The 57671-nt window shown below is 44.6% G+C and carries 42 protein-coding genes and 3 pseudogenes (2 of these 45 cut by a window edge); 8 read left to right on the top strand and 37 right to left on the bottom strand.

What is annotated here, in order from left to right; all coding sequences use genetic code 11:
• Positions 1-1313 carry the 5' portion of a PTS transporter subunit EIIC gene (locus tag NLX74_RS04475; protein WP_039272017.1) on the bottom strand. The gene continues 73 nt to the left of window position 1, outside the view, so 1313 of the gene's 1386 nt are visible here — the first part of the coding sequence; its start codon is at positions 1311-1313; its stop codon lies beyond the left edge, outside the window.
• Positions 1310-2665: a glycoside hydrolase family 32 protein gene (locus tag NLX74_RS04470; protein ID WP_254328037.1), complete on the bottom strand. Its 1356-nt coding sequence runs from the start codon at positions 2663-2665 to the stop codon at positions 1310-1312. Before NLX74_RS04470 ends, NLX74_RS04475 begins: the two co-directional genes overlap by 4 nt.
• Before the next feature lie 152 nt (positions 2666-2817).
• Between NLX74_RS04470 and NLX74_RS04465 the strand changes: the two genes are divergently transcribed.
• Together NLX74_RS04465 and NLX74_RS04460 are read left to right on the top strand one after the other, a co-directional pair.
• Positions 2818-3672, top strand: coding sequence for an AraC family transcriptional regulator (locus NLX74_RS04465; RefSeq protein WP_080710704.1), 855 nt, complete (start codon positions 2818-2820; stop codon positions 3670-3672).
• A 3-nt stretch (positions 3673-3675) separates the two neighbouring features.
• Entirely contained in the window at positions 3676-5865 is a 2190-nt protein-coding gene (locus tag NLX74_RS04460) for an alpha-galactosidase (protein ID WP_254328036.1), read from the top strand.
• A 187-nt stretch (positions 5866-6052) separates the two neighbouring features.
• Here NLX74_RS04460 and NLX74_RS04455 read toward each other — a convergent pair whose 3' ends face one another.
• The 6 genes from NLX74_RS04455 to NLX74_RS04430 all read right to left on the bottom strand — a co-directional run bounded on the left by NLX74_RS04455 (position 6053) and on the right by NLX74_RS04430 (position 13836).
• A complete protein-coding gene (locus NLX74_RS04455) occupies positions 6053-7552 on the bottom strand; it encodes a malate:quinone oxidoreductase (RefSeq protein ID WP_235306785.1) in 1500 nt (499 codons plus the stop codon).
• A gap of 376 nt (positions 7553-7928) precedes the next feature.
• On the bottom strand, positions 7929-8792 hold the full coding sequence (locus NLX74_RS04450) for a P-loop NTPase family protein (protein ID WP_254328035.1): 864 nt from the start codon (positions 8790-8792) through the stop codon (positions 7929-7931).
• A gap of 73 nt (positions 8793-8865) precedes the next feature.
• On the bottom strand, positions 8866-9945 hold the full coding sequence (locus NLX74_RS04445; protein ID WP_254328034.1) for a CHAP domain-containing protein: 1080 nt from the start codon (positions 9943-9945) through the stop codon (positions 8866-8868).
• A gap of 121 nt (positions 9946-10066) precedes the next feature.
• On the bottom strand, positions 10067-11491 hold the full coding sequence (gene araA / locus NLX74_RS04440) for an L-arabinose isomerase (protein ID WP_254328033.1): 1425 nt from the start codon (positions 11489-11491) through the stop codon (positions 10067-10069).
• A gap of 34 nt (positions 11492-11525) precedes the next feature.
• Complete coding sequence (locus NLX74_RS04435; RefSeq protein ID WP_068939259.1) at positions 11526-12221, bottom strand: L-ribulose-5-phosphate 4-epimerase; 696 nt, start codon at positions 12219-12221, stop codon at positions 11526-11528.
• Between the two features lies 1 nt (position 12222).
• Positions 12223-13836 (bottom strand): xylulokinase, encoded by a 1614-nt coding sequence (locus NLX74_RS04430; RefSeq protein ID WP_254328032.1) that lies wholly within the window; start codon positions 13834-13836, stop codon positions 12223-12225.
• A 775-nt stretch (positions 13837-14611) separates the two neighbouring features.
• Here NLX74_RS04430 and NLX74_RS04425 point away from each other — a divergent pair.
• Positions 14612-15700 (top strand): GntR family transcriptional regulator, encoded by a 1089-nt coding sequence (locus NLX74_RS04425; protein WP_061829743.1) that lies wholly within the window; start codon positions 14612-14614, stop codon positions 15698-15700.
• A 220-nt stretch (positions 15701-15920) separates the two neighbouring features.
• Positions 15921-17915 (top strand): serine hydrolase domain-containing protein, encoded by a 1995-nt coding sequence (locus NLX74_RS04420; protein WP_254328031.1) that lies wholly within the window; start codon positions 15921-15923, stop codon positions 17913-17915.
• 171 nt (positions 17916-18086) lie between these two features.
• Here the strand turns inward: NLX74_RS04420 and NLX74_RS04415 are convergent, their stop codons facing one another.
• The 21 genes and pseudogenes from NLX74_RS04415 to NLX74_RS04315 all read right to left on the bottom strand — a co-directional run bounded on the left by NLX74_RS04415 (position 18087) and on the right by NLX74_RS04315 (position 47375).
• Positions 18087-19886, bottom strand: coding sequence for a helix-turn-helix transcriptional regulator (locus tag NLX74_RS04415; RefSeq protein WP_254328030.1), 1800 nt, complete (start codon positions 19884-19886; stop codon positions 18087-18089).
• 100 nt (positions 19887-19986) lie between these two features.
• Entirely contained in the window at positions 19987-20574 is a 588-nt protein-coding gene (locus NLX74_RS04410; protein ID WP_254328329.1) for a sensor domain-containing protein, read from the bottom strand.
• 282 nt (positions 20575-20856) lie between these two features.
• On the bottom strand, positions 20857-21459 hold the full coding sequence (locus NLX74_RS04405) for a class I SAM-dependent methyltransferase (RefSeq protein WP_254328029.1): 603 nt from the start codon (positions 21457-21459) through the stop codon (positions 20857-20859).
• A gap of 113 nt (positions 21460-21572) precedes the next feature.
• A complete protein-coding gene (locus NLX74_RS04400) occupies positions 21573-22106 on the bottom strand; it encodes a YceI family protein (protein ID WP_254328028.1) in 534 nt (177 codons plus the stop codon).
• Between the two features lie 222 nt (positions 22107-22328).
• The gene (locus NLX74_RS04395; protein WP_254328027.1) at positions 22329-23663 is read right to left on the bottom strand and encodes an SMI1/KNR4 family protein; all 1335 of its coding nucleotides are present in this window, start codon (positions 23661-23663) and stop codon (positions 22329-22331) included.
• A 342-nt stretch (positions 23664-24005) separates the two neighbouring features.
• Positions 24006-24533: a hypothetical protein gene (locus NLX74_RS04390; RefSeq protein ID WP_254328026.1), complete on the bottom strand. Its 528-nt coding sequence runs from the start codon at positions 24531-24533 to the stop codon at positions 24006-24008.
• 159 nt (positions 24534-24692) lie between these two features.
• Entirely contained in the window at positions 24693-25085 is a 393-nt protein-coding gene (locus NLX74_RS04385) for a hypothetical protein (protein WP_254328025.1), read from the bottom strand.
• 91 nt (positions 25086-25176) lie between these two features.
• Positions 25177-25698: pseudogene (locus tag NLX74_RS04380) on the bottom strand (DUF4303 domain-containing protein).
• Between the two features lie 267 nt (positions 25699-25965).
• Positions 25966-27930 carry an elongation factor G gene (locus NLX74_RS04375; protein WP_254328024.1) on the bottom strand — a complete coding sequence of 655 codons (1965 nt, stop codon included), beginning with the start codon at positions 27928-27930 and terminating at the stop codon, positions 25966-25968.
• Between the two features lie 467 nt (positions 27931-28397).
• Positions 28398-29126: a GntR family transcriptional regulator gene (locus NLX74_RS04370; protein ID WP_254328023.1), complete on the bottom strand. Its 729-nt coding sequence runs from the start codon at positions 29124-29126 to the stop codon at positions 28398-28400.
• 63 nt (positions 29127-29189) lie between these two features.
• The gene (frlD, locus tag NLX74_RS04365; RefSeq protein WP_254328022.1) at positions 29190-29972 is read right to left on the bottom strand and encodes a fructoselysine 6-kinase; all 783 of its coding nucleotides are present in this window, start codon (positions 29970-29972) and stop codon (positions 29190-29192) included.
• A gap of 95 nt (positions 29973-30067) precedes the next feature.
• Positions 30068-31081: an SIS domain-containing protein gene (locus NLX74_RS04360; RefSeq protein WP_254328021.1), complete on the bottom strand. Its 1014-nt coding sequence runs from the start codon at positions 31079-31081 to the stop codon at positions 30068-30070.
• A 159-nt stretch (positions 31082-31240) separates the two neighbouring features.
• On the bottom strand, positions 31241-32587 hold the full coding sequence (locus tag NLX74_RS04355; RefSeq protein WP_254328020.1) for an amino acid permease: 1347 nt from the start codon (positions 32585-32587) through the stop codon (positions 31241-31243).
• A 16-nt stretch (positions 32588-32603) separates the two neighbouring features.
• Positions 32604-33431 carry a TIM barrel protein gene (locus NLX74_RS04350; RefSeq protein ID WP_254328019.1) on the bottom strand — a complete coding sequence of 276 codons (828 nt, stop codon included), beginning with the start codon at positions 33429-33431 and terminating at the stop codon, positions 32604-32606.
• A gap of 378 nt (positions 33432-33809) precedes the next feature.
• Entirely contained in the window at positions 33810-35549 is a 1740-nt protein-coding gene (locus NLX74_RS04345; protein ID WP_254328018.1) for a methyl-accepting chemotaxis protein, read from the bottom strand.
• Positions 35550-35904: 355 nt separating this feature from the next.
• On the bottom strand, positions 35905-36684 hold the full coding sequence (srtB, locus tag NLX74_RS04340; RefSeq protein ID WP_254328017.1) for a class B sortase: 780 nt from the start codon (positions 36682-36684) through the stop codon (positions 35905-35907).
• A gap of 19 nt (positions 36685-36703) precedes the next feature.
• Positions 36704-42802 (bottom strand): DUF7601 domain-containing protein, encoded by a 6099-nt coding sequence (locus tag NLX74_RS04335; RefSeq protein WP_367997010.1) that lies wholly within the window; start codon positions 42800-42802, stop codon positions 36704-36706.
• 801 nt (positions 42803-43603) lie between these two features.
• A pseudogene (locus tag NLX74_RS04330) lies at positions 43604-44236 on the bottom strand (NAD(P)H-dependent oxidoreductase).
• Positions 44237-44914: 678 nt separating this feature from the next.
• Positions 44915-45784, bottom strand: a pseudogene (locus tag NLX74_RS04325) (AraC family transcriptional regulator); the annotation flags it as partial.
• Between the two features lie 98 nt (positions 45785-45882).
• Positions 45883-46362 carry a 23S rRNA (pseudouridine(1915)-N(3))-methyltransferase RlmH gene (gene rlmH / locus NLX74_RS04320; protein WP_013312768.1) on the bottom strand — a complete coding sequence of 160 codons (480 nt, stop codon included), beginning with the start codon at positions 46360-46362 and terminating at the stop codon, positions 45883-45885.
• Between the two features lie 161 nt (positions 46363-46523).
• A complete protein-coding gene (locus tag NLX74_RS04315; protein WP_254328016.1) occupies positions 46524-47375 on the bottom strand; it encodes a DNA-binding protein in 852 nt (283 codons plus the stop codon).
• 165 nt (positions 47376-47540) lie between these two features.
• Here NLX74_RS04315 and NLX74_RS04310 point away from each other — a divergent pair, with 165 nt between their 5' ends.
• Both NLX74_RS04310 and NLX74_RS04305 read left to right on the top strand, forming a co-directional pair.
• The gene (locus tag NLX74_RS04310; RefSeq protein WP_254328015.1) at positions 47541-47885 is read left to right on the top strand and encodes a helix-turn-helix domain-containing protein; all 345 of its coding nucleotides are present in this window, start codon (positions 47541-47543) and stop codon (positions 47883-47885) included.
• A gap of 63 nt (positions 47886-47948) precedes the next feature.
• Entirely contained in the window at positions 47949-48293 is a 345-nt protein-coding gene (locus tag NLX74_RS04305; protein ID WP_076264609.1) for a helix-turn-helix domain-containing protein, read from the top strand.
• A gap of 82 nt (positions 48294-48375) precedes the next feature.
• Here the strand turns inward: NLX74_RS04305 and NLX74_RS04300 are convergent, their stop codons facing one another.
• The 4 genes from NLX74_RS04300 to NLX74_RS04285 form a co-directional block, all read right to left on the bottom strand.
• Entirely contained in the window at positions 48376-48864 is a 489-nt protein-coding gene (locus NLX74_RS04300; protein ID WP_254328014.1) for a DinB family protein, read from the bottom strand.
• Positions 48865-48892: 28 nt separating this feature from the next.
• Positions 48893-49828: a helix-turn-helix domain-containing protein gene (locus tag NLX74_RS04295; protein ID WP_254328013.1), complete on the bottom strand. Its 936-nt coding sequence runs from the start codon at positions 49826-49828 to the stop codon at positions 48893-48895.
• A 123-nt stretch (positions 49829-49951) separates the two neighbouring features.
• A complete protein-coding gene (locus tag NLX74_RS04290; RefSeq protein ID WP_013373879.1) occupies positions 49952-50119 on the bottom strand; it encodes a CxxH/CxxC protein in 168 nt (55 codons plus the stop codon).
• A 105-nt stretch (positions 50120-50224) separates the two neighbouring features.
• Positions 50225-50989: a class I SAM-dependent methyltransferase gene (locus NLX74_RS04285; protein WP_254328012.1), complete on the bottom strand. Its 765-nt coding sequence runs from the start codon at positions 50987-50989 to the stop codon at positions 50225-50227.
• 232 nt (positions 50990-51221) lie between these two features.
• Here NLX74_RS04285 and NLX74_RS04280 point away from each other — a divergent pair, with 232 nt between their 5' ends.
• Positions 51222-52943 (top strand): cellulase family glycosylhydrolase, encoded by a 1722-nt coding sequence (locus NLX74_RS04280; protein ID WP_254328327.1) that lies wholly within the window; start codon positions 51222-51224, stop codon positions 52941-52943.
• Positions 52944-53030: 87 nt separating this feature from the next.
• Here the strand turns inward: NLX74_RS04280 and NLX74_RS04275 are convergent, their stop codons facing one another.
• A complete protein-coding gene (locus NLX74_RS04275; RefSeq protein ID WP_235306809.1) occupies positions 53031-54266 on the bottom strand; it encodes a S1C family serine protease in 1236 nt (411 codons plus the stop codon).
• Positions 54267-54769: 503 nt separating this feature from the next.
• On the opposite strand from NLX74_RS04275, the gene NLX74_RS04270 reads away from it, so the two are divergent.
• On the top strand, positions 54770-54976 hold the full coding sequence (locus NLX74_RS04270) for a hypothetical protein (protein ID WP_025723164.1): 207 nt from the start codon (positions 54770-54772) through the stop codon (positions 54974-54976).
• On the opposite strand, the gene NLX74_RS04265 is transcribed toward NLX74_RS04270, so the two are convergent.
• The 3 genes in view from NLX74_RS04265 to NLX74_RS04255 are tightly spaced (at most 18 nt apart) and all read right to left on the bottom strand, a layout consistent with a single transcriptional unit that may run on beyond the window.
• Complete coding sequence (locus NLX74_RS04265; RefSeq protein ID WP_254328011.1) at positions 54945-55751, bottom strand: MBL fold metallo-hydrolase; 807 nt, start codon at positions 55749-55751, stop codon at positions 54945-54947. The two genes, NLX74_RS04270 and NLX74_RS04265, sit on opposite strands and share 32 nt — an antisense overlap.
• 6 nt (positions 55752-55757) lie before the next feature.
• The gene (gene yycI / locus NLX74_RS04260; RefSeq protein WP_028540969.1) at positions 55758-56522 is read right to left on the bottom strand and encodes a two-component system regulatory protein YycI; all 765 of its coding nucleotides are present in this window, start codon (positions 56520-56522) and stop codon (positions 55758-55760) included.
• A gap of 18 nt (positions 56523-56540) precedes the next feature.
• Positions 56541-57671 carry the 3' portion of a YycH family regulatory protein gene (locus NLX74_RS04255; RefSeq protein WP_254328010.1) on the bottom strand. 210 nt of this gene lie beyond the right edge of the window, so only the last 1131 of its 1341 coding nucleotides appear in the window; the start codon falls outside the window, past its right edge; it ends in the stop codon at positions 56541-56543.

Here is a 57671-nt window from a genome sequence, read left to right as displayed (position 1 = left end):
ACCAAGATATATAACGGTAATTGCTCATTAAGATAAAGTAGTGTCCCCGGAATTCCTGTTAATGCCATACCTGTTGCACGTAAATGGAAAATAGAGGCTAGAAAACCACCAACTCCACCACCAATCATAGACATCACAAAAGGTTTTACTAAGCGTAAAGTAACTCCAAAAACAGCTGGCTCGGTAATTCCCAATGCTGCGGAAAGAGCAGAAGGAAAAGCAATTTGCTTCATTTTTGGCGAAACTGCTTTAATTGCAACAGCTAAAACTGCTCCTGCCTGAGCAATATTCCCGCAAGTCCCAATAGGATTTAGATAGTTCCAGCCATCTTTTCCTAACATGCTGATTTCAAGAAAGTTCAGGATATGGTGAACACCGAAGATACCTAATAACTGTCCGAAACTTCCATAAATTAAGCCGCCAATCCCCAATGGTAGATTCAATAGGAACTCAACTGCATATAAAACACCGATTTCTACTTCATGGAAGATTGGTCCAACAATAAATAGCGCTAAAATTAATCCTGATAATAAAGTTAAAAAGGGAGTAAGAATTAAGTCTAAAGAATCTGGAATTTTCTTTCTCAAGAAGATTTCAATTTTTGAACCTAGAATACCTGCTACGAACGCAGGAAGAACAGAACCTTGATAACCGACAACTTTAATAAATCCAAAAAACGTAAGTGGCTCTGCTGCTTGTTGACCAACCTCATAAGCGTTAGGAAGTACTGGACTAACAAGCATCAATCCTAGAACAATTCCTAGAATAGGTGTTCCACCAAAAATTCTAAATGTAGACCAGGCTACTAGCGCTGGTAAGAATGCAAAGGCAGTATCAGTCAAAATTTGAGTAAACATTAAAAGCTGTTGTGGAATATCATTAGGAGTCAGGCCAACAAGTCCCAATAACGCTTCTTGAGTGAATAAACCTCGTAATCCCATGAATAACCCCGTCGCAACTAATACTGGAATAATTGGAACAAATACATCCCCAAAAACTCGAATCGCTTTTTGGAAAGTAACCTTTTGAGATTCATTTGAAGCCTCAGTTGCCTTCTTACCCGAGCCATTAAGCATTGGAGCAAATTCATCGTAAACTTTGTTAACCAATCCAGTCCCTAAAATAACTTGATATTGCCCGGAATTAAAAAAGCTACCTTTGACTTTATCAATTGCCTCTACTCCTTTCATATCAATTTTATCTTTATCGTTAATAATAATTCGGAGTCTAGTTGCACAATGTGTCACTGATTGAATATTTTCATTTCCACCGACTAATTCTAAAATTTTTTCGGCGATTTCTTTGTTACTCATTCGTTTTCCTCCTCATAAGAGTAAAAATTAATCATACCCTTCTCATTCAAACTCTTATATTCAATATTACGATTCTGCTCATCGCAAAAATATCTCATTGAAAAAACATACTGTCCATCATTAATGAAAATTTCTAAAGTAGAGCTGTCACAAAAAATGTGCAACTTCGTTAGGTCCTTTACTTGAAGAATTTTTGTTTCCAATTTCTCAGTAACCCAATTAATTCGTCCAATCTCAAGTTTTCCACAACGATATATAATTGGATTTGTGTTGGAATTCAAAGACACTGAAAAATCTTTTATAGCTTCATCAAAATCAATAATGAGTTCAAAGGCTTTACTATTGTTAGAAATAATGCCGTATTCATTTTTGTATTCTTGCTCTCTCTTCCTCAAATTCTCGTATTCTTTCAAGGGGACTTGATAAAGGTGATTATCGATCCACTTCAGTTCTCTCGGCATGGATAAACAATGAAGGTAGCCATCTTTCACTGTAGGACAATTTCTTTCTTGATTCTCGTCCATTCTAGACATCCAGCCAACGATAATTCTTCGACCTTTATCATCTAAAAAAGATTGCGGCGCATAAAAATCAAATCCTTCATCCATCATTTTTATCTCAGTTGACTGATTAAATTTATTTGTTTTATAATCCATTTTTCCTGCTAAATATCCAGCATAGCTTGAAATTGGCCGATCACTTTGTTTGTCAGAAGTTCGCTTTTGTGGACAAACCATTAGTATTTCGATTCCATCGGTTAAGGTAAAGTAGTCCGGGCATTCACACATCTGATCCAATATAGTATCCGTGTAAAAAATACCTTGATATTCCCATGTTAATAAATCATCTGATTGAAACAGCGTGATTGCTCCCACATTTTCTTTTGTTTGAGCTCCGACAATCATCCACCATTTATTATCTTTTTTCCAAACTTTAGGATCGCGATGGTGTTCAGAAAAACCTTTAGGGGTTTCAATGGCGCTTTCCTGTTTGATGAATGTTCGTCCATCGTTAGATACAGCAATTTTTTGATAACTTTTTCTAACTCCATTTAGTTTAGTATTCCCTGTATAGAAGAGATACATTTTCCCATCGTTCTCAATCGCGCTTCCTGAGTAAACACCATCTTTATCATCATATCTATCAGGTAAAATCGCTGATCGAATATTTGTCCAATGAACTAAATCCTTAGATAAAAACAATCCCCATTCTTTGTAATCATGGCTCGTATCAAAACGATTCCATTGATGAAAAAAATAATATTTTCCTTTAAACTGAATCAAACCGTTTGGATCATTAAGTAATCCTTTATCCGGCTCAATATGGAAATAATTCTTATGCCGATTTTCCAACTTGAAATAGTCCTCCTCTTCAAATTTTCATTAATGCGCTTTCATTACCTTTGTTAATGAGATATTATCATTTCAACTTACATTTATAATATAGAAATATTTAAGAGAAATATGGAACTTTCTAATATCTACATTTTCTTTGAAGCGTTCCTATGTATAATAAGGGCATGAATAATAACTTAAGAGAATATACGGATAGATTCACTGATTTTACAAAAAAAAGTATTTCAGACTTTATTCTTTATAACAGTGGCATTGAATATTGTGAACCGGGTTACAGTTATGGTCCAAAACGACGAGACTACCACTTTATTCATTTTGTAAAGGAGGGCAAGGGAATACTGGAAATTGAAGATCAAAAGATTGAAGTCCATGAAAATCAACTTTTTATTGTACCAGCGAATGTTGTTTCTACTTATACCGCTGACCCAAATAAGCCGTGGAAATATTCTTGGATTGGTTTTATGGGCATTCAGTCTGGAAACTTTGTTCAAACATTACTTCAGTCTGATGAAGAAAAATTTGTAATGAATTGCCAAGATGCTTCCTTTTATGAAAGTAGAATCGAAGATATTATCGAACTGAATAAAAATGATTTAGCCTCTTTTTTTAAAATTAACGGCATTATGTATGATATCGCAGGAAATTTATTGAATGAATGCCCGGTTCAAACAACTGTGAATAGCAGTACCTCCATTTCTTTTCAAGCGATGCGTTATATGGATCTTCATTATCACGATGACATCCAAATTTCCGATATTGCCTATTCTGTTGGCATTCATCCAAATTATTTGTCTCTTATGTTTAAAAATGAGGTGGGAATCCCCCCCAAAAAATATCTTTCTAATTTAAAAATAAACAAAGCAAAAGAACTACTTGCTGAAAGCGACGATCCAATTAACCTTATTGCTAGCTCAGTTGGTTTTTCTGATGCATTATCATTTTCTAAATTTTTTAGAAAAGAACTTGGGATATCACCTTCCCAGTATAGAAAGGAGCATAAATGATCAATGAATCCTTTAATTCATTTTGTTGAAGAGAAAAAAGTATTTCATCTCACAAATAATTATGTCAGTTATATTATGGAAATTGTAGAAGATACCTATTTGCTACATCGGTATTGGGGACAAAAGATTACTAGTTACAATTTTAGCAATCGACCAAAATTAAAAAAGAGAACATTTGCTGCAACTCCAGATATTAATATACCTGAACTATCTCTTGAATTTTTACCTCAAGAGGTTTCTTTACCTCATCAAGGTGATTTTAGAAATTCTTCCATAAAGATTCGAAATGAAGATGGACAAGGAATTACAAGATTTGTCTATGTTGGGTACGAAATTCTTGATGAAGCGTTAACGCTTCAAGATCTGCCCTCTGCAAGAAGCAATGAAGCTTTTTGTCAGACCTTAATTGTCCATTTGTACGATAAAGTCGCAAATATTGCTCTAGATTTGTTTTATACGATTTTTGAGGATTCACCGATTATCGTACGTTCTACTAAAGTAATTAACGAAAGCTCTAGTACAATAAAAGTTGAAAAACTTCTAAGTGCTTCTCTTGATATACGTTACGAGAATCAAGTATGCACCTCATTTTATGGCACTCATCAAAAAGAGTTCCAAATAAATAGAAATGATATTAAACATGGATTATTTAAAATTGGTAGTGCTAGAGGTGCAAGTGGGCCTCAATATCCTCCCTTCATCGCTTTATCAAAAGAGGCCACAGAGTTTCAAGGAGAAGTCCATGCAATGACCTTACTTTACAGTGGCAATCACGAAGAGATTTTAGAACGTGATCAATATAATAACTTAAGAATGCAAATTGGGTTAAATGAAGAGGGCTTCTCATGGACTTTAAAATCAGGGGAGACCATTCAGAGTCCACAAGCTCTGCTAGTATACAGCAATCAAGGGTTCAATAGTAATTCTCAAGCATTCCATACTTTTTTCAATAATCACTTGATTAATCCATCATGGAAAAAAAGAAAGAGACCCATCGTAATCAACAGCTGGGAAATGACTTATTTCGATGTTTCTGAAGCTTTGCTAAAAAAATTGATTGATTCTGCTAGTCTTTTGGGTTTTGAAACAGTGGTGTTGGATGATGGCTGGTTTGGTAAACGCAATAGTAGTAAAACTTCTTTAGGAGATTGGAAGGTTGACGAAAAAAAATTCCCCAATGGAATTAAATCTTTGGTGGATTATGCTAAAGAGAAAGACATTGGTTTTGGGATTTGGTTTGAACCCGAGATGATATCACCCGATACAAACCTAATCAAACAACATCCCGAATGGGTAATGAAGAGTAAAAGCTATGAACCCATTTTGGGCAGAAGTCAATACTTCTTAGACTTAACCAATAAAGAAGTTCAAAACTTCGTTATCAAGACATTGTCAGATGCAATTGCAAATTTCGGAGTGAACTATATCAAGTGGGATATGAATCGACATATGACTGATCCTTTCTCCCCGACTGAAACAGAAAACAACTCACAAGAATTTTCTCATAGATATATGCTGGGCTTTTATCATATTATTAGCACACTCACTTTAAGCCATCCAGAAGTACTCTTTGAAAATTGTTCTAGCGGTGGAGGTAGATTAGATCCTGGTATGTTGTTCTATTTTCCTCAAACATGGATCAGTGATAATACCGATGCTCTGGACAGACAACAAATCCAATATGGAGCTTCTTACATGTTTCCAATCTCTTCAATAACTGGTCATGTTTCCGATGTTCCAAATCATCAAACTGGTCGCATAACTGAATTTGAGACAAGAGCAGCTTTGGCTTCTTCAACCAATATGGGCTATGAAATGGATGTCATCTCCATGTCTGAAGAAGAGAAGAAGAAGGTAGCGAATCATATATCGACTTACAAAAGAGAAAGAAAGCTTGTTTTTGAAGGGGAATTCTATCGATTGAGTTCTCCTAATGAATCAAATATTTGTAGTTGGATGTTTGTCGATGAAGAAAAAAGTAATGCCATTATTTATGTATTTCGGAACACCTATCAAGTATTTGATTTATCATTACTTGTTCGAATTCCTTATTTAGATCAAGAAGCCAACTATCTCGAAGTTATTACAAATGCTACTTATAGTGGATCAGAATTATATAATTGCGGAATCTCTCTTGAAAATCCTAAAGGTGATTTTATTGTCCATAAGTTAATTTTTAAAAAGTGTAAATGATCTAATACCCTAGCTCCCCATTCAAAGAATTAAAATCTTAAAAAAGCAGAAACCGTTAAATTTCACGGTCTTCTGCTTTTTCGATTAAGTTTCTTGCAAGAGTTTTTGAATATAATTTCAATTCTTCTATTATTGATAAGTGAACTCACTTCTAAAAATAGTAAACTAAATGACCGCCATGCAAAAATTAACGATGAAGCGGTTCTTTTTCGCCCAGACCCAGCACCTCCGTTGTGGAATTGTAAATTTCTTGGTAAAGCTCTGGGTTTTCCGCTAGTGACACCCCATAAGAAGGAATCATCTCTTTGATTTTTGGTTCCCACTCTTCCATATGTTGTGGGAAGCATTTTTCCAATACTTCCAGCATAACGTGAACAGCAGTAGAAGCACCCGGAGAAGCGCCGAGCAGTGCAGCTACCGAACCATCAGCGGCACTAACCACTTCCGTACCAAATTGAAGTGTTCCTTTTCCGCCCTCCGTATCTTTGATCACCTGCACACGTTGGCCTGCTACCACGATCCCCCAGTCCTCGATTTTGGCGTTCGGAATAAACTCGCGTAATTCTTCCAGACGCTTTTCATTCGATAACATCACTTGCTGGATCAGATATTTGGTCAATGCCATCTCTTTTGCGCCTGCGGCCAACATCGTAATGAGATTATTAGGTTTTACAGAACCGATCAAATCCAAATTTGAGCCCGTTTTCAAGAACTTCGGTGAGAAGCCGGCAAACGGTCCAAATAGCAGTGCTTTTTGGTTACCGATATATCTTGTATCCAGATGCGGAACAGACATGGGAGGAGCACCAACCTTAGCTTTACCATATACTTTTGCATGATGCTGGGCGACAACCTTAGGATTGTTACATACCATAAATAGTCCACTTACCGGGAATCCCCCGATATATTTGGACTCAGGAATACCGGTTCTTTGTAGCAAAGGTAGACTTCCACCCCCACCACCGATAAAGACAAATTTGGCATTATGGTATTCGATTTTACCGTTATCCAGATTATGAACCTTGACCTTCCACGAGCCGTCGCTCGCACGTTTAATATCCTTTACACTATGTTTGTAATTAATCTCGACGTTTTTACTTTTTAAATGCTCAAACAACATGCGTGTTAAAGCACCAAAGTTGACATCTGTTCCAGAGTCGATTTTGGTTGCCGCGATGGGTTCATTCATTGTACGGCCTTCCATAATCAGCGGAATCCATTCCTTCAGCTTTTCAGGGGCGTCGGAAAATTCCATGCCTTGAAACAGAGAAATAGTTGAAAGCGCTTTAAACCTTTTTTTCAAAAAAGATACATTTTTCTCTCCTGTTACCAAGCTCATATGAGGTATTGGTTTGATAAAGTCCTGTGGATTACGAATCAAATTGCTGTTTACAAGAAAAGACCAAAACTGTCTTGAAAGCTGAAACTGCTCATTAATGTCTACAGCTTTACGAATATCTATAGATCCGTCAGCCTTCTCGGATGTATAGTTCAGTTCGCACAGTGCAGCATGGCCTGTACCTGCATTATTCCATTCGTTAGAGCTTTCTTCTCCCGCGTTTGCGAGTTTCTCAAACACTTTGATTTCCCATTCTGGTGCTAACTCTTTCAGCAATGATCCCAGAGTCGCGCTCATGACTCCGGCACCAATTAAGATAACGTCTGTATTTTTCTGAATGCTATTCATAAAAACCTTCCTTATCTCTTATATTTGCAAAAAAGAGCAGGCCCTCCTGCTTAGGTGATACAAGAAGCAAGGCTCCACTCAGGAACATATCTTTTCTGTCTCTATTATAACTAAAATATAATCTTTTAAAAATTATATTGTCTATTATCTGATAATTATAAATCATTTCTGCTAAAAAGTGAGAATTTTCTTTGCAGAAATAATAAGAATGGATCTCAACACGCTGTATTTTTTGGGCTTCACTTACTAGCAGTAATAACAGACACCAAAAAAGCGCTTAGAAGCAAATGATGTAGAGTAACAAATTTCCAATGATTGAATCAACAGTCCATGTATATGAATAACTCGGTAAAATATGTCTTTCCGGGATAGGCCCTTATAAATACTTCATTATGATATTCGAAACGGTCTGTTGTTGATTCCCCCAATCATAATCGGAGTTATCCATAATAAACGATTGAAAAGGGAGTTGCTCAATAATTTGTAATTCTAGCTCTCGTCGATGTTCAAGGAACTGAATATATCCCTCATATCCGTAAAGCCCCTTGTTATTTCCATAATCTTGCTCCGTATGGTACCAAATCGCGAAATCTAACCATTCTTGAGATCTCATTGTTTTAACTCGCTCAATCGTCTCATGCACATTCGGTTGCTTCAAATAGAACAAAATTGGATTTAACTCCTGAATTTGCTCCGCAATCTGTAATACATGCTGAATAAAACGATCTTCTCCAGCGTTATGTCGGGCAAGTAATGCACACCCTGGGTTCTGTAAAAAACAGCATTCGAGTATTATCAACTTTTCTTTTTCTCGCTGATCTTTAACAAAAGACTTCCAACGTTGAATCATCAACTCGCAGTGCTTTTCTACGGGTACTCCATCGTAAATTTCATAACGCCGGATTTCCTCATACAAACTAGAAGGGATTCCATTTGGAGCTGATTGCTGCGCAAGTGCATATGCGATTAAAGAGTCGTTGCCATTCACAGATACAAACGGATCAATGTAATGAAACACCTCAGAATAGATAGATCGGAGCCGATCAAGTTCTTCGTTCGGCATACATGCAACCGATTCATAATCAGCGGGATGTCGTAAGTTCCCTTCTAAAAATAGTTCCGATTCTATTTGATGTGTGTTTAACATGTCATGTATGTGTCTAGATAATGTGGATTTGCCAGAGCCAGGTATACCCTCAACGATAATCAGTTTCGTTTTCGTAGCTGGTAAATTGGCCATAGTATCACATCCTTATGAATTAAATGATTACCTTAAGGAAAATCCTATTGTCTCGTTATATCGCCCATTATATTTAACGGATCGGTGTATATTCCCCACTGAAATGAAAATGATAGCCGTTGTCTATGCGGATATATCCGAGAATACAATGACCTCTATCCCTGTATAAAACACTGGAGTAATTCTTATTGTCTTTGTTACCTTCTGCGACCAAAATTTTGTTGTCATCACAACCTAAAACAATTCCGATGTGATCGTGGGAATCATCCGATAGAAGCTTCTCATAAACCACAATATCACCACGTGCTGGCTTAAATCCATCTTGCTTATCGTGATAAAAAAATCCTGTTTCAGGCAGCTGGGCCCAATCCAACCACGCACCAACCCCAGCTAATCGATACATACAGTTCGGATACCGGATGGGCAGTAGAATTCCAACTTGCATACAACAGTAGTATATAAACGCAGCGCACCAATTGCCTTCCAGTACTTTATAAATATCAGAGTCCGGCCAATACTTGCAAATTTCCCGATAACGTTCATCTTCCGGGACGCCAACAATGTTTTGCCCTGCAAACGTTTCTGCAAAATCAGCCAGCATAAGACGTCTGTCTTCAGCGTTACTGTTTTTCGTTTCCGTATCTGCGTTGAATTCCACTTCTACAAGCTCCACCGGAATCCCCAATTCAACAAACACATTTTGCAGTCTACGTATATCCGTCTTAAATGAATGGTTACCTGCACTCTGTAAGTACATCTGCAATAAAATAGCATCTTTAATTATTTCTTCGTATGGTCCATGTCCTTGATGTCTGTCTCCTTGATAAAAGATCGAGCGGAGAATGACAAGCTGCTCTTCGTCGGTAAAAAGTTGGGTGTTACGTAGTATAGGTCTTACAGCATCTGCACTGTTGGGACCAGGGAAGTCCTTAATTCCGGTTTTATAGAAATAAAAACCGTGGAGCACCCCCGCGATTGCAGCGATCTCCACATCTTGTCCTCTTCTCATAGCAAGCATTGAAGCAAAATTGGATACTCCGAAAAGATGAGCCCAAGCCTCCTGTTTCTTAGAGGTATTCTCTGTAGTAACAAGCATTTCATGAACAAGACCACGAACACTTTCAAGCCGCTTAAACTTACTCTCATGAATCAAACTTTCGCCTCCCTACCCTGCCCACTTCAACTTCCCATATCTCGACATCCTTAGAAAACCAATAAAAAGCACTGGGTCCTGAGGACTGACCCAATGCTTTTAGTAGATGACTATCTTCTAGTTACTTAATAATTACGTAGTCCAGGTTAACCAGTTTTGCATAAGTAACAATTTGGTCTGTGGTTAGATTCAAGGAAACCACGGTATGGTGACCACCGCCGTTCTCAATCCATGCTTTAACCCCATCTTGGAAGTTTGGCTTCACATTCCACAGTACACGGGCCACTGGAAGATTTGGAGCAGGAACTGTCGGTTCAAATGCAGTAACCTCATTGATCAACAGTTTATAATGCGTGCCAAAGTCAGCCATGGAAACAACTACACCGTCTCCTGCCTTGCCGTCAAACACCAGACGAGCTGGATCTTCACGATCGCCGATACCTAACGGAGAAACGATGATTTTAGGCTTGTTGCTTGCCAACGTTGGGTCAACTTCAAGCATATGGGATTGAAGGATCGATTCCTGACCAGCCGCTAATTCATAGGTGTAGTCTTCCATAAAGCCAGTGGATTGGTTATGGCTCATTACTTTAAGCAGACGATCGAGCGCTGCAGTCTTCCAATCTCCTTCACCGGCGAAGCCGTATCCTTGTGCCATCAAACGTTGAACGGCAAGACCAGGAAGCTGTTTCATACCATAGAGGTCTTCGAAGTTCGTAGTGAAGGCAGTATAGCCGCCATGATCCAGGAACCGTTTAAGGGCAATTTCATAGCTTGTTTGTACTCTTACGCTGGCTTCCCAAGCTTCCTTGCTGTAAGTACCATAATCAAATTCATAGAGTTCGGAGTATTCCGCGAACAAAGCATCAATCTCTTCTTCTTTCACAGCATTGACGTACTGAACAAGGTCGCCAATTCCGAAGTAGTCAACGGTCCATCCAAATTGAATTTGAGCTTCCACCTTATCGCCTTCCGTAACGCCAACGTTACGCATGTTGTCGCCAAAACGGGCAACTTTGATATTGAAGCTTTCGTTATAAGCAACCGCTACATCCATCCACTCTGCGATTTGCTTTTGCACTTCTGCGCGTTCCCAGTAACCTACGACCACTTTATTCTGTTTCTTCAGGCGAGCATTGATAAATCCATATTCACGGTCACCATGAGCTGCCTGATTGAGGTTCATGAAGTCCATATCAATCGTAGCCCAAGGAATGCTTTCATTATACTGTGTAGCCAAATGAAGTAACGGCTTTTGCAGCAATTTAGTACCGCGAATCCACATTTTTGCAGGCGAGAAGGTATGCATCCAAGTGATGACACCAGCAACCTCGTCACGATAGTTGACTTCTTTCATGAGATTGGTGATTTTGTCTGCACTAACCGCCAGATCCTGCAATACAAGCGGGTAAGGCAGAACGCCACTCTTATTTAAGGCATCGGTCATTTCTTGTGCGTGTGCTTTAACTTCTGCTAATGCTTCTTCTCCATACAGATGTTGTGAACCTACGACAAACCAGAACTGTTTTGTACCTACTGTTGACATCATTCATCCTCTTTTCTTCATTTTTTAGTTTATATTACTTTTGCCCGTAGTACGCGTCTTTCCCATGTTTGCGTAAATAGTGTTTATCTAGAATGCGCTGCGGCAATTCTTCAGCAAAATGATTCAATTCTCGTGCGAATAAATTCATTTTCGAAACTTCTTCCAACACGACGCTATTCATGACTGCCGATTTTGCATCTTTGCCCCAAGTGAAGGGAGCATGACCCTTAAGCAGAACACCCGGCACTGCTAAAATATCCAGCCCGCGCTGCTCAAAGGTTTCGATGATGACACGTCCGGTTTCCGCTTCGTAACCACGATCAATCTCCTCTTGTGTCAAGAAACGGGCACAAGGAACAGAACCATAGAAGGTGTCTGCATGAGTAGTCCCCATTACAGGTACATCCAAGCCTGCTTGAGCCCAAATGGTCGCCCAAGTCGAATGCGTGTGTACAATACCGCCGATCTCTGCATAATGCTTATAAAGTACGGCGTGAGTCGGTGTATCTGATGAAGGTCTCATCTCTCCTTCAACAACATTGCCATCAAAATCAACAACCACCATATCGCTAGGTTTCATCGTGTCATAACTAACACCACTAGGTTTGATAACGAATAAGCGGCTCTCACGATCAACAGCGCTTACGTTACCCCAGGTGTATTTCACGAGTCCATGTTTAGGCAAATCCAGATTGGCTTGATATACTTCTTCTTTCAGTTGCTCTAACACGTCAATTCCTCCAGTTTTCCACTAGATTATCTACAGCAGCCTGTTCAATCGCCAGACCTTGTGTGTAGCGTTCCATGAATGCTTCAAATCCCTTAACGTCGGAACTGTCGGGAGAAATTTCTTGCCCCTCAGCATCTCTAAATACTTTTTGGTCGAGGAAGTCTTCCAGACTTTCTTGTTGATCCTTGTTCATCATGTAAGAAGCCAGAATAGCAATCCCCCACGCCCCGCCTTCTCCAGCTGTTGACATCACTGATACCGGGACATTCATGGCAGCCGCAACAATTTTTTGTCCGACGATAGGGGTTTTAAATAAACCACCGTGAGCCAGAATGCTGTCAATTGCGACATTTTCTTTCTTTGTCAAAATATCCATTCCGATTTTCAAAGCAGCAAACGCAGTGAAAAGATGAGTCCGCATGAAATTGGCCAAATTGAAACGGCTTTCAGGAGAGCGGACAAACAATGGCCGGCCTTTCTCTATTCCGGTGATATTCTCCCCTGACAAATAGCCATAGCTGAGTAAACCGCCGCCATCTGGATCTGCTTCCAAAGCCTTGTTCAGCAGCACACTGAACAATTGATTCGGATCCGCCTTTTGCCCCATTGCCTCAGAGAATTCACGGAACAATCCCAGCCAAGCATTGATATCACTTGAACAGTTGTTGGCATGAACCATTCCGACCGGATTACCATTCGGTGTAGTCACCAGATCAATTTCCGGATATACCGCTGAAAGGTCCTTCTCTAATACAAGCATGGCAAAAACCGAGGTTCCCACAGAGACGTTGCCCGTCCGTTTTCTCACACTATTCGTAGCGACCATCCCTGTTCCCGCATCACCTTCTGGAGGACAAAGCGGAATACCTGGTTGTAAATCTTCAGATTTATCTAAGATTTTAGCTCCCGCGGCGGTTAGTACACCTGCCTGCTCGCCTGAAATATAAACTTTAGGGAGAATTCCTTCTAGCTTCCAATCGTAACCTTTGGCTGCAATGAGTTCATCGAACTGCTTAACCATCGATTCGTTATAATCATGTGTAGTCTCATCAATTGGGAATATGCCCGAAGCATCCCCGACGCCAATAGCCTTATTTCCAGTCAGCAGCCAGTGAATATATCCAGCTAACGTCGTCATAAAATCAATCTGAGGGACATGTTGCTCTTCGTTCAATATAGCTTGATACAGGTGAGCAATACTCCATCGCTCAGGGATGTTGAATTGGAATTTATCAGTTAACACTTTTGCGGCAGCACCGGTTGTCGCATTCCGCCAAGTCCGGAACGGAACAAGCATCTCACCCTTGCTGTCAAAAGCCATATAGCCGTGCATCATTGCAGAGAATCCTATAGAACCAACGGTACGAAGGGTAATCCCATATTTTCGTTCAACCTCTTGCTTCATTTCACTATAAGCCTCTTGCAGACCCGTAATAATACTCTCTAAGTTGTACGTCCAATAACCGTCCACCAAGAGATTTTCCCACTCATAGCTTCCAGATGCGATGGTTTCAAAATGATGATCAATCAGCACTGCCTTGATACGTGTGGATCCAAATTCGATACCAAGTGAGGTTTCTCCCTTAGTAATCGCTTGTTTAATGTCTTGATCCATGCTCACGTTACTCCTCTCTCTGAACAACTGTTATAATCGCAATAATCGAAAGAAGGCGCTTTCTTTAATTTACAACCTTAGTATATTTTTTGTTCGTACATTTGTCAACACGAATACATAGTTATACCTACAAATATTCTCATGGACCGAGTATCTCTCTTTTTTCCCCTTTAGGGCATGTATGCAAACTATAAACCCATTGCAAATGAGCAGTAAGTAGTATGATGAGAAGATACGAAATACGATAAGACTGATGGGATTGAATAGAAGATCTGTTGTACGCGGAACGAAAAACACGAGAAGGAAGATCCCAAAAGGTCACTGTTTGAAGTTTATGCGATGCGATGGGTGGTACGAACTGGTGAATCGTAGCGCGATTTACCGCCGATTGTGACAAGCACATAATTACCGTAATAGCTCCGCTAGTGGCAAACAAAAACTTTCGAACACGGTATAACATGCCTATGGAAGCTCGCTTGACCTTAGAATTATGAATTAACTTTAATTTATTTTTTTATTCTTGGCAGAAGTGTTGACGGAATTAGTGCCAGTGCATAGAAGCCAATCGACCAGATAAACGCATGAAATGTAGGTTGAGCAAGATGAAATCTGACTCAATCTTTTTTCGTCTTTTAGGTTTATTAGGCTTGGCCTTTAGTATTTATACATGTTAGGCTATCGATTATAATAAGCTCATAATTATGCTAAGATATGTACATACAAATATTATGGGTAGGTAAATTAGTATTAGGACAACCAGGAAAGAAGGAATAAAGTGAAACCAAAGTATCAGGTCATCCTTGAGGATATAAAGAGCAACATTCTATCAGGAGCATACAGCGTAGGAGAACAAATTCCAACGGAATCGGCTTTGCAGGATATGTATAAAGTTAGCCGCCAGACGGTACGTAAGGCAATTTTAGAACTATCCAACGAGGGTTTTTTAAGAAGTGAAAAAGGATCGGGCACTTATGTCAGCAACCAATTTCGATCAAAAAACGGCGGGAATTCCAGTAATAAAACCATCGGAGTCATCACAACCTACATTTCCGATTACATCTTCCCTTCTATTATTCGCGGGATTGAAGCCAGATTGAATGAAGATAATTATTCATTGCTATTAGCTAGTACAAATAATGATGTCGCACAGGAAAAGAAAGCCTTGGAGATGATGTTGTCCTTTGGTGTGGATGGCTTGATCATTGAGCCTACGAAGAGCAATCTATATAATCCTAATATCTCCTACTATCTGACGTTCAAGGAGCAGGATGTTCCGTTTATCATGATTAATGCTTATTATGAAGAGTTGGAAGTTCCCTTCTTTTGTCTCGATGACGTACAATCCAGCTATCTGGCAACAAAAGAATTGATTGCTAACGGACACACACACATTGGTATCATTGCCAAAATGGACGATTTACAAGGAAAGCATCGAATGAAGGGCTATATCAAGGCGCTGGGAGAAGCCAAATTACGGTTTTACCCAGAGCAAGTGCTCTCATTCTATACAGAGACGAAGCAGGACCTGTCCACCAACTTGAAAAAATTCCTAACCGAACAAAGGGACGGGTTATCCGCAATTGTCTGCTATAACGACGAGGTAGGATTAGAAGTTGTACATGTATGCAGACAACTTGGTATATCTGTTCCTGAAGACATATCCATTATTGGTCAAGATAATTCCTATATTTCCAAGAATGCAAACATCAAACTAACGACATTAACACACCCACAGGAACAAATGGGACGTGATGCCGCCGATTGGGTTATCAAGAAACTGCAAGGGAAGAAAGATCTACGCAACCACACCTATTATCAACCTGTGTTGATTGAAGGAGAGACGGTAAAGAAGAAACTGAAGTGAAGGGGTCCAACATTCATTGTAAACAATCAAATGGACACACCCAAAAACGATATTACCATTGAACACTAGGCACCTAGTGCCTAATTGTCATATGACACACTTTGAAGTGACTGGTATGGGTCGGTGACGAAATGTAACTTGTTGGTATGACAAGTCCTTTGCCATACTTGGTTTTGCCGGACGCTATGAGGCAAAAATACATTTCAAGGAGAAATCATTCATGAAAAAAATGATTCATACCAATCTCGCGGTTCTACTGTTATCTGCTACGATAACTACCGCCTGTATGGCACCCAACGGCGCGTCAGTTGCCGCACCCGTTAACGCACCAGTTGCATCTGTAAAGGCTAGCTTGGAGGGGCCGCGAAATGCCAAGGAACTAGAAGCTTTTGCAGATGGTGTTTTTGCGGACAAGATGAAGAAGTTTAATACAGTTGGTTCTAATTTTGTGGTCGTCACGGGTGGGAAAGTGATGCTAAGCAAAGGTTACGGTTATGCCGACAGGGAAAAAAGAATTCCTGTTGATAAAAATACCGTTTTCCAAATCGGCTCTGTTACAAAGTCATTCACTGCATTGGCAGCTATGCAGTTGGTCGATAAGGGGAAAATGGATTTAAAACACGATATCCAAGAGTATTTAGGAGGAATAAAGGTTCCGAATAAAACAGGAAAAAAACTGACGATGTTTGATCTACTTACATATTCAAGTGGATTTGATGAACCAGATATTCTCATGGAAATGCATCCAGAATACGCGGACAAATATTTTCCAATGAAGAAGTACATTGCATCAAATATGCCAACTGTTGTCAGGCCTCCAGGAGAAGCGTACACTTATGACAATTTTGGTTTCATGCTAGCCGGATATGCAGTAGCAAACGTAACGGGCATGTCATATTCCCGATATATGGAAAAGAATATTTTCAAACCGTTAGGCATGAATTCGACGAATGTGCGGTTTACCCCCCAATTGTTAAGCAGAATGGCTGCTCACTATGGACCAACAGGTGAATTGATACCCTTGGACGGGTTTAAACCAACGGAAAAACCTGAAGGCGGTATGGTTTCAACAGCAGATGACATGGCGAAGTACCTCATGATGCACCTGAACAAAGGAAAGTACAAAGGTAAAGAAGTGGTGAGTCCAAAGAGCATAGAGCAAATGCACACATACCAATTATTCCCTGACAAGGAGTTCCCGGTTACAACAATTGGATTCGAAGGCTACTTCAAAGAGAAGATGAATAATCAGCATGTGATTCTAAAAGGAGGAAATGTTACAGGGCATTCTTCCTTGATTGTTATTCTGCCTGAGAAGAATACAGCGATGTACATGTCCTACAATAACGACTCCATGATGAGTCTTGACGTGTATGAGGAATTTATGAATCATTATTATCCGAGAAAATCAGAAGTTCCAAAGTCCACCTACGCGGCAATAAGTGAGCAGCAGGCTCAAGACTACGTGGGATTATACCAAAACACGCGTATCGCTGCCTTAAGGACGAAGGTTTCGTATTCGGACGGGAAATTAATAATGGAGACAGGAACATCAGGGAAACATACACTAAAAATGATCCATTCTTTATTATTTGAAGATGAATCAGGTAATAAATTGACGTTTAATAAAAATGAAGCAGGCCATATTGCATATTTGTATTACATGCAGCTCCCAGACCTCGTTGCTTATGCGCAAAAAATAAACATTGATTCACCATTTTCTGATGTGCCTGCGGATAGTAAATATAATCCACATATTAACAATCTTAATGCTTTGAACGTCATGAGCGGAAAGTCAGCCAACCTCTTCGATCCGAAAGGAACGATGACTCAGGGAGAATTCTCAGAAGTGCTGCTGCGCGCCCACGGGTGGTATAAACAACCCTTCATGATTGAACCGAATAAGAAGCAGATGATGGCCGGACTACGTAATTATCAGCCTAATTCTCCTATCACTAGACAAATGGCGGCGGTAATGATCCAGAACCTGAAACAGGTTGAGCCTGGAACTAAGGTTAAATTGAGTGGCGAAACGGATGCTTGGGCAGTTAAAGCAGTCACAGCTCTTGTTTCCCAAGGTATCATGGACCCGGATACCAAGATCAATTCAGACGGCTCCATAGATTTCCGCTCCAAACAGCTTTTGAAGCGTCAAGAAGCCAGTGCCTTATTAGATCAAGCATTTAATTACTATACGTTGCCAATCAGTCACTAATTCAAAAGGTTAACCGGAAAAAGTAAGATAATGATACTTTATATAAGGTTTCCTGAACCCCCGATCAAACTGGGGGTTTTCTTGTATAATAAGAAACAAGCGGCTGCTGATACTGCCGCTTATTTTTAGTTTTCTCCATATCCAACGGAAATCCGCATCGAGCCGTAAGGTTTAATCCAGAAGCCCTGCCTCCCGGGCTTTTTGCACCGCTTCCTCCCGGTTGCGAACCCCCAGCTTCAGATAGACCGATGACGCATAGTTTCTAACCGTACCATCAGATAAATACAATTTGGAGGCAATGGTTTTATATCGCAGTCCTTTCGACACGAACTGTAAAATTTCAAGCTCCCGTGGAGTTAAGTCATAGGTCGCGGCCACTTGGGTTGTCGACGGATCTTCCCCGCTCTTGGCGGCTTCCAGCTGTGCAAACAATTTGTGCGACATCTCCTGATCGATCAGCGTGCCTCCGCGATAGACCATGCGTATTGTTTCGGCGAGCTCTACTGGCTTCATCGACTTCAATAAGTATCCGTCGGCTCCGCTTCGCAGCGCTTCCAGAGCCTGTCCAGTATCTTCGAACGTGGTGAGAATCAAGATGCGGATGTGGGGCCACGTTTGTTTTATGGTACGGGATGCGGAGATTCCGTCCAGGTTCGGCATGTCCAAATCCATGAGCACCAGCTGAGGCTGAACCTGCCTGCACAGTTCGATGGCTTGCTCGCCATCTTCTGCTACCCCTACGACTTGCAAATCTTGCTGCTCCTCCAGAAGAGTCCGCAGACTTTCACGGATAAAAGGCTGGTCATCGACGACCAACAGACGGATGACTTCATCCTTAAGCTCCGTTTGTCGTGGCAGGGTGCAGGTAACGAGGGTGCCTTCACCCGGTTGGGTATAGACGCCAACATGACCTTGCAAATTCATTACTCGCTCTTTCATGGCGTTCAAGCCGAAACCATCCCGTCCATGTTCCATCCCGCGGCCGTTATCCTTAATTTCGAGCCTCGTCTGCTGAGGCTCAAATTGCACCAAAACCGTAATCTCCGTCGAGTGTCCATGACGCACGGCATTCGTCAATGATTCTTGCAAGCAGCGATACAGCGCTATCTTTGCTTGCTTCGTTACAGGGTATTCCTCTCCGAAGGCCTGGAAACGAACCGACACCTTAGCATGCTCCTGAAACTCCTCTGCCAGCTTCCGCAAAGACTGAAGCAGTGGGAGTTCTTCATGCGGCGATTCGATTTGATGTACATAGCCTCTCACTTCATCCATATTCTTCCGGGCCAGGTTCAATAGAGAATCGAGCCGTTTCGTTCCTGTATCCGTCTCTAGCTCAGGGCGCAAGGTTTCCAATCCCATAATGAGGGAAGTGTAGGCATGACCAACAGTATCATGAAGCTCTTTGGAGAGCCGATTCCGTTCTTCGGCCAGCGTGATGCGCTCGATTTGGGACAAGTACTGCTCAAGCACCGCATTTTGCTCGCGTATAATTTCGCTTTGACGATGATTGACCATCAATAAATGGAAGGAAAATCCGAATGCATAAGCCGTCCCGAATTGAATGGTCATAACCCAAAAATCAGTCTGCTCTACAAGCAGCTTAATTATAGTGGGTAGGAGCAATACCGATAAAGGACCTGACCAAAGATATGTTCTTTGTTTGCTGTTAGCGGCAATCAAAAATGGATACAACAGGAATGTGAGGTAGGCTTCCGGAAAAAACGAAGCTAAATACAAGCACAGCCCGCCCGGGATCACAATCTCGGTAAGCAGGTAGTATCTATAATTGAGCTGCAAGCACAGCCAGGGAACGGAAAAAGCAATAAGCTGCCAAAACACAAGAACCCAAAGCGGCAGCGTGAAATGAGCTTGCCGCTCTATGATAGTGAGCAGGAGAGAAGTACTGCAAATCAAGCGGATCATAAGCATGAACCAGTCGTACCAGAACCACTGCTTTACCATATCGAACAAAACCATCAACCCCTAAGAACTATCAGTATGACATTACGTAACTATTATAGAGCAGAACATCATCCAACAATACTTTTAAATCCAGACCGGGACATTCCGGTTAACGGTTCACACTCTTGATCATAAGACGGGTGTAGCCGCCTAGCATACACGTTAAGCTGTTCGCAAGCCTATAGCTCACCATAGTGAATACGACTCCTGAGGCTGAAACCAGTATGGATTTTATCACAGTATCTACAAGCAAACCCATAAAATAATAATTAGAAAACGGAAAGAGAAGCGGGGTCGCAATCATTGCGAGTGGAGTTATATAAAGCAAGGCCGCACTAATGAGGCTTAAAATCCCCACCGGAAGCTTTAGCATCAGCCAGCCGATAGCAATCCAGTTGCGCCGATTTAGCAGCTCCTTCCTTGCTTGAAGCCAGATAGAGACATCGGTGTTTATTGGTTTAACGTAAAGCTCGGTGGTAATATCCGTATAGATCTTGGTCTGTATGCGTTCAAATTGCAGGAAGGCGTATGTAGTTCGCAAAATGCGAGTAATCAGAGGAACACCCACGACGGTAAACGAAAGACTCAAGCCTAATGTAAGAGCGACCAGATAAAAGCAAAAGTAAAACAATCCGGTAGCAAAAGTAAGCAGTAGGAAATAGCCATTTTGAATAAAGCTGACGACGGTTCTTGTCATCAAAGAGCCCACATCCTTTACAAGTAGTAGTCGTATCCTACGGCTCTTGATGTCAAATCTACCAGTGCCATAATGTCATATGACACAAGGCGAAATCGGTCTGCAAACCTAATGAGGAAAAACAACTAAAAACAACTGATTCTTCGCCATTTTTTAAATATCGCATAGTAATGGTAATCGTCTTTGCAGAGTCAAGCGGCTTTTGATCCAATCCCTCTGCGATGCATGAGAAGACACAAAGCATGGTTTCCGGTAAGGAGAGCTGATTTCTGCCTAAAAGTTTTATTTTTGTGAATCAAGAATAAACATAGATGCATCTTGTCCCATGAATATTTTACTTCCATTAAAAAAAGTTTTGGACTGAATATCTCTATATCCTATTTTAGTCATAATGTCAGTCAGCTCTTCTTGATTAAATCCGTTATGAACTATATCTGAAACTACTTTTTCATTTTTATTAAAATCTACGATTAGTAAATGTCCTCCTTCATTTAGAACATCAAATAGCCTTGATAAAACGAATTCAACATCATAAATATGGAGTAGAACCTGAGCCATAAAAATATAGTCCGCATGTAAATCCGTTAGACCTTCCTTTTCAAAATCAAAACATAATGTATTTGCATTCTGAATATGAAGATCAGTAATTTTTTGCTTTATTTGATTAATCATGTTTTGTGAAGTATCCAGAAAAAGCATAGAATTAAAGTCATTTAACAAGCTCATTCCGACAAGACCCGTTCCACACCCAAAATCAATAGCATTCTTACTATTAGCGTCAACTACATATTCACGAATGGCATCAGATGATACCTTTGCAATTTGAATTCTTTCAGAAGTGTCATATATATTAGCTATCATTTCAAACTTATCCGTATTTCCCATGATTACCTCTCCAATTTTCAACATTTTCGCCCTTATTTGTGATACGGTTCACCACCCTACCTGTAACGGCAAGTTTAAAGACCACCCCACTAAAAGGATGGCCTTTAGGATCGCTAATCTATTCTAATTGCCTCGATATAAAGCTCGATTCTCACTTCATTTCCGACAATAACCCCACCTTTTTCCAGAGGCGAGTTGAATGTCAAACCAAATTCATTGCGTTCGATACTGGCTGTTGAATGAAATCCTACACGTTCCCGGCCGCGAGGGTCCTTGTTAAGTCCTTCAAAAATGGTATGAAAAGTGATGGGTTTGGTTACTCCATGCAGAGTTAGATTGCCCGTAAGTTCATATTGCCTTTCGCCAGCAAGGACGCAGCTGGTGCTTTGAAACGTAATGGTTGGATACTTGGCTGCATGAAGGAAGTCGTCGCTCTTCAGGTGTTCATCTCGTTGCGATTGGCGAGTTGTGATACTATTTGCATCTATGGAGGCCTGAATACCCATGGTTGTTAAATCGTTGGGGTCAAAACTCAAGATCGCTTGGAAATGCTCGAATACTCCTTTAATTCTACTAATCATTAAATGCGTCACCGAAAACTCGACGGAACTGTGGTCCGGATCCACTTCCCAATTGATATTGCTCATAAATAAATTCCACCTCTATGATAAGATTTTGAGAAAGGTCGCCCCATCTCCAAACACTGCGCTATTCGCATACTCCTAATGTACAAAAAAGCTACTGACAACGGGATGTCAGTAGCTTTTTTTCATTTTTTTGGTTTCCTCGTAAATCCGATTTCGGAATGTTCAGGCTCCGCCACGTCAAATTAAATCGAAGGTGAGCTGGATAATCCATGTACACCTTCTTCACCATTCTTCTTTGTCGAAATAATCATCTGGCAAATGCAGCTCTCGCAAACAACCGATAAATTTTTCTCTGAAATTCGGATTGCTTTTGTATTGCGGCCATACCTCCTTATAGTAAGGCAGCAACTTCTCATGTGGAATAATGCCCCAGTATAAAATCAAGTTATTCAGAACCTCCGGGCCGCCCCCCATCAACATCTGTTCAATGATCTCCCAGCTTCCCAGCTTGTTTTCGCAACTGCGCGCGGCATAGATGGCAGTGGTTTGCATTTTCGGGTCAGCGTGACACAAGAAAGACGCAAAGCCCTGGAGAGTAATCGCACCATAATCCTCCAAGATATACCCTGCATAACGCAACGTTTCCGGGTCGTGAATCCTGTCAAGCCTTTGCAAGATCACTGGAATAAAATCCGTTAAATTCACAGTTTTTCTGAAAGTATGTAGAATCTGTAAAGCTTGCAGAAAACCCTCATGCCCATCCGATTGCAACAGCTCCAGAAGGTATTTTCTACCCGCGTCAAAAGAAGTTTTGCAGATGAGCCAAATGGCTGTAGTCCGATTTTTTAGGCTTTGCTCCGCAGTATTTTTCAAAAAACCAAGGGTTGGCTGAGAGACTCTCTTAAACTTGAACATTCCATTAAGCGCTTTGGCTTGGATTTCTTCATTTGGAGCGCTCTGATAAATCTGGATCAGCGCATTCTCATCACCCGGCATTCGACTACCAAACCACCCGATATCATAATCCAGAATAATTTCATCCAGCCAGCGCTCGTACCAGTCCAGAAAGCTGCCTTCATAGACAAAGAAAAAGGGATGATCGGGATGAAAATCGGAGGTGTACACAATTCTCCCCCTGTATTTCCCTTCAAGTACGAGATACATGTCGTATTCGCAGCCTTGGGTGCCTATGCACAACATGCCGCCCAACACCTTATTACAGGTGGCGTCGTATTCCTCATCGGGAGTGTCCTCGTCCTTGGTCAGGGGCTCAATCAGATGGTTCCATTCCTCTTTGGTCATCCCGGGATACAGAACGGATTTTGCAAGGAGCGCCTGGCGCTCGGTGTAGGAAGTTGCCTTTCCAATTGAATAGATTCCATAATAGGGTCCGGCGCCTCCGTTGCCCACTTTCGTTAAAAACTGCGCGTAGGGCTCAGGAAGGGTAACCTGATTGTGGGCTTGCCAGTCCGCCAGCTCTTTTGCTGTAAGCTTCTCTTTAACCCTATATTGATGTGAGGATGCTCCAAACACCGAGAAATCCGCGTCTTTGCGCAAAGCTTGACTCAGTTTGTTTTTTATTCGATCCAGTTGCGTTTCTTTCTTCCTAAACCACATATTGAACCCTCCTGTTGACCATAGCCAGGTTTCCTTTGTTTGCTTATCCAGCAATTTTATTATTTTTTCTATGGGTCGTACCTCTTTAAAATGATATGTGTCTTTAAGTAATCTTTCATTGTAGCTTCTCTTAAGGTCACCACTGAACCACCTTAGAGTACCACAGAAAAAAATCCATATGAATGAAATCCATATGGGGGCCAACACGAATTTGTTAGGAGACGGACACTTGGCAAATTTGATGACGAAGACCGTGATCATTTTTATTCTTGTTAGAAAATGACGGTGTGAGCTAGCCCCCTTTGACCACTCAAAGGGGACTTAAAGTCCACAGGGATACGATTATTCATTATCCGGCGTGGCCGGACTGGCCGGGGGCATTAAGCCTTTAACGGCGCCGAGAAACGGGCGAATGGACTTGATCATACCGTAGCCCATCTTCACGACCGGGACAAATTTCTGGATCATGCCGAATAGCCGCAAGCCGCCGCCGAGCATACCGCCAAGCCCTCCTGCGCCCGCAGTGGAGCCGCCAAGGCCGCCTAACAGCGAGCCCATCATCGGCAGGAATGCCGACACCTTGGCGTCCGGCTTGCGGGAGCGCGAACGGCCAGACGGCTTGCGCGCGCCGCTTTTCCGGTTACCGAGACGGACGCCCGGGGCATGCGCACCAGCTCTGCGTTTGAGAGATCGGGAGCCTTGCTTCCCGGAAGAAGTGCGTGGGGGGACTCCAGCGCTGGCAAGTACCAACCCGCCGTAATTAACATCGGTGATGTAGCCGACATAAGTCTCTCCGCTGTGCAGGGTGACACAGACCGGACGGCCTTGAAACTTCTTAGCCCGTGCACGCATCTCTTTCGATTGTGCCATGGAAGTTCACCTCGCTCACTGATTATAATTCAGTTTACGCCAGGGGTGGGCTGTCTGCTTGTGCGAATGGGACATACGCACGCCAAAAATCGCTTGATGATCTCACCGCCGTTCAAGTCCTCCCAAGAATAACACCGCTAACCACAGCCCCACACTAAATCAAGAGAATTGCCAAAAACCTGCTACTGGATGTTGTATCTCAGTCGTCTCCATTTTGGCGAAAATATATAGTGACCCAAAACCAAAAGGATAATTGTAATCCTCTTGAAGCAACGTTTCGGGATAACCATCTTCATCTACCTGAAATAAAAAAGAGAATGACTCCTCTTTCAGCTTCGTAAGATAATAGTCTTCATTTTGAATAAGTCTCGGGTTTCCGCCTACTTTGATCAAGAAAGGCTGATCCATCGATTTTTCGTCATGGCTTAGTTTCCCGTCTGAAATTGCATGCTTTATAAGACCTGGGTTAGTAAATATATCTTTGGCGCTTTCAGTTGAAATGGGATGCTCAATCACCTTGACCGAGCAATTAGGATAAATGTTGTTTTCCAAATACTCCTCATAGTCTTCAGGGATGAAAACTGAAATCATGCTCTCCGGTTTAAAGGGATGGACGAGACTCAAGTAAAAAACATATTTTTGGTTACTCCGCCCGATTCAAACGTAAGGCGATTTCTGTATTGGTCTCATCCGGCGGCATGACCTCGACAAGGACGCATACAGCCTCTCGCGGTTGATTCAAGGCAAACACGCCTTCATCATCGAGCATTTTCACCGCCAGCTCCATGGCTTTCAGCCTCGAATCAAATTCACAATTCCATTCGTCAGCTTCAAGCTCCGCAATAGAAGGACGCCTCATAAACAATTGTTTAACATCATCGAAGTCCTCATCCCTGAAACAACAATAGGGTGAATCGGCATAGGACCATTTGATGAGTTCCGCAATCGTTGACCCCGGCATTTCACTTTCTTCTCCTTACCTGGCCGCTTCCCTCTCCAAAGCCTCCCATGACCAGGCGGAGATGCTTGGCGCATGTCCCTCTCCAGTAGTAAATAGCGTGCAGTAATAGTAACGTTCGCCATTTTCAAAAAGAGTGCGAAAGGACGTTCTAGCCACATCGGCAATCCCTGCCGCCAGCGCCTCTATTCCTTGCGCCGGTTTCATGACATTCGCCCCTTAGCCCTATAAAATATATATCTTATTCCCATTATAAAAATTGTTTGTCCTAAATCTACCTACTTTCCACCTAAATCCTGGAAATATGGGCGATTCACTCCCTCATGATAAAAGAGGATGTCTCTCCGTTACTTCTCGGCTTTGAGACACCCTATTTTGAACTATTTTGCATTCACTACAACATTTTTACCGCCACTTGAGGTATGGGGTTTTGCTCTCCTACCTGGAGTTTCATCCCCATTAGAGCAAGCTCATTCAAGGTTCTAATTCAAGGTGCATCTTGGCTTCCGCCTCATCCCATGGCACCGAGTAACCCGCCCCCTTAGCGCAAAAGATGGAGGAGGATGTATACAGTGGGTCTGCCCCTTTGCGGTAGCCCATCCGCTCTATGACTTCCTCCGTATTATGGCAGCGATCGTAGCCGCTGAACACGCAGCGGATACTGCCTCGTCCATGCGTAAAGGATGCAAATTCGGCACTGTAGTTCATGAAAGTCGACACGGGCACCCTGCCCGTGACCACCGCTTGCGTTCCGGTTGTTTGCGGCGGATTAAAAATACCCGAAGCACGCTGAATATCGGACAGCACCCTGCCCATTTCATCGATAGCGACCTTGATTTTGAAATCGTAATAGGGCTCCAGCAGCACGTTGTCCGCCTTCTCCAGTCCCTGCCGTAGTGCTCGAAAGGCAGCTTCACGAAAATCGCCGCCATGGGTATGTTCTTTATGCGCGCGGCCCCTCAGCAGCGTAATGTTCACGTCGGTGACCGGCATGCCGGTCAGCAGTCCGTGATGCTCCCGTTCATAGAGATGATTCCGAATCAGATTCTGATAGCTGACATTCAGATCATCGGCATGACATCTGCTATCAAACATGATGCCGTTGCCCCTTGCTCCCGGTTCAATCAGCAAATGCACCTCCGCATAATGCCTGAGCGGTTCGAAGTGGCCGTACCCTTTCACAGCCGATTGAATCGTTTCCTTATACAAGATTTCCGGTTGTCCAAAAGAGATAGCAAAGCCAAACCGCTCTTTAACAAGCTGCTCCAGCACTTCCAGTTGAATCAATCCCATGACGCGGATAGAAATCTCCTGCAATTTCTCATCCCAAACGACGTTCAGAGACGGCTCTTCCGCCTCCAGCATGCGAAAAGCACCGAGCACCTTCTGTACATGTATCGAATTGTCGAATACTACCTTCGATTGTAGCGTCGGTTCCGACTCGTAAGCTAACTTGTCCGATATCGGCCCCAGGCCTTGTCCAGCCCCGGCGGCGGACAAGCCGGCAACCGCAAACAAATCGCCAGCTTCCACTTGTTCCACCGGCTGCGATTTAAGGCCGTTAAACAAGAAGAGCCGCGTGACTTTTTCGTCATATTGAACCTCGCCGCTCTCGTAACTAAGCTGTTCTCTCACCTTCAGCCGACCACCCAGCGCCTTAATGAACGTGAGTCTCGCTCCGCCTGCATCGTGCCGAATTTTATAAACCCGCCCCTGGAACGAAGCATTCTCGTCATAAGTGGTTGTCGTCAACAGATGCAGCTGATCCAGAAATTCAATGACGCCTGTATCCTGAAGCGCAGAGCCGTAAGCACAGGGGAAGAGGAGACCCGCCGCTATCATCCTCTGCAAAGCCTCCAGCCAGAAGCCGGAATCCTCTCTCCCCTCCAGGAATGCTTCCAGCAAAGCTTCGTCCCGCTCCGCCATGGCCTCCCGCAGCGGCTCGCCGACCATGCCGTCAGAGAGGCTCTGTGTAATGCAGCATACGTCCCCCGTCAACTGCTGACGGATATCCGCCTCGGTTCTGCCTACATCCGCGCCGATCCGATCCGTCTTGTTGATAAAGAAAAACGTCGGAATCCGATGCTTGCGCAGCAGATGCCAGACCGTCTCCGTATGGCCCTGAACACCTTCAACTGCGCTTACAATCAGGATGGCATAATCAATGACCTGAATCGCCCGCTCCATCTCCGGGGAGAAATCGACGTGTCCGGGCGTGTCTATTAAATAATAACTGTCTCCTTTATATTCTATTACCGCCTGATCTGCGAACACCGTAATGCCCCTTGCCCGCTCGATGTCGTGGCTGTCCAGAAACGCATCCTGATGATCCACCCGCCCCCGCGACCGGATACTGTTCGTATGGTACAGCAGCTGTTCCGCAAAAGTTGTCTTACCTGCATCCACATGGGCGAACAGGCCAATCGTTAGTCGCTTCATAGAATCCCACTTTCAACGCTTCTTGTTAATACTGCTCATTTTATTAAAGCATAGAAATCGGGAGAGTGGGAGGAGTTGGTTTTGAGAGAGGATCTTTTTTTATAGACAGAAGATAAAGGAAAAACCTCCCTTCGAATCTACACCATTTTAATCTGCATTAGTAATGTAAAAGAAGGACGGCAGTCAACGAAAAAGTCGAAGACTGCCGCTTTTTATAGTCCTGATAACTATATATACCATTCGCCTCGGTCGTCACGCAGCTTTCTGCCTAATTTTTGCTCAAGTTCAATGACAATCCACTCTGCATTCACATTTTCCCTCGATAAATGAGTCTGCACCATATCTTTGGTCTTAGAAGCAGGGTAGATTCGTAATAACTCCCATCTTCCCGCTCGGGACTTTCACCCTAGAGATGACGCCCATGCTGGGTGTACTAAAAAGAAATAGGCCATGCCGATGGACATGACCTATTTTGCCCGGTGGACCGTCAGATTGACCCGATTAGTCTCACACATAAATGTGGAGAGATGAACAGGCTCATCGTTTGCGTCAAAAGCAATTTTTAATATCCGGAACAAGTTCGCACCGATATCACATTCAAGCAATTTTGCATAATCTTTGGTCGCACCGATCACATCAATGATCTTGTCATTGCTCACGATCTCGGTGTTATAATCCTCCGCCAGAATCTTGTAAGTCGATTCTTTCATTGCGATCTTCTTTTCCAAATCCGGAAATCGGGTGAGTGAATAATGGGCAATATCATAGAAAAGCGGGCGATCATCTACATACATCAACCGTTCAAGCTCCAACACAGGGCTGCCTTCTTCAATAAGAAGATGTCCAGCCACCTCTTCAGACGCCGGGATTACTTCGCTTCTTAATATCCGTGAGTTTGGAATCATGCCCAGCTGGTGGCTGAACTCTGAGAAACCGCTTACTGATAACAGTTCATTATGAAATTTGTTGGAGGCCACAAAGGTACCTCTACGAGGAATTCGCGTCAGGGTTCCTTCCCGTACGAGCTCCTCAATCGCTTTCCGTATGGTGATTCGGCTTACACTATAAGTATCACATAGCTCTGCTTCCGTTGGAATCTGTTCATCCGGTTTGTATCGTCCGTCCTGGATGTCGTTCTTCAACATTTGCCTGATCTGCATGTACAGCGGCTGGGGGGTTGAAGGATTCAAATTCATGGTAAATTCATCCTTATCCATCAATGATTATAATAAGTATTATACATTGATGATCATCTCCAGTCACCATGCACCGAAATAACCTATCGTCTTCCCAGCTGTGATTGCCCCAAACTCCAGGCAGTTGTCGGTTGGAAGCCCTTTCAATCGGCCGTAAATGAACCCGGCAATGAAGGAATCCCCAGCTCCCATCGTATCCACGACGTTCACCTTACCCACGCCGTGCGGAAAGAATTGTTCCCCATCGTAAGCAAGCGAACCGTTCTCGCCCAAGGTAGCCACGGCAATCTGCGCTCCTCTTTGCTTGACCTCTACCAAGAGCTGGCGGATATAGTCATCATCCTGAGTGTACGAAAAGAATGGATAGTCTACATAGGGCGTTAAGGTCTGTACTCGATCATCCTGTAACTGATCCGAGAAATCAAAGGAAGTGATCAGGCCCTTTTCCTTAAAGAGAGGAAAGTACGTATCGGCATGGCCCCATATCCCTGAGTGGACAAGCTGATAATTCCCGGCAAAGTCGAGCTCTTCTGCTGTAAGGAAAAACTGTGCCATAACTCCCTCGTCGTAATCGCCAAACCTCCGGTCATTCTCCACCATCTCCACGTGGGTTACCGCTGTTTTTCCGTCCTTTTTTGAAATTCGGGAGGTATCCACGCCCTTGTCCTGAATAGCCTGGATCATGATCTCCCCATAAATGTCGGTGCCCACCCAGCCCAGATAGGCGGTCTTTGCACCCATTTCAGTTAAATAGATGGCCACATTCACCGGATTGCCTCCAGGATAAGCTTTGCCGCTTGCTTGATAGACATCCATGCAGTTATCCCCGACTGTAATAATTCTCATCTGGCTCCCGCCTTCCCTGCTATTAAAGAATGAGCACTACGAAGTAGTGCTCAAATCAAATGCATCAATATAGAATGAACTAAAGACTGCGTATCTTAATATTCCATTTGGCGATAGTATCTTCTAAGTGTTAACGGATGATTTCTCTCACGCTCCAGGTAGACGCTAATACGGCTTAGTACAGACCAGTTGATACTTACGGCAAAATGCTTTCTGAACTCCTCGCTGATGCCTTCCATGGCAAAGTCTTTGGTATCAATAAGGGTCAGCTTCTTCGTAATCTTCTCGGCGAATCTTTCCACCCGATCCATCAGAGGTCTGGTCTCATCTTCGCCTTTCAACAGAATAACACTGGTATCCTCAACCACAAGCTCAAGCGTGCCATGGAAGAATTCCGCCGCATGAATCGACTTCGCATGAATCCACTGCATTTCTTCCAGGATACACATTGCGTAGGAGTACGTATTCCCCCACAGATTGCCAGAGCCAACCATCATATGATAGTCAGTATCTTTATGTTCTTTTGCAAAAGCTTCCGCTTTAGGGTCAAAGGTCTTGACTGCGTCCAGAATTGCGCGCGGCAATAAGGCAACTTCCTTCGTGAACTGCTCATACTGAGGGAACTCATTGTTGTTATACATGAACCGGAATACAACCATGTACAGGAGCATGAAGAATGTATCGAAGGAATGTTTCTCCGAGCCGGTTGTGATGCAGTGATCTACAATTTTGGTTAGTGGAGTATCTCTTTCTGCCACAAGTGCAATCGTAGTCGCTCCCCGTTCCTTACAGAACTCGGCTGCCGCAACGGTCTCCTGCGTGGTTCCCGACACAGATGTGAAAATACATACGGAATCCTTACTGAAATGTTTGTTGTTCATCACCATAAACTCAGCAGCAATCTCCGCATGCACATCGATGGTCGAGCTTGATTTCAGAATATACTCATAAGGATACATCATCGCAATTGTGCCACCCGCACCAATCAGAAAAATATTGCTGTACCCTTTCTTGGCAATCCCGTCTACAATCTCTTCAATTTGCCCTCTAAAGGCCAGGCCCTCTTGTTCCACAAGCTTAAGGAATAACTGTTCGTCAAAATTCAACATTTACGTTCCCTCCCTATACTGGAGCGGTTCCTCTCCAATATCATCCAATTTTATTTGTTATATACAGTAGTATAACTAGACAATACAAATTAAACAACTTTTTTGTAAAATCTGAAGGAGATCAGCGAGTCAGAGCCGGCTCCCTTTATTCCATCCGGGCTAAGTGACTATATTACTGCTGTCATGACTGCTTTTAGATCCATACTTCCTCTCCCAATAGTAATACACAGGCAGACCCGTTGCGATGACTATCGCCGCGGCAATCATGCCCTGCACTGGAGCCCACGTAAAGGTTCCCCAAGCCAGCCAGCCTGCCCCAAGGATAGCCAGAATAGTCGTTACTCTCCACATTGGCATGCGGTAAATCGGGTTATAATCCTCTCTCTTACGGCATTTATAGACCGCGGCAAAGTCCAAAATGTTAATGACCAGCTGAATCAGCGTGAAATAACCAAGCAGTGCGGTTAAATTGCTGAAGAACACAAGAATACAGGCCAACGTAACCTGGGCAATGATCGAGAAGCTTGGTGTTTCGAATTTGGGATGAACTTTCGCAAAACGCTGAAAGAACAGCCCATCTTTCGCCATGGCATACTCCAGGCGAGGCTGAAACATAATGCAAGAGCTCAAGGAACCCAGAATAACTATAATCGCAGTAACGGCCACAAAGGATGAGGCCATGCCGGATAATCCGGGAATATACTTGACGGCGTCGGACACAGCGGAGCTGGAACCCATCAGTTTATCGAACGGCATTAGGCCAGTGACACATACCGCAAGCAGCGTATATAGACCCAACACAATCAGTACCGAACTAATTAATGCCCGAGGGAGAACTTTCCCTGGATTTTTGAATTCTCCAGCCATAAAACAAATGGCAGCCATTCCCGTGTAAGCCCACGTCGTGGCAGATACGCCACCAATTAAGCTTGAACTTGTCGCTCCTGCGGCGGGCGTGTAAGCAAAGTTGTCAAAGTTCATGTACATGAGGCCCAGCACAATGACAATCAGGAAAGGGATGATTTTGACAGCCGTAATAATGATTTGAAAACTACCGCCTGCCTTGACACTTCGGTAATGGATGGACGTGATGATCAGAATGATCGCTACTCCTAGCAGTTTACCGGCAATTCCAGCGAAGAAAGGGAAGAAGCTTGCCAGGTATGCAACAATGGCCAGAGCCATAATTGAAATGGACGGAGGATCGAGTGCCCAGAAGGTTGCCCATCCATATAGAAAGGCCAAGGGCCTCCATCCTGCTTTATTTAAGTATACGTAACCGCTTCCATTTTGCGGGTAGGCAGTCGCCAATTCGGCCAGCACCATGACCTGCGGAATCGCAATAACCCCACCAATAATCCAGGCTAGAATTGAGATCGAGGGCATACCCGCAGCTTTTGCGACATCGCCGGAAGAGACGAAGATTCCGGAACCTATCGTAGTTCCAACAGCGATGGCTAGAGCCGACCAAAAGCCCAGTTTTCGTGTAAGAGAGCCATTACTCATAACGAGTTCCTCCAAATCAAGGTGATAAGACTTCCATTCCCCTTATTTTCCTGACCGATTCCCTAAGTGCTTCCTGCGGATTCTGATAATAATTGAACCCCATAATCTCTAGTGTGCAAGCTCCCTCGTAATTATGGCTCTGAAGACTGGTTAGATATTCCCGCCAATTCAGCACCCCATCATCTAGAGCTAGATGCGCATCAGACGAACCGTCACCATCGATCAGGTGGAAATGAACCATCTCCGGGAGTAGGGAGAAATAATCCTCGGGTGTCTCGCTAGCGAGCTGCATCGCTACGGTGTCAATCATCCCTTTTAATGACGGGGAACGGATCTCCTCCAGCATCCTCTTGATACCCTTAGCATCGATAATTAGATTCGATTCGAATCGGGTCAAAGGCTCCAACGCTAAAGTCACCCCTTCCTTCTCAGCCACCCTAGATATCTGATAGATGGAGTCGCCTGCATATTTCCATGATTCCAATTGCGATACAGCGAAGTCTCCTATTCCTGAAGTCACAAGCATCATGTTGGTCTCCAGCTCTAGAGCCGCGTACAGATTATCTATGAAGTAATCGATACTCTTCTGCCGCAGCTGGGAGTCGGAGGCGGCAATATTGAAGGGATAGACACACTGTTCCGGCGTATAACAGACGACCTTCATGTCTCGGGATTTCAGCTGCTGCCTTATGTGTCTCAAGTTGCCAAGGACATTCCGGTAGACGTATAAATGAGGCTCGCCCGCCCACAGCTCGATGTGCTCGATCCCGAGCTCGGTCACTTGATCTAGGAAGTGCTCGAAAGGAAAATGCCTGTACGTAATATTCATTCCCGCAATCTTCATTTGCTTCACCTCCTCTTATGTAAGCGCTTTTAATTGTTATGTCTTGTATTATAACTAAGGGTTACAAATATTTCAATGCCTTTTCGAAAATAAATAAAAGCCATCAGCCGGTTCCTAATGTGGGCTGATCAGCTCTTATAGGAGCAAAAAAAAACAAGCCTCAACGAGTAAATCTGCTCGTTTGGCCTGCTTTTGTTGTCCTATTTAATATTTAAGGATTATACGCTCTTGCAATCGCGTCCACATACTTTCGCTGGAGCACTGGCTTACTTCTGCCTGCGGGACCCAAATTAGCCTTACGCCTATGTGGGAACTCCGTTTCACCTTATAAGGAGCCATCCGTAGTCAGATAGCTCCTTTTCTTATTCTCAGTACTAATTATTCTTGTACAATTCGAAACCTGCTGATCATTTCGCTCACTTGTTGGCTTGATTGTTTCAATTGTTCAGCTGCACTATGCAGATGGGAATACGCTTGACTCTGATCGTTAGAAGCCGAACTTATCTCTTCTGTGGCAGAAGCTGCGTCTCGAGCTACATCTGATATCTTGATAATGGATGAGATGACCTGTTCCCTACTAACATTCATCTGCCCTATATCCCCATCCATCTCTTGAATCGAGCTGATGATTTCCTTTAGCATATCCATAATCGATTCAAATACCGTTCCCGACTCCTGAACAATGAGAGATTGTTCGGAGATAACCACCTCTGTCTGATTCATGACCTGCAACGTTTGAGAAACTTCTGCCTTGAGGCGTGCAATAGTTGCGTTAATTCTCTCTGTTGATTCATAAGTCATGGTCGACAGCTTGCGAATCTCTGTAGCGACGACTGCAAATCCTTTTCCGGAATCGCCGGCACGCGCCGCTTCTATGCTCGCATTTAATGCGAGGAGCTTCGTTTGCTCGGATACTTCATTAATCGTCTGTACGATTGTGGAAATCGTAAGCATCTGTTCTGCCAGGCCTTCAATATGTTGCACGACCAGTTGGTTTGCTTCTGTCGTTTGGAGATTGTGATCCTGTAATTTCTTTACTTTATCCATGCCGCCTCTTAAAACGATTTCCGCCTCCGAAGACAAGCTGGTCATTTTTTTGTTCCTTACATTTACCTTTTCAATCGTGTCCGATAGCGCCATCGTTTCACGGCTCGTTGCCTCTGTCAAGGATGCTTGCTCGGAAGCACCAACTGCAATTTCATTAATGCCTGACGTCATTTCCTCGCCGGTTGCCGTTGTTTGTTCCGCAATATAGGTAAGTTCATGAGCAGAAGTATTTACATGGCCAATCGATTGGCTTACTGTCGAAATGAGTTCTTTCATACGAGATACCATTATATTAAAATCAGCGGTTAATTCCCCAAGCTCATCCTGGGAGAAGGTACGTATATCGACGGCCAGATTGCCCTCCGCAATCTCTCGGACACGTCCACGCAAATAACGGATCGGATGATGGATGGATCGGATGATCAAATAACCAAGCAACGATGAAGCGATCAAGCCTGCCAATGTTAAGAGGATACTGACCAATCGCAGGAAGCTGTATTGTTTTTGTGTGCTGTCCAACATGATTTGATTATCATCGTAGTACAGATCGCCTATGTGATCCAAAGCGTCCTCCATCTGATCAAACTTTTCGCTGCCCTCCTGATAAGAAAGAAGATTCGCCCTTTCACGGACAGTTGAATCCTTTGACGATAATCCATCAATCACCTTCTTGGAGACCAAATCATACGCTGCAACCGTTGCTTCGTAGTCTTGAATCAACTTTTCCTCATTATCAAAAATTGTTCCAATTGACTTATACTTATTAAGCTTTTTCTTTGCCGACTCCTTTTGTTTCCCGTAATCGTCCAGTTGTTTCGAAAATTGTTCCGATCCTGGTTCATAACTGTACAGCGATCGCTCTGCCAACAGCATCTGATATAGGTCGATATCTGCTGTACGAATGAGATCAATGACTTCCGCCCTAATACTGAGGCTCTCCTCAAGCGAGGATTGTACCCGCTTCAAATTGTAAATCCCAACGCCTCCGATCACAAGGCTGGTGATTACAGTAACGACGATCGTTAGAATTACCTTGTTCCTGATCGTCATCATGAACTTCATTCCTCTCATTATGCCTCACTCCCATCTAGTCCATCTCGAGGTAACATGAAACAATATTCGACATCGTTCGTCAAACACCTTTCTATACATCAGAGTTATGGATAAATCGTGAAATTGTTAGAAACCCAGAGTCACGCACATGGGATTACACTTCCAAACCCAATCCTCCCTAATTGTAGACACGAAACTTCATAGTACGAAAATCATGTTGATCAACAATCTTTAGTTCGGGAATGTTAGGTGTGACCAGAATGCCACCGTAATGGAGGTGAACCCCTAAACCGGATCAAAAGAAGCCTAAAAAAATTGCGTCCTCCAGGGGAGAACGCAATATAAACCAGCTTGACACCGTCTTTCAATATCGTCATTTACGCTTTCGGGCGATCACTGCCAACCGGCCGTTTTCGGTCGAGTACTCACACGTAGACAGTACAATAAGCTTGTCGCCATAACGGGGGGTTATACCCGTTTCGTAAAGAGCAAGTTTTTTGATGTTCTGAACATACGAATCGAACTCGGCGGGCGTACTTACCTTCTCAATCTGGTAGTATTTAAATACATCGTCCGATTTGCGATAAACTTGTGATAGAATAACGGCAACAATCTCATACTCTTCCTGTTCGTAAAGCGTACTAAACTGGAACGTAGCATGCTCCTTATAGAAGCTTTCTTGCTTATACTTCATCAAATCTTTGAACATCCAGCCGTTTTTCATATGATGTCCGTGAATCAGCAAAACGTCCGGACCGTTGATCCGGCTGTGCTCGTCTAAAAAGGGGAGGCCGAGTTTGCTTTTCTTTTTATCGAAATCATGATCGAGATAGTACTGATCATCTTGTGGATTCTGCATAACCGGGTACTCAATTCGGGTGCCATTAATCTTCAGCCAACCGACGATGTCCGGGTTTCTCTCGTAAAGCTCTCGAAATTCGGGAAGCATGACCGGCTCATTCGCTTTCGTAATCAAAGGGGAGGCGAACGCCTCCCCTCCTCCTTTGTCCGATTCTTTCTCCCAAACCTTTGCTAACTCTTCGATTTTCACTTGATCGGCATAACCCCACAGGGAAATTCTCGCTATATTGGCGAGAGAGAATACCAACACAAGGAGAGAAACGGCGATAAGAACTTTTTTAATTTTACTCATTTTCTTACCGCCTTTCCGGTTACTGAATATGCTTTTTCTTCTTGCCGCTGAGTAAACAGAATCCAATCGTAATTAAGGATATCAGCGCCAAAACCATATAGAAGATTGGCGATGGACTGCTATCCCCTGTTTTCGGGGCATCATCCAGCTCGTAATCGTCATTGTCGACGCTACCGCCTGCGTTGTTGCCTTTGTTGAATTCGTTGTTGACGTTGCTAGTTCCGTTGTTGACGTTGCTAGTTCCGTCGTTAACGTTACTAGTTCCGTCGTTGACGTTGCTAGTTCCGTCGTTGACGTTGCTAGTTCCGTCGTTGACGTTGCTAGTTCCGTCGTTGACGTTGCTAGTTCCGTTGTTGACGTTGCTAGTTCCGTCGTTGACGTTGCTAGTTCCGTTGTTGACGTTGCTAGTTCCGTTGTTGACGTTGCTAGTTCCGTTGTTGACGTTGCTAGTTCCGTCGTTGACGTTGCTAGTTCCGTCGTCGCTGTTATCGGTTCCGCTATTGCCACTGCCGGACCCAGTTCCGCCGCCACTGCCGCCGGAACTTATCGGCTTCAACTGTATATCGTAGCGTACGATGTCGCTTCCGACCGAGATAGTTGGGCTTGTATACGTATCATACCCGGCTTTGGTTACAACCAGATAGTAATCCGTGTCCGGGAATACCATGTACGCATATGCGCCGGTTGCGTCACTGTTTTGACTTGGGCTGGCGTTATCATTCGGTGCAAAGCCCGGAATCGCTGGCAGCGTTACTTTCGTGCCCGGCTCGATGCCGTTGGCTTTGTTTCCCGGCGTATCAGCATAGTATAGCGTCACTTCAGCGCCTTCAATCGCCATGCCGGTTGTTGCGTCCGTAATGATGCCATACGGGTCAACGAGCCCCTGGGAAATATTCAATTCCCCGTTGGCCTTCACGTCCAGATCCGCTTGAAGGACCGTCAATTCTTGGCCTGGCGCCACTTCGTAGCGCACTTCCATTTTGTAGGTCTTCGCGGCTAAACCGTCCGCTGAGAAGACGCCGTTCGACTGTAGGTTGAACGCTTTGGGCGCGCCATTCTCATCCACTACATATTGGTTGTTGGCATCCCGCAAGTAAATGTGCATCTTGCCAGCGAGCTTGCTGCCCAGCAGCGAAGCCTGCCCTTCGGGCTGCTTCAGAAGCACGATGCCTACCGCCGTAATATCAGCCGGAACGGTCTCGTCCGTCACACTGCTGTCCACATTTGCTTTTTGCGTGAACTCGACAGGCACATCCTTTCCGCCTACCGGATACCACTTCGTAAATGTGATCGTGTAGTCGGTATCTGCCTCGGCAATGACCGAATACTCACCCTTCTCATTCGTCTGAATCGTCTGCTTCTCACCTGTCTTCAGATTGGTCACTGTGATGGACGCATTCGGAATGACTTCTCCTGTGTTGTTGTCACGCAGGACGCCTTCCAGAACTGGAAGCTGGCGGGTATTCACAAAGTGTGCTTCAGCCGCGCTTTTCACCGGAATGGTACCCGTGCGAATGAGACTTGCAGGATCTGTCACATAGCCGTCGTCCGTGTAATTATCTTCGGTCACCGTATATTGGAGATACGTAGGAAGTCCTTCCACAATGAACAGTTCTTCATCTTTAAGCTCAAAGGTATCCCCACTTTTGATGGTGCCCTTACTGCCGTCCGACTTCTCATAGGAGTAGGAGCCGTTCGCTCCCTCGCCTGTGAAGGTGACCTTGTACTTGAACGCCTTCGTTTTGTTACCGCCATTACCTTGAACCTTGTTGCCAATTAGCAGGCTCCCGGTCATGACTCGCATGTTTTTGAATGGGGCAACTTCATCCTTACCCTTCATGACTCCGGTATAGTACCGCTCCCCAGGAGTAGTCATGTATTCATCGGTTGTGTAGTCTTTCTGGGTAACTGTGTAATTTAGATTCTTAGGCAGTTCCAAAACATCCAGTGTCTCTCCATCCTTGAGCCGGAGGGTACCACCGGACTTGATCGAACCTTTGTCGCCGTCCGACTTCACGTAAGAGTAGCTTTCATCCTTACCTGCACCCGCAAAGCTGACGGTGTATTCGAACTCCTTCGTCTTGTCGCCGCCGTTGCCCATGACCGTATTGCTGATGGTCAGCTTGCTGACAATCCGTTCATTTACAAAGTCCGCCTTGTGGTCACCTTTATTCACAATTGTTCCGGACCGTTCTCTCGTCTCCGGCTCAGTTGTGTAACCGTCAACGGTCGTATAATCGCCCTCGGTTACGGTATAAACCAGACCCGCAGGCAATACTGGCAGCATCACAGTTTGTCCGTGCTTAAGGGTAATCTTGTCACCGCTTTTGATCTTGCCATACGTATTATCTGGCTTCTTATAGGTGTACTCTCCGTCTTTACCTTCGCCGTTGAAGGTCACGGTGTACTCGAACTCTTTGTCCGGGTCACTGCCGTTGCCTTCCACCTTATTGGTGATGGTCAGCTTGCCTTCGGCCGGTGTAGGCACGATCAGCGGATTGTTCGATTCCACCTTCTGTCCGTCAACAAGGACAGGCTTGCCAGGCGCATCGATGATACGTACCCGGTATAACGTAGTCGTAGGCAAGTAAGTGAGGGGATCAATATATGTCTGTTTGAGCAAATAATCCCCTGGCACCTGAATAATGAAATTCGTCTTGCCGTCCGTGCCCGTCGTTTTTTCCGCCATTACATTATTTTCTTTATCTCTGGCCGGTGTACCGTCAAGATTGAGCAACTGGAACTTTACATCCTTCAGCGGTGTTGTGCCGTCGGGACCGACCTTCTTGAGGAAGAGCAGGCCGTTTTCATTGGCACTTCCCGCCACATCGTTCGCGTCCAGCGTAATACTGCTCTGCGCTCCGATCGGTGGAAGGGTATCATCGCCCATCAGCTTAATGGAATTCCCAGCCGTTCCCGGCTGCATACCCTGAGATTCGGTCTGGTAAACGATCTGATAGAACTTGTTCGGATCGGCAAAATCAAACCTAAGCGTCGATCCCCCGGTTGCCGGGTCTGTGCCTGCGGTGACCTTCACCTCACTATCTGGATCCGCAAGATTCAGCGGACCTCCCTCACGCTCCAAAGTGCCGTCCGGCTTCAACTTGCCGGGATAGACAGCGATGTCGGAAGGTTCGAGGGATAGGCCGCCCCCCGCATTTTGGCGCAACTTCAGCCCCTTGGCAAGGGTATCCAGCAAATAAACGCCTTGCTTCATCTCAAACGGAGGCGTGTAATTCACCGTCCATTCCTGTACACCAGAAACAGGCTTTTGCGCCGTCTTGCTCAGAGACTGCACAGGCACAATGATTCTGTGAGCTTCGGTAGCACTATAGGGCTTGTCTCCCCATTTCATGGAGAACACAGCCTGATTCTCCCCAGCATTATTGTTACCTAGCTGGTAATTGGCAAGAGCGGCATTGGTTGGACGCGCCTTCACCAGAATGACGTAGGGGCTCTCCAGCTTAGAAAAGGTGAAGGTTCCTTCATTGCCATCCTTGGTAAAGCTCACCACATGCTGAGGCGTACCCGGCGCAATGACTGAAATGGCCTGTGCATATCTACCACTTCCGCCTTTACCATCGGTTCTATAGCCTGTACTACCTTTATAAAGCCTATAAGCCTCGCCCGGAGCATAATCTACAAACTCCCAGCCCTCCGGCAATACATCCACCAGCTTGATGTCGCTGGCTACGCGAGTGCCGCCATCCTTGGCCATCTCTTCCGTATTGAAGCCCGGCATGTTCACCGCCAGCCGGAAGGTGGCCGTTCTATCCTTGCGATCATAGCCTGCCAAGATGTAATTGTCAGGACGGGAGTTGTCCATATACCAGTTCGGATCGTTGGCCACGGGCGTTCTTTTCCATACGCTGTCGCTCCATTGGCCTGAATAGTTTCGGTTCCAATCGGCTGCGACCCCCTCTAAACCTGCCGTGTTCGCATACAGCATCTCCTTGTTCAGCATCCGCACAAGGTTCGAGGTGTTGGCCTCGGCGCGACTCACATAATCGTCACCGTCGAAGAGCAGCCCCCGGTTGCTCCATGTGTTTGCGGCGTTATCCTGGCGGAACAGGTTATCCGGGTTGGTAGTGACAGACTCAAAGGAAACGCTCCTCGGTACATCTCCTTTGTACCCGGTCACTTTGATAAGGTCCGCCACCCGCTCACCGTTCACCGTCAAGGGGATCACTTCACCGTTCAGCCCATTACTCACAGTCAGCGTATTCTCGCGGTATTTTTGCCAAAGCTGCTTGGTGTCGATCTGGCTCTTGATTGCATCCAGAGCTGTCGACGTTACCATAGGATTGGCGTCCAAATTATTCAGTACATCGAGAGAACCGCCGTGAACCAGCAAATCATAGACGACTGGAGCATCGAGATCGTACTGTAACGTCAAGTTTATCGTCCACTTGGTGCCTGCGACGTTGTGCAGCGCGGTGGTTGTGGTCGCACTTTTCGTGAAGGCATGTGCGCCAATTCTAACCTGCGCAGTGTCCACAACGGCAGCAGGAGCGGCCCAGCCAGTTGCATCGTTGTTCTGGATGGCAGTTCCTTCATCCTTCACATCCAATTCCCAGTTTGCGCGCGCTTTGTAGTCGAAGATTGACTTGCTGCTGTCTGTCACCTTCGTCACAACTGTCATATAGAGGGGACCGTCCAGATTCCCGCCGATGGCGGTTCCGATCTCATACTCCCCTGCGGCGTTGCGGGTAATTGGGGTATCCGTACCGCTGTCCCCATTCTTATAGGTTGCAGAAACAAACTCCGTCCCCTCGGGCAGGATGTCTGTAATCTTAACGTTCTGCAAGCCGGTTCTGGACAGTACGCCGTTATTGTTAATCCTCTTGTTGACCTCCACCGTCCATGTGATGAGCGTATCGTTTCCACTCTTGCCCGGCTTGCCGCTCGCCGCAATCCAGTTGGGGCGTATAGCAATCCGATGGGTATTTGATGAAGCCTTCACATCGGTAGCGTCACCCAAAAGCTTTGCGGTATTATCAATGCGGTTCCATCCATACTGATCAGCAAAATTGCCGTTCTTTTCGTAGTAATAACTATTCTTAGGAATCCACGTTTTGAAGGTAATAGTCGCCGTGCTTTTGACGTTATCTACAGTGGATGCGTTTGGGAACTTGTAGAAAAGTGTGCGATCAGCAGCATAATCAGGATCTGCCGCATTTCCATCCACAGTGAAGGACCCAGGCACATATACACCGACGTTCGCAAGCTCATCAGAGAAAGTCAACCCATCCAGCCGCATGGGGATGGTCTTATCGTCCATATCGGTGGCAGTTACTACCGCTCGCCACGTAATGGTACCCTCTTGAAAAGAAGGGCTGTTAATCCCACTGTCATAGCCGCCGTTGCTTAAAGAGTTTACAGTAATAGTATACTCGGGCACCAAATCGGAGTTTTTAAACTTATAGCCATCTCCGAAAATGGTCGTATCCCCACCACCGCCAGGGGTCTGATCTGCCGCTCTAGCAGCAGCGGAAAAGCCGATTTTGACGTCGCGTCTACTGCCGTCATATACTCCTGCGCCATCAAACGTAATTTTGATAGAATCGGCAAAAAACTGGACGGTAGCAATTTTCAGTCCGCCCTGATTGATTGGCATAGGACCTGTAGGCGCCAAATTCACACCAGGGAAGTAGGTCGCCTTATCCAGGACGGCATAATCTCCCTGCTGAATCACACTTTCGGGCGGAGCATTGAGATCGTCGCCCTTGGTCGGCACAGCGATACTATCCAGCTCAAGGGTAAAGTTCTCCCGGCCGTTAATCTCGCCCCCTGCCGCAACCACAGCTTCAGGGTTACCCTGCTTCACTGTGAGCTTGAACGTCGGATTGGCGTTCGCCAGCACCGCCGTTTTGTCCGTCAGATTTGCCGTCATCGCCGCGAAAGTGGGCGGCGGAGCGTACACCGCCTCAGGTGCCGACGACGGTTGATCTGGCGCGCCATACACCGCCTCAGATACCGAAGGTGATTCAGCCGCATTCTGCGAGCCGGATTCGTCATCCGCATATGCAGCAGCAGGGAATACCACTGTCTGCAAGACAAGCAAAACTGCCAGGCAGAAAGATAGCATAGTTTTACCTAAACTGCTTTTTTGTTTCAATACGAAAATCTCCTCCATTTCTAAAAATTTTTGGGAGCGGCCAGTAACTTTTTCCCTCATCTTAGGTCATCTTCGCCGCTTACAACAGAAAGTTACCAATTTCGCCATATTTATATGGCGTGTCCGACCATTATAATATAGAGACCTATACAAATTCTAAACACTTTCCAGACTTTAGACCCGAGTTTGGCATAAGTCTAAAGAACTAAACACAGTAAGCTAGACATGGATTCCTCCCTTCTTCATTTCTCATATTACCTCCCTCTGATGCTGGATCTACCAGTACTATGAGATTTTTAATAGACTGGGTAGGGTAGAGTAGGGCTTGTTCATTTTTATATATCGGATTTTTATTAATTAAAATTTAATGTTTTCAAGTTCAAGGCTCCTTACATTTTGTTTCTATAATGGATGATCTGGCTTGGATGGGTTTGAAGGCACACCCTAGTTAGGGAATTATGGGGTAAAAGTAGCTGTAAAATTGTTGATGCACGTTGGCAATCTAAATGAATATCACACATATGTCAAAAGGACTCCTAAAGGCAATACTTCTGGCCTCAGAGTCCTTATTCGAAAAATCTGTAAATAAAGCATAACTTAATTTTTGCACCATCTACAGGCATCCCAAAATATGAATACATATATCATATACAAACTATGTAATCTTCCTCCAAGTTGGTTCCACTTAACTGCCTCCTGAAAACAACATCCTCCCCACCTTACGTGGCTCCCCAAAAAGTAATTGAAATCAGCCTCGAAGCATTACTTCAATTTTGGAGGGCTCGAGAACGATGCCACCTATTAGAAACGTTTGGCAACTTCTGTAGCATGAGCAATTGCTTTTTTCTTAATATCTGAAGCTTTCTCTAATGATGCCGTTCCTTCAACAAAAATTGCCTCAATAGATTGAATCCCATAGAACTGTAAAACCTTAGTAAGATAGCTGTATCCCATTTCAACTGCAGCAAAAGGACCTTTCGAATAAACGGAATCACTAGCTTGAATGTGTAAGGCTTTTTTGCCGGACAACAGACCTACAGGGCTATTTTGGGTATATTTGAAGGTCTTACCCGCAACTGAAGTCGCATCAGTGTATGCTTTCAAAACTGGTGGGATTGAGAAATTTCACATGGGGGAAACATACACATACTTATCAGCAGCCACGTATTGATCAACAATCGCATCAAGACGAGCTATTTTGGATTTCTCAGCATCAGACAGTTGATCGAAAGATGAACCCGACCGAAGCTTTCCCCATCCACGTAAAACATCTGCATCGAATTGCGGGATATTCCCTTTGTATAGATCTAAATGAACAATTTCATCTGTTGGATTAGCTTCACGGTACGGTTCAATAAATTCTTTGCCCACCGCAAGGCTAAAAGATTCCTGAGGATCAAGGGAATGTGCGGTGATATACGGTACAGTTGCCATGAATCAAAACGAATACAAGGTTGATAAACGTCTTTTAAGCAACTCCGACTTGGAGAATATATTGACTGCGCTCTTATGCGAATGGGGCATGCGCACGCCGAAAATCGCTTGATGGGCTCGTCGTCATTGGGGATTTAGCCTGCTCAAAACGTTGGAAGCAAAACTAGCCGTTGTCGGTAGTTCGACTGGTTATTGCGTTCTTTTTCCCATTCATGCAACACACTTCAAATATCGAACTCAGTGTCATTCCATATTTCGTGATCTTATAACAGACTTTAGGCCCCAATAATCTGATTCTATCCCGATGAATTACAAAATAACGCGTGACATTTATTTGGATTTCGGAAGTATTCTCGATAAAACCCACGCCAGAATGATGGCGAAAGAGATTCAGACAGCCAAGATAAAGGGATTGAGATATCAAAGTGTTTGTATATTGATTGATCCAACCGAAACGGTAAAACGACAGAATTTTCATCCGTGGTAAAGCCGTTTAATGATTACCCTCGATATCCATTACCTGATATAGTTCCGCCAGGCCATTTCCTATTCATTACGAAGCTCCATAGGTATACGTGCATATTTTGTAATATTTGCAAAAAAAGAGAGAACCACTGAATTGGGTGTTCTCTCCTCTTCGCGAGTGACTGCTCTTATGCAATTAGCCCAGCACTTATTTTTTTTGATTACGGGTATCCAAATTTCGCTTCTGAAGGTTGGAGAGGATACATCCTTACTCTCATTCCATACTATTTCCGGCCCTCTCGCCAACTCATAACTCGCGGAAGGAAACCATTCTGAATAAATACGTCCCCATACGTTCTGCAAAGTTGCCGGAAATGGGCCAACCGCTTCAAATACAGCCCAGGTAGCTTCAGATACCTCTAGTTTCGTCAAATGCTCGGGACACTCTTGGCTAGTAGCCACGCCTACATAGTGATCAAGCGATCCCTTCTCCTCCATACGCTCCTCGGAAAAATCCACCGATGCTTGAATCAATCCCCGGGGTTCAATATTCGAGAGTGCTTTGAGTTGAACAATGTCCTCCGGCGTTAAGCTTCTCCACATGGACTCGATTTCCGAATTCACACCATTGAATTGAATAGACACCCTCTTCATGATACCCACGATTCGGAATGGCTCCTTCTCTACAATACGATATTTCATTGCGGTTCCTCCCTGAACGGTTAATTGAAAGGTCATACGTGGATAGGCCTTTAAGGAAGGTCCATTGGACTTTGCCTTTGAGGGCAACATCCCATGCAGAGCCTGAAAGGCTCTAGAAAAGGCGTCTGCTGAGTTGTATCCGTACTTCATCGCCACATCAATAATTCGTACATTGTGGGTTTGAAGCTCAAATGCAGCAAGGGTCAGGCGTCTCCGACGGATGTATTCCGATAGCGTAATCCCAGCAAGAAATGAAAACATCCTTGAAAAGTGATATTCCGAACAACAAGCCTGCCTTGCGGCTTCCTTCAAATCTAAATCTTCTGTAAGATTTTCTTCGATGTATTGCATAGCGCGATTCAGATTCGCAAGCCAATCCACGTGAATAACCTCCCTTCAGGTACAGAATAGCAAAGTATGATTATAGGCATCCGACATTTCATGTACGATTTTATAGGTTTGCCAAGATGAGGTTGCCGCTATTTATGATACGGTTCACCCCGATTAATCTTCACCGCCCGATAAATCTGCTCCACCAGCACCAATCGCATCAACTGATGTGGCAGGGTCATCCTTCCGAAGCTCAGCTTCTGCTGGGCGCGGCGGAGGACTTCGTCAGAAAGACCGTGGCTGCCGCCAATGACGAAGACAACATGGCTTGTACCGTAGGTGCCAAGCTTGTCCAATTCCTCTGCGAGTTCTTCCGAGCTCCACAGCTTGCCGTCGATGGCGAGTACAATGACGTGTGCTTCGCTTTTCACATGAGCAAGGATGCGCTCTCCCTCTCGCTCCTTGACCTGTCGAACCTCCGCCTCGCTCAGTGTATCGGGAGCCTTTTCATCGGCTACTTCGATCATTTGAAACTTAATGTATGGCCCCAGCCGCTTAGCGTATTCCTGAATGCCCATGACCAAATACTTCTCTTTTAACTTCCCCACACCTATAAGCTGAATAAACAAATTCCATACCCCTATCTATGTCGAATGATAATGTAAAATCGTATTTACGATCCCTAACTTAAAAACATACCTTTAACATAGTTATTTTAGCACCTGCAACGTCTCTTACCTATCTATTTCCTCTCCACTACGAGCCTATTCCCTGTTCAGATTATAGCGGATCATTCATTTATGCTCTTCACAGTGAAATGCCTATCCGTTTCATATTCATCAAGACTCTGCATTAGCATCTGTCGATATTCGCTGATTTGTTCCGCTGTCGCTGACTCCCGTAATGATTCGAACAATGCTGTACATTTCTTAAATTGACCATCATTACCCGACTGATCGGCTAGTTGCATCGCCCGCACAGTAAGTCCCACTGCTTCCTGTAATCTGCCGTACTTCCGATAGTACAAAGCCAAGTGATAGCAGTAGCTATAATAGTAAGATATATTCTCTGCGTCTTCATAACTCCCGAATTCATCAATCTGCTCTGCAAACGTATGTAAAATATCTCCTACATCCAAATGATACATAAGCGCTGCCTGTAATATGGTATTCAGCCCCGGTAATATTTCCTCTAGATTATCCTGCAAAAAGGCTACGTATTCCTCGACAAGCTCTATATTTCCAGACAAAATATCTACTGCATATAAATTAGTTTTGGCTAAAAATCTGAATTCCTCCACAACCTGATTGTCTTCTTCCTTTAAATCTTCCATCCACCCCAGCTCAGCATACTTATAGATGCACTCCCTTGCCTGCTCATATGCACCCTGGTTCTGGTGAGCCATTCCACACATCAGGTGACTGAATCCAAAATAGTATACCAACGGATGCTCTAAATTGACATGCGGGATGGATAATTTCATTGCTTTATGATACTGCCGTTCTTCATAGATACGCTGTACACATTGGTACAAAATATCCGCCGTCTCCATCACCTTCTTCCAATTTTCAAAAGCCACAGCCATCTCCAACATTTCAACAATAATGTCCGGTTTGAGTGATTTCAGGATAGAAGTTCTCAAGAGTAGCCCCTCCTTATATTTCCATTTACAACCAATTGTATAGAAAGTAAAAAAGGAGGTCAATATAAAAAGTACTTAAAAGTACAATTTTATATGTATTTATTTTGTATAAGATGGTCTGTAACGATATTCTCTCCTCTTCTAACCTTAAGTGGAGGTGATTACATGAGTTTACCAGAAAGTGTCGGAAACCGAATACGAGAACTAAGAAAAGCTAAAGGATGGACACAGGAACAATTGGCTGAAGCAGCAGGACTTCATTACAGTTATATTGGTGGAGTAGAACGTGGAGATCGAAATATTTCATTGGAGACATTGGAAAAAATAATTCTAGCTTTAAAAGTTCCAGCCTTTGAACTTTTCCAATTCGACGAAAATACGGATCGAAAACAAATCATAAATGAACTTATGGTGCTCATAAATTCAAGAGAAACAACAGAGCTCGAAATTCTCACTACTATAACAAAAAATATTGTTAGTTTAGTTGAGTTACAACAAAAAAAGAATTGAACAATTCTCTTCTACCTGACTTTTACACTTCATCTTTCATAAGCTTGTTATGAGGTGGCTAATATGACAAAATTACGGAATTCGGTTGGAGAAAGAATTAGAACGATTCGGAAGGCTAAGGGATTAACACAGCAACAACTTGCGGAACTTTCAGGATTAGATGATGCATATATTGGATCGGTAGAGCGTGGCGAAAGGAACTTTTCGATTGATACCTTGGAGAAGGTGTTAACTGCCTTAAACGTGTCTATCAGTGAGTTAATGTTTTCCAAAGAACATATGACTGAAGACGAAACTATTCGGCAAGAGGCGATAGATGAGTTTGTTGCGTTGACCAGCAGATTGAATGAGGAGCAAATCGGCATTCTCAGACGAGTTAGTAAAGAAGTTTCACGCGCATTCGAGTAAGCCATACCACCCTAAAAAAGCCTTGAATAAAACCAAAAAAGAGCACCGCACAGGTGCCCTCCATAAATCTTCACAAACATACTCAAGCGTACAACATAAAAAAGCTCACTTCATGTCCCAGTTGCTTTAGATAATTATAAATCTGCGAACGATGATGGAACACATGGGTCACAGTCTCAATCTGCCATTGAACCTGTAGATGTCCGTGCTCCATATAGAAGGCCTTCGTCGAACGATTCAGATATTCGTCTTCGCTAAGCGAAAAAATGTAAGCCTTATAAGCCTCAAAATTCTGCCTAAAAGTCACAGCCAAGCGCTCGGGATCTTCCACCCCGGACAGGCTGTTTTCAATGCTTCCCACTTCACCCTCAGACTTCTCCTGCATTATCGCAAGATCCGAAGCAGGAATAAGCACAAAGTGATGCACTAACTCCAGCAGCGAACGGAAATTGTCCTGCGGGCGAAAGTTCCAATCCTCTGGACGTATTTTACGGATCAAGGCTTCCCCCGTTCGTACTCCGGTCTCCAGCTCATTTAGCAGATGATCTCGAACTTGCAGCGTTCCACTCATATTCTCATTTCTCCTTTGCCATTCTTCTTCATATTTTGAGTATAGCCGAAGCCTCTGGGCGTGTATTGTAAAAATCGGACAACTTCCGTAAATTCTTAGCCGCGGTAAGCGGAGAATCTCCATAAAACCTGCGAAAATCGCGGATTAAATGCGCCTGATCGAAAAAGCTATGCTTCAATGCCATCTCCGTCCAATCCAGCCCCCCGCCGCTTTGGATACTATGCAGAACACTCTGGAAGCGGACGACTTCACTGAACTTTTTGGGGCTGATTCCGATCCATTGTCCAAACTTACGATTGATCTGCCTTTCACTGATCGCCTCACGCTCCGCAAGCTCCTTAACCCCCACACTCCCACCGCTCATAAAGATACGATGCAGCAGGTTTTTCATCAGATCACAATCGTTCGTGCGTTGGCGCAGCAGAAGCTGGTTTAGATACTCATCCATTATGCGCACCCGTTCATTGAAATTCTGCGCTTCCAAAATGCGCTCACCTATGACGGCGATGCTTTCGGGCCAGAGATCTTCCAAGCGATAATTACCGCCTGTAAACAAGTGAGTCGGCATCCCGTGAAAATAATGCGCACCACCCGGAAAAAATCGTACCGCAAAAATGCGTGTCTCGGACCCTGCTTGTCTGGCAGACACAAACGGTTGCGTAAATGTCCCGCAGTACGAGAGTTCCTGACGCTTATTCACCGGATCGTATTCTAATAGAATATCCGTACAGCCGTCAGGTAATACCCGCTCCATGGTTTCTTCCTGTGGCAAGCTTAACAAAGCGGTGTCTTCGTACGAAGCTGCTAGATTCCCCTCTACCACCCTATTAGCCGGACCGGACTCCCAATAACAGGCCACGTAAGCTTTCAACGTAGCAGACGGCTTTTGTTCGATATAATATGTGGAGGGATCACTTCCATTGACTTGAAGCGGACGAAATAATGAATGCAGCAAAGGGTCCATCCATCGTTCACTCCTGTCTCAGTACGTGGTAGGGATAAATATAGCTCTATGTATGGGGTATTTTTGCAATAAATCCTAGTATACAAAAAGGACGTTTCTCCCCGAAACGCCCGTGCTTGTTTTTTAGACGACCAAAAACTCTGCTTTCTTCTCACATTCCTTGCACTTCACCGGAGGGTCCCAATCCGAAAATTTCGTTTCCTTGAGATCGACGACATCCGGTGCATCCTCGTATTCATCGACGAACATATCAATTGCTAGTTCCACATGCTCTTTACATACCACGTACATTCCAGTTGCATCCCTTTCCGTTTGAAGCTCTTCCTGTTGTAGGTGTGTCAAAACTGCCTTCTTTTGTTCTACCACACTTGACGGGGAAAGGAAAGGGCTTGCTTTTTACCCGAGGCGTCTGGTTGTAAAAATAAGAAAATTACTGACGTTCAAGTCCTCGTGAAAATGGGGATATTTCTCCAACATTTCGGCAGACGGCTTGGGTTCAATCATCCCTTCCAACAGCAAACCCGCGTCAATAATGGTCTGTACATAGCTGCCCAGCGTACGGTGAAAGTACAAAAGCTTTTCTTCCTGATCATAAGGGATCGCTTGCTCCAATGGGCCTTCGTTGAAATATTGATCCACTTTCCAATACAGCTTTTTCCCTGTCTCGTCCTTCACCCATCCACTCTGCGGTGTCTGAAAACACGGATGCAGAATAGAAAAAATAAAGCGGCCTCCTGGAACTAATAACCGCCGCATTTCGGCAATCGCCTGCTCATAATGAGCCAAGTCCTGAATGACCATATTGGACACGATCAGATCAAAGCTCTGGTCCCCGAACATCTCCAGCTTCTCCAGATTGCCATGGTGATATGTAATTCCCAACGCTGACGGCGTTCGCTCTTTGGCTAGCCTCAGCATCTCTGTCGAGTAATCGACAGCCTCTACCCAAGCACCCGCCCTGGCCATTTTCCGGCTTAGATAACCTTCGCCACAGCCGGCATCCAGCACTTTTTTGCCCTCAAGGGGCCCCATACAAGCTTGCAATGCTGGATTCAGCAGGACTTCGCGAGACCGATCCCCTTCCTCCGTGTACTTGGCCGTAAAGTTTTCTGCATGCATATCCCAGCGTCGAATGGCCTCTTCCGTGTCCCACTTATTCATATTCATCTCCTTCTTTCTTTTGTATTTACAAATCCGATGCTATACTACAATCCACGTAGGGCCATAGATTCTACACTCATTTCTGTATTTTTTCAATAATAACGCTTACAAATTTAAAATATCTAATTAACACATGATTTTTATATAAATTATACAGGTATTCCATATTCAAATCGTATGGTAGTGTTTATTAGAAGGCGCTTTCAAAAATAACTTTGTAAAGGGGCCTGTTATATTAAAACGAAGACCCGTTTCATTGCTGTCGTTGACGCTTGCCATCACTCTACTGTTATCTACGTTCGCATCCGTTGCCGCTGCTGCCGAATCCAACGGACAAGCACCGCAAACTGCGGCTGCAAACAGCACGCAATCGTATGTGGAAGCCATGCAGCCGGGATGGAATTTAGGAAACTCGCTGGATGCTGTCGGGGCGGATGAGACAGCCTGGGGTAATCCGCGCATTACCCAGGCGTTGATCCAGCAAATTGCTGCCCAAGGGTACAAAAGCATACGTATCCCGGTCACCTGGGATAAGCACATTGGAGCAGCACCCAACTATACCGTTGAGTCTGCCTACATGAATCGTGTAGAAGAGGTTGTTCGCTGGGCACTGGATGCCAATCTGTACGTCATGATTAATGTCCATCATGATTCATGGACGTGGGTAAGCAGTATGGAGCCCAAACATGATGAGGTGCTGGCTCGCTATAACGCATTATGGACACAAATTGCCCAGCGCTTTAAAGATCAACCTAACAAGCTGATGTTTGAAAGTATTAACGAACCCCGTTTCTCTGAAGGAGGGACTACGGATGAAGCGAAAATGAATCAAATGCTTCATGAACTGAATGTATCCTTCCACAAAATCGTCCGTGCCTCTGGCAGTAAAAATGCCACTCGTCCCCTTGTCCTGTCTGGTCTAGATGCTTCACCTGCTCAGGCCAAAATCAACGAGCTGTACAACACGATAACCAAGCTGAACGATCCCAATCTGATTGCGACCGTCCACTATTATGGCTTCTGGCCTTTCAGTGTGAACATTGCCGGGAATACAACATTTGATAAAGCTGCCCAAGACGATATCATCCAAACCTTTGATAATGTCTATAACACCTTTGTAGCCAAGGGTATCCCGGTTATTGTCGGTGAATATGGCCTGCTTGGTTTCGATAAACATACAGGTGTTATTGAACAGGGCGAAAAGCTGAAATTCTTCGAGTTTTTGACCCATTACATGAAAGAAAAGAAAGTAACAGGCATGCTCTGGGATAACGGCCAGCACTTGAACCGGACAACGTACAAGTGGTCTGATCCTGAACTCTTTAATGTTATTAAAGCCAGCCTAAAAGGGCGTTCCTCCAATGCAGCCAGTGACCTGATTCACTTGAAGAAAGGTACTTCTGCTCAGGACACCAAGGTCACTTTAAACCTGAATGGCAACCATTTGAAATCACTCAGTGTCAACAGCAAGAAACTGAAACAGGACACCGACTACACACTGAGCGGAGACACATTAACCTTCAAAGCCAGCTTGCTCACCAGCCTGACCACTTCCGATAAATATGGTGAGAATGCCGTCATTACCGCCAAGTTTAACAAGGGGGCAGACTGGAATTTTAGAGTCGTCGTGTATGATACACCGAAATTTAGTGCTGTCGAAGGGACTACGCAAGCCTTTACCATTCCAACAGACTTCCGTGGTAGCCAGCTTGCGACGATGGAAGCCGTGTATACGAATGGTGGCAATGCCGGTCCACAGGATTGGACACCTTATAAGGAATTTGGCAATACCTTTGCCCCTGCCTATGATGCCAACGGCATCAAGCTGCTGCCTGAATTTTTTAATAGTGTAAAAGATGGTGACGTCACGCTGAAGTTCCATTTCTGGAGCGGCGATGTGGTGACATACAAGATCACCAAGAGCGGAACCCGTGTGACGGGAACGACATCTTAATCTAAGGCGCAGCAGAAGATCGAAAAAGGCGTTCCCGGGAATGAGCCGGAGAACGCCTTTTTTATAGTTAAGCCTATAAGTTAAACCTTAGCCTTCCGGCTTATCTGTTAATTTTAACGTCACCAATTCTTCCTTGCCTGCCCGGTAAAAAGTAACTTTCAGCTCATCGCCAATCTTCTTGTTATCGTACAAGTAGCGACGTAAATCAAGCGTAGAGTTAATCGGTTCGCTATCAAACGCTGTAATGACATCGTTCAGCTTCAAGCCACCCTCCTTGGCAGGACCATGGGCCTCCAGAACGACTGCCCCATTTTTCACGCTGTCCGGCAACTTAAGCTCCTTGCGCTGAGTTTCATCCAGCGGTGCATATTCATTATTGAGGTCGACCGTGTATACACCCAGATAAGGGCGAGTGATCTTGCCGTCCTCGACCAGTTCATTCACCGTCTTCATCACCTCATTGGCGGGAATGGCGAAGCCAAGTCCCTCAACACCTGTATCAGCGATTTTCATCGTATTGATGCCAATCACACGTCCGTCCAGATCGACTAGGGCGCCGCCGCTGTTTCCCTCATTAATCGCCGCATCGGTCTGGATAACATGCTGCTCCCAGTCATATACGCCATCCTGGTTAATGGAAATTGGAATGATGCGATTCGTATAGCTCACAATACCGGAGGTAAGCGTGTCTCCCAAGCCGAGCGGATTGCCAATAGCAATGACCGTTTCACCCAGACGAAGTTTGCTGGAATCACCGATATCCGCTACCGTGCTAATACCTTTATCGTCCACTGCGAGTACAGCGATATCACTAATGCGATCCTTGCCGATCAACTTTGCCTCTTTTCTGACACCGTCTACCGTTACAATATCCAGATCATCTGATCCTTCGACCACATGGTTATTTGTCATAATGAAGGCTTTGCCCGAACTCACTCGGAAAATGACACCCGATCCAAGCGCGGATTGTTCCGTGCTTTTACCATCTTCCTCTTTTAGATTCACAATGCTGACGACGGCTGGGCGCACCTTGGCTGCCGCCTGCACAATCCGGTCATACGGATCACCCGCTGCTTGCCGCAAGGGATAGTGACTGGCTCCGGTTACCGCCGTAGTGGAGGGCAGACCTGTAATAAAGCTGAACAGAAGCACGGCAATCACTGCACTGACTGCACCGCTAATGACAGCAGCTTGCACCGGACTTACTCCACGCTTCCTGTGTGGCCAACGTCCCCGTTCTCCACGGCGCGCCTTAAATGCCATTTTTTTAGCCGCACGTGTGGATACCTTCGTTGAATAAAAATCGTCCTCAAACAAGCCCATGCTAATCCTCTCCCCTTCGTTGTCATGCACCGACACTCACTAAAAAATTAGGGCTATTCGGGCTTGCGCCAACCTATGCTACAGAGAACCTGCTCCGTTGAACATCTCAAATGGATTGAATATCCCTTATCATCGGAATCCAGCAACCAATTGTTCCGGCCTACTTATTAATCACCACAAATGGTGCCTTCCTAAGCAACCGAATCTCATAAATTAGCATACACGCCGAATCTGACTCCGAATAGAGGAAAAAAGAGGAATGATTTCCAAACCAATGGACTACAATAGTAACAAGTCTTCTATTCTATTACAAAATGATCGTCTCATAGAGACGTTCTGGCCTGTTCCCGTCCGCTTAAAGCTGCCTATACTTTCGATGAGAGCCTTCCTTCAGAAAGCTTTCCGTTGTTAGCTTTATTGTATCACAGCACCCAGCAAAACCACAGGCAGAACCAAGCTCATTGCACGCCATTTCTAAAATATTTTTACAGGAGGAATATATGATGAATTCACATCGTTCGGCTATGGATGAAGTTCGCATGGCTGCCAAGCTTGCGGATTTGAAAGACGAGCATTACCGCAATACACTGGCGCTAAGTACATTGATTGAACTACTGGTGGACAAAGGCGTAGTGACCCGTGAAGAGGTAGAACGCAAAGCCGCCGAGCTGGACAGCTTTATGGCTCACTTACCTTATCCCAAGGTGTAGGACGATCATAGTACGTATCGCACAATCGAAACTCACTGTCCTTGTAAAAACAGCCGCGGTCTTCCATCGCCCCACGTACAGTCAACTTCGCAAGTTCCATCATATTGTGGTCGCGGCTCAAATGTGCCAAATACGTTCGCTTCGTACGACCTGTCAGCAGCTCGCTAAGAATCGCGCCCGCCATCTCATTGGATAAATGACCGATATCGCTGAGAATACGGCGCTTGATGTTCCACGGATAACGCCCCATACGCAGCATTTCCACATCATGATTAGACTCCAGTACCAATACGTCCGCGTCTGATATCGCCTGTTTCACTTTGTCGCTGACATAGCCGAGATCGGTCGCTACACTGAGTTTCTCTGCCCCATCATAAAAGCTATACCCTACAGGCTCAGCCGCATCATGGGATATGCCAAAAGACTCCACGAGTAATGACTCAAATTCCCGCGTTGCGCCTGTCTCCAATATTCTGCGGTTATCGTCTGCGATTTGCCCAACAGCATTGCTGATGGCAAACCATGTCTTCTCGTTAGCATATATAGGTAAATTATATTTACGCGCCATGGCGCCTAGTCCTTTAACATGATCAGAATGCTCATGCGTGACCAAAATACCATCCAACTCTTCTCCGCTCAGATCGCGTTCTTTCAGCAATTCGTCAATACGCTTCGCGCTGAGACCTGCGTCGATGAGCAATGTCGTGTCTTCGTTCCGCACAACGGTAGCGTTGCCGGTCGAACCGCTCGACAGCACGGTAAATGAAATCCCCATATCTGTTCAAGACCCTTCTGTATGTTCTGTCTTTGGACTAATGACATCTCCGTTCATCTGCACATAATACACACCTTTCCCGTTGTCCAGCATAAACCGCCACACGGGGGCAGCCACCTGGCTATCGGAATTAAAGGTCTGTCCGTAATAACCGAGCCGGATATCCTTCACAATCGTATCACGCGGCAAATAGCCGTCGATCAGCCTTGCCAGTGCTTTGGACGCAGGCAGCATTTTCTTTGCCTCATCCGAAGGCTGGAGATCGACCTTAATTTTGCGATACCCTGTAATCTTTTGATTGCTGTAAAACAGAGCCAACTTCACATTAAATAGCGGCCATTTGCCCTGAACCAGCGGATGAAGTACAAAAGCATCTGCTTGTCCGGATGCCAATTCCTCCTGAACATCCAGCGGATCGTACTGAAAGTTATCGATATCCTTGATTTGTGGCTCCAATGCCTCAACTAACGCGTCATGGGTGAATACCAGTTTGCTGTCCACTGGCTTCACCAGCTGCACACGATCATCCTTTTCTCCACTATGAACGTATGTGTAAGAAAGTTTAGGCAGCTGCGGGGTATCGCCGGGAATCGGAGCCAGCACCTGAATGCTTTTCTCTTCCATTAAACGCTGCGTATTTTCATCCAATGAAGTAAAATCCAGATTCGGCCCTGCCGTTTCCTGTGCATCATGCCACAATTGGTAACCCAATACCACATTGAGCAGCAAAAATGTACAAATCAATACGTTCTTGGCGCGGCTCCAATCCATTCCCGTTCCCCCTTCCTGTCACCTCTTTGTCTCCCGGTCTGGTTTCGTTTGTGTTGTGTTGGATGCTGTCGTTACAGGAACAGCATGAATTTCTGCAACAGAACCGTCACTGAGCGTAACGCGCCACTCAGGAGCAAGCTTCAATCCATCATTGGTCAGCTCCGGTTGATACACGGGAGTCAGATCACGAATCGTCTTCCCTTTTGCTACAGTCTCCAGTTGCTTCTTCAAGGGCTCGCCACCCAGCAGCATAACCTTCTTCGAGGATTGCTCTCCTCCCTTGAGGTACAGCAACGAACGTTCATAGACAGATGCCGTTTCTTGCTGGATTTGCAGCGAAATTGTACCAAAGCGGAACGATGGTGTGTCCAGCACCGGATAAGCACCATAATACTGCTGAAACATCACAGTCGTACGATTTTCATCACTACTTCTTAATTTCATTTGGTACGAAGCATCCCAACCGCCATGCTGATTCACAAAATCAACTGCGGCCAGTACATCCCTAATTGGACTACTGCCACTTGCCCCTGGCGCACTGGGATCGGTATAGCTCATCCATCGTTGCTCCTGCTTAATTTGCAGACTACGCTTGCTGTCCGTGTAAATTTGTGAGCCGTCCTTCTCCTGAATATTGCGCGTAATCCCTGGATCGAAGAACAAGTTCCGCTGCATTTGCTCCGTCGTAAACAACCCGGCATACACCAGAGGCTGCACTGTTTCCAGGTCATTCACGGGAATGTAGTACTGATTATCCACCAGCTCGTACAACGGGGCATTTTCACCGAAATTCACATGCTGCCGAATGTCCTCTACCGTCATATCGAACTGGTTTGCCTCATACACCACATCGCCTCTGGCACTGAAAAAGAGCGCATGCGGCTTGGCATTCTTTTCGTCTATATAGATCCAAATGCGGTTAATCGTCTCTCCCTGAAACACCGAATCCGGCGTCAGACGCATAACCCGTTCCAGTAATGAAACCGGGACTCCGCCTGAAAAGGATAATTCGATGCCTTCATTTTCGCTGCGAATCTGCGCCCAGTCCGCTGATTGGATACTTCGACGTTGAAAGTTGTTAAAGCTCCGGCTTTCCAGCCGTGTATAAATTAAATCGTAAAAAGTAACACCCGGATAAAAAACGGTATG

The organism is Paenibacillus sp. MZ03-122A, assembly GCF_024213325.1.
Classification (GTDB): Bacteria; Bacillota; Bacilli; order Paenibacillales; family Paenibacillaceae; genus Paenibacillus; species Paenibacillus polymyxa_B.
This window is presented reverse-complemented; position numbering and strand designations above follow the sequence as displayed.

Coding starts and splice junctions, on each gene's coding strand:
- NLX74_RS04350 (WP_254328019.1), bottom strand. CDS start 33,431: ATGAAGATTGCGGGAATGAATATTACGTACAGGCATTTTCCTTTCGAG.
- NLX74_RS04395 (WP_254328027.1), bottom strand. CDS start 23,663: ATGTGGTTTAGGAAGAAAGAAACGCAACTGGATCGAATAAAAAACAAA.
- NLX74_RS04270 (WP_025723164.1), top strand. CDS start 54,770: ATGAATTCACATCGTTCGGCTATGGATGAAGTTCGCATGGCTGCCAAG.
- yycI (WP_028540969.1), bottom strand. CDS start 56,522: ATGGATTGGAGCCGCGCCAAGAACGTATTGATTTGTACATTTTTGCTG.
- NLX74_RS04355 (WP_254328020.1), bottom strand. CDS start 32,587: ATGAGTAATGGCTCTCTTACACGAAAACTGGGCTTTTGGTCGGCTCTA.
- NLX74_RS04300 (WP_254328014.1), bottom strand. CDS start 48,864: ATGAGTGGAACGCTGCAAGTTCGAGATCATCTGCTAAATGAGCTGGAG.
- araA (WP_254328033.1), bottom strand. CDS start 11,491: ATGTCAACAGTAGGTACAAAACAGTTCTGGTTTGTCGTAGGTTCACAA.
- NLX74_RS04455 (WP_235306785.1), bottom strand. CDS start 7,552: ATGAATAGCATTCAGAAAAATACAGACGTTATCTTAATTGGTGCCGGA.
- NLX74_RS04290 (WP_013373879.1), bottom strand. CDS start 50,119: ATGTACGTGGTATGTAAAGAGCATGTGGAACTAGCAATTGATATGTTC.
- NLX74_RS04450 (WP_254328035.1), bottom strand. CDS start 8,792: ATGGCCAATTTACCAGCTACGAAAACGAAACTGATTATCGTTGAGGGT.
- NLX74_RS04465 (WP_080710704.1), top strand. CDS start 2,818: ATGTATAATAAGGGCATGAATAATAACTTAAGAGAATATACGGATAGA.
- NLX74_RS04360 (WP_254328021.1), bottom strand. CDS start 31,081: ATGTTGAATTTTGACGAACAGTTATTCCTTAAGCTTGTGGAACAAGAG.
- NLX74_RS04265 (WP_254328011.1), bottom strand. CDS start 55,751: ATGGGGATTTCATTTACCGTGCTGTCGAGCGGTTCGACCGGCAACGCT.
- NLX74_RS04430 (WP_254328032.1), bottom strand. CDS start 13,836: ATGGATCAAGACATTAAACAAGCGATTACTAAGGGAGAAACCTCACTT.
- NLX74_RS04345 (WP_254328018.1), bottom strand. CDS start 35,549: ATGAGAGGAATGAAGTTCATGATGACGATCAGGAACAAGGTAATTCTA.
- NLX74_RS04310 (WP_254328015.1), top strand. CDS start 47,541: ATGAGTTTACCAGAAAGTGTCGGAAACCGAATACGAGAACTAAGAAAA.
- NLX74_RS04460 (WP_254328036.1), top strand. CDS start 3,676: ATGAATCCTTTAATTCATTTTGTTGAAGAGAAAAAAGTATTTCATCTC.
- NLX74_RS04375 (WP_254328024.1), bottom strand. CDS start 27,930: ATGAAGCGACTAACGATTGGCCTGTTCGCCCATGTGGATGCAGGTAAG.
- srtB (WP_254328017.1), bottom strand. CDS start 36,684: ATGAGTAAAATTAAAAAAGTTCTTATCGCCGTTTCTCTCCTTGTGTTG.
- NLX74_RS04305 (WP_076264609.1), top strand. CDS start 47,949: ATGACAAAATTACGGAATTCGGTTGGAGAAAGAATTAGAACGATTCGG.
- NLX74_RS04400 (WP_254328028.1), bottom strand. CDS start 22,106: ATGAGCAATATCAATTGGGAAGTGGATCCGGACCACAGTTCCGTCGAG.
- NLX74_RS04295 (WP_254328013.1), bottom strand. CDS start 49,828: ATGGACCCTTTGCTGCATTCATTATTTCGTCCGCTTCAAGTCAATGGA.
- NLX74_RS04410 (WP_254328329.1), bottom strand. CDS start 20,574: ATGACAAGAACCGTCGTCAGCTTTATTCAAAATGGCTATTTCCTACTG.
- NLX74_RS04405 (WP_254328029.1), bottom strand. CDS start 21,459: ATGGGAAATACGGATAAGTTTGAAATGATAGCTAATATATATGACACT.
- NLX74_RS04285 (WP_254328012.1), bottom strand. CDS start 50,989: ATGAATAAGTGGGACACGGAAGAGGCCATTCGACGCTGGGATATGCAT.
- NLX74_RS04370 (WP_254328023.1), bottom strand. CDS start 29,126: ATGAATTTGAATCCTTCAACCCCCCAGCCGCTGTACATGCAGATCAGG.
- NLX74_RS04390 (WP_254328026.1), bottom strand. CDS start 24,533: ATGGCACAATCGAAAGAGATGCGTGCACGGGCTAAGAAGTTTCAAGGC.
- frlD (WP_254328022.1), bottom strand. CDS start 29,972: ATGAGAATTATTACAGTCGGGGATAACTGCATGGATGTCTATCAAGCA.
- NLX74_RS04420 (WP_254328031.1), top strand. CDS start 15,921: ATGAAAAAAATGATTCATACCAATCTCGCGGTTCTACTGTTATCTGCT.
- NLX74_RS04275 (WP_235306809.1), bottom strand. CDS start 54,266: ATGGGCTTGTTTGAGGACGATTTTTATTCAACGAAGGTATCCACACGT.